This window comes from Pseudomonas sp. P179 (assembly GCF_000478485.2).
GTDB classification, from domain to species: Bacteria; Pseudomonadota; Gammaproteobacteria; order Pseudomonadales; family Pseudomonadaceae; genus Pseudomonas; species Pseudomonas aeruginosa.
The window spans coordinates 1-55634 of record NZ_KI517354.1; the positions used below are offsets into that span (position 1 = coordinate 1).

Here is a 55634-nt window from a genome sequence, read left to right on the forward strand (position 1 = left end):
AGGTGCAAGCCAGCGCTTGCCGGATAGAAAGCCTTTCAGAGCAATGGCTTACATTCCAAATGAATGAATTTTCCCCTTATCTCGGCATGACCCCAACTGGGCCCGCTGCTGCCGCGCCTGCGCAAGACCCTGCGGGAGACCTCGTTCATGGGCATGCCGATCATGGCCGGCGCCGACCTCGCCGCCTTCCTCGACCTGACCCGCTCGCTGCCGGCCTTCCTGCATGTCGCCCGGCGCTTTTCCAGCCACCTCTGGCACCTGCTGCGCTACGGTCGCGCCATGCACCTGGTCAATGGCGTGGCCCTGGTAGCGCGCCTGGCCAAGTCCGCCGAAGCCCTGGGTGTGCGCCTGATCGAATCGGCGCCAGCCCGCGAATTGCTGCTGCGTGACGGCAAGGTGGTCGGCGCGCTGGTCGAGAGCGCCGAGGGACTCCTGCGCATCGAGGCAGGCGCCGTGGTCCTGGCCTGCGGCGGCTTTCCCCATGATCCGCAGCGCCGCGCCGAGCTGGCCCCCACCCTGGACACCCTGCTGCCGCTGCCGCCGCCGGGCTGCAACGGCGACGGCTTGCGCCTGGGGGAAAGCGCCGGCGGCCGGGTGGCCGACGACCTGCGCTCGCCGATCGCCTGGGCGCCGGTCTCGCGAGTTCCCCACCGCGATGGCGAGACCGGGCACTTCCCGCACATCATCGAGCGCGGCAAGCCCGGGGTGATCGGCGTGCTGGCCAACGGCAGGCGCTTCGTCAATGAGGCGCACGGTTACCACGACTATGTCGCCGCCCTGCTCGAGGCCACCCCGCCCGGGCAGCCGGCACGCTCCTGGCTGGTCTGCGACCGGCGCTTCCTGCGTCGCTACGGCCTCGGCTACGTGCGTCCGGCGCCGCTGCCGATCGCCGCGCACCTGCGCAGCGGCTATCTCAAGCGCGGGACCAGCCTGGATCAGTTGGCAAGGAGCTGCGGCATCGACCCGTCCGGCCTGGCCGCCACCGTCGCCGAATACAACCGCCACGCCCGCGAGGGCCGCGACCCAGAGTTCGGCCGCGGCGGCACGGCATTCAACCGCAAGCAGGGCGACCCGGCGTATCCGGGGCCGAATCCCTGCGTCGCCCCCATCGAACGCGGACCGTACTACGCGGTGCAGGTCGAGCCCGGCTGCTTCGGCACCTTCGCCGGGCTGAAGACCGACGCCCAGGCCCGCGTGCTGGACGGCGGCGGGCAGCCGATCCCCGGCCTGTACGCGGCGGGCGCGGACATGGCGAGCCTGTTCGCCGGCCACTATCCCTCCGGCGGCATCAACCTGGGGCCGGCGCTGACCTTCGGCTACATCGCCGGCCGCCATATCGCCGGCGCCCTCGGCTACGAGCAGGAGCAAGCGCAGCGCGGTTGAACGTTCCAGCGGGCGCAACGGCCTAAACAGGCAAGCTTTCCTTCGGAACCCAAGCATGAGCGCAGCGCCACCGGATATCCCCGCCCTGCCCGCCGGCCTCTGCTACGTCGACGACCGCCAGCCGGGCATCCGTCGACGCCGGCAGGGCAAGCGCTTCGTCTATTTCGATGCCGACGGCCAGCGCATCGGCGACGCCGAGGAGATCCGCCGGCTGGACAAGCTGGCCATTCCGCCGGCCTATCGCGAGGTCTGGATCTGTCCCGACCCCAACGGCCATCTCCAGGCCACCGGCCGCGACGCCCGTGGGCGCAAGCAGTACCGCTACCACCCGCGCTGGCGCGAGGTACGCGATGCCGACAAGTACGAGCGCCTGCTGCGCTTCGGCCAGGCGCTGCCGCGGCTGCGCCGGCACATCGACGCCCAGTTGCGCCTGCCCGGCCTCGGTCGCGACAAGGTGGTGGCCCTGGCGGTTGCGCTGCTCGACGCCACCCTGATCCGCGTCGGCAACCACCGCTACGTCCGCGACAACCGCTCCTACGGCCTGACCACCCTGCGTACCCGGCACGTGGACGTGAACGGCAGTCGCATCCGGTTCCGCTTCAAGGGCAAGAGCGGCATCGAGCACGACGTCAGCCTGGAGCATCCGCGCCTGGCGCGGGTGCTGCGGCGCTGCCTGGAATTGCCCGGCCAGGACCTGTTGCAGTACCTGGACGAGGACGGCCAGCCGCACCGCATCGGCTCCCACGACATCAATGAGTACCTGCGCCGGCATACCGGCGAGGATTTCAGCGCCAAGGACTACCGTACCTGGGCCGGCAGCGCGCTGGCGCTGGAGCGCCTGCGGCGTGCCGAAGCCGACGGGCTTGGCGCGGTGGTGGCGGAGGTCGCCGCCGAATTGGGCAACAGCGTGGCGATCTGCCGGCAATGCTACATCCACCCGGCGATCATCGAGGCCTACCAGGCCGGGCAACTGGGCCAGCTCAGGCGCGCCCGCAAGCGCCGCTGGCTGAGTGCCGAGGAAGCGACCCTGCTGGCCTTCCTCGACACGCCCGGCTGATCAGTTGCCCGGGTGCGGATCGATGCCGTGCCGGCGCAGCAGGCCGAGCAGGCGGCCAATCTCGGTCTGGCAGGCTTCCAGTTCCTTGCGCAGGGTGTGTTCGCGGCGCTGCTGCTCCAGCTTCACGCGTTCGAGTTCGGCGCGCGCCTCACGGCGGATCTGCCGCTCGCGCTCCTTGTCGGAATGCTCGGCGCCGAGGGCCTCTTCGGCCTTGCGCGCGCGGTATTCGCGCATCCGCTGGGCGGCCGACTTGGCCTTGCCGCTCGGCTTGGGCCCGGGTTTGCTGGCTTTCATGAACGCCTCCATCTGCGTAACGTTACGCAATCAGAATAGCGTAACGTTACGCAGATAGACAGGGTCTATGCTTAGAGCGGCGGGGCCGAGCGCAGCATCACCGACTTCAGCGCGAAGGCCGACTTGATGCCAGCCACGCCGGGAATGCAGGTCAGGGTATTGGTGAGGAACGCCTGGTAGGCGGCGAGATCCTTGACTACAACCCGCAGCATGTAGTCCGCATCGCCGGTCATCTGGAAACAGCTCATGACCTGCGGCGCATCGACGATGCGTTCCTCGAAGCGAGCGAGGTAGTCGCCGGTCTGCTTTTCCAGGGACACCGAGACGAACACGCTCATCGCCCCGGACAGGCGCTCCTCGTCGAGCCGGGCGAAGTAGCCCTGGATGTAGTGTTCCTCTTCCAGGCGGCGTACCCGGCGCAGCGTCGGCGTCAGCGACAGGCCGACCTTCTGGGCGAGATCGCGCCAGCTCAGGCGGCCGTCGTCGGCCAGGGCACGGAGGATTTTCAGGTCGATGCGGTCGAGTTCAGCCATGGTGCGTTGTTTCTCTTGTTAGCGATTCTTGTAGTTCAAACAACCCAATACTGCCGGAATACCTTAGTCAATTTGGAGCAAAAAACTAGCACCCGAAGCCTATACTGAAATTACAAAAACAAAACCCGAGGGCCTCACCATGAGTGACGTCACCCAGTACGACCGCGCCTGCCGTACCCCGGCATGCCTGCAACCCGCCCCCACCCACAGGACGGGAACCCGCCATCCGCCCAGTCCGCCGCTTCGAGCGCCGTTCGCCCGTTTCTGATCTCTCCAACCGTTTGGCCCGGACCGGGCCGGAGGCCTGTCATGAGTGATTACGAGCCGTTGCGTCTGCATGTCCCGGAGCCCACCGGGCGTCCTGGCTGCAAGACCGACTTTTCCTATCTGCACCTGTCCCCCGCCGGCGAGGTACGCAAGCCGCCGGTGGATGTCGAGCCCGCCGAGACCAGCGACCTGGCCTACAGCCTGGTACGTGTGCTCGACGACGACGGCCACGCCGTCGGTCCCTGGAATCCGCAGCTCAGCAACGAACAACTGCTGCGCGGCATGCGGGCGATGCTCAAGACCCGCCTGTTCGACGCGCGCATGCTCACCGCGCAACGGCAGAAAAAGCTTTCCTTCTATATGCAATGCCTCGGCGAGGAAGCCATCGCCACCGCCCACACCCTGGCCCTGCGCGACGGCGACATGTGCTTCCCGACCTATCGCCAGCAAGGCATCCTGATCACCCGCGAATACCCGCTGGTGGACATGATCTGCCAGCTTCTCTCCAACGAGGCCGACCCGCTCAAGGGCCGCCAGCTACCGATCATGTACTCGAGCAAGGAGGCCGGTTTCTTCTCCATCTCCGGCAACCTCGCCACCCAGTTCATCCAGGCGGTCGGCTGGGGCATGGCCTCGGCGATCAAGGGCGACACGCGCATCGCCTCGGCCTGGATCGGCGACGGCGCTACCGCCGAGTCGGACTTCCACACCGCCCTCACCTTCGCCCATGTCTACCGCGCGCCGGTAATCCTCAACGTGGTCAACAACCAGTGGGCGATCTCCACCTTCCAGGCCATCGCCGGCGGCGAAGGCACCACCTTCGCCAACCGTGGCGTGGGCTGCGGGATCGCCTCGCTGCGGGTCGACGGCAATGACTTCCTGGCGGTCTACGCCGCCTCCGAGTGGGCCGCCGAGCGCGCCCGGCGCAACCTCGGGCCGAGCCTGATCGAATGGGTCACCTACCGCGCCGGCCCGCACTCGACTTCGGACGACCCGTCCAAGTACCGCCCCGCCGACGACTGGACCAACTTCCCGCTGGGCGACCCGATCGCCCGCCTGAAGCGGCACATGATCGGCCTCGGCATCTGGTCGGAGGAACAGCACGAAGCCACCCACAAGGCCCTCGAAGCCGAAGTACTGGCCGCGCAGAAACAGGCGGAGAGCCATGGCACCCTGATCGACGGCCGGGTGCCGAGCGCCGCCAGCATGTTCGAGGACGTCTATGCAGAACTGCCGGAGCACCTGCGCCGGCAACGCCAGGAGCTCGGGGTATGAATGCCATGAACCCGCAACACGAGAACGCCCAGACGGTCACCAGCATGACCATGATCCAGGCGCTGCGCTCGGCGATGGACATCATGCTCGAGCGCGACGACGACGTGGTGGTATTCGGCCAGGACGTCGGCTACTTCGGCGGCGTGTTCCGCTGCACCGAAGGCCTGCAGAAGAAATACGGCACCTCGCGGGTGTTCGATGCGCCGATCTCCGAGAGCGGCATCATCGGCGCCGCGGTCGGCATGGGTGCCTACGGCCTGCGCCCGGTGGTGGAGATCCAGTTCGCCGACTACGTCTACCCGGCCTCCGACCAGTTGATCTCCGAGGCGGCGCGCCTGCGCTATCGCTCGGCCGGCGACTTCATCGTGCCGATGACCGTACGCATGCCCTGTGGCGGCGGCATCTACGGCGGGCAAACGCACAGCCAGAGCCCGGAGGCGATGTTCACCCAGGTCTGCGGCCTGCGCACGGTGATGCCGTCCAACCCCTACGACGCCAAGGGCCTGCTGATCGCCTGCATCGAGAACGACGACCCGGTGATCTTCCTCGAGCCCAAGCGCCTCTACAACGGCCCGTTCGATGGCCACCACGACCGCCCGGTGACGCCCTGGTCCAAGCATCCGGCCAGCCAGGTGCCGGACGGCTACTACAAGGTGCCGCTGGACAAGGCGGCGATCGTCCGCCCCGGCGCGGCGCTGACCGTGCTGACCTACGGCACCATGGTCTACGTGGCCCAGGCCGCGGCCGACGAGACCGGCCTGGACGCCGAGATCATCGACCTGCGCAGCCTCTGGCCGCTGGACCTGGAAACCATCGTCGCCTCGGTGAAGAAGACCGGCCGCTGCGTCATCGCCCACGAGGCGACCCGCACCTGCGGGTTCGGTGCCGAGCTGATGTCGCTGGTGCAGGAGCACTGCTTCCACCACCTGGAGGCGCCGATCGAGCGCGTCACCGGTTGGGACACCCCCTACCCGCATGCCCAGGAGTGGGCGTATTTCCCCGGCCCCGCGCGCGTCGGCGCGGCATTCAAGCGTGTGATGGAGGTCTGAATGGGTACCCATGTGATCAAGATGCCGGACATCGGGGAAGGCATCGCCGAGGTCGAACTGGTGGAGTGGCATGTCCAGGTCGGCGACTCGGTCAATGAAGACCAGGTCCTCGCCGAGGTGATGACCGACAAGGCCACGGTGGAGATTCCCTCGCCGGTGGCCGGACGCATCCTCGCCCTCGGCGGCCAGCCGGGCCAGGTGATGGCGGTGGGCGGCGAACTGATCCGCCTGGAGGTGGAAGGCGCCGGCAACCTCGCCGAGAGTCCGGCCGCGGCGACGCCGGCCGCGCCCGTCGCCGCCACCCCGGAGAAACCGAAGGAAGCCCCGGTCGCGGCGCCGAAAGCCGCCGCCGAAGCGCCGCGCGCCTTGCGCGACAGCGAGGCGCCACGGCAGCGGCGCCAGCCCGGCGAACGCCCGCTGGCCTCCCCCGCGGTGCGCCAGCGCGCCCGCGACCTGGGCATCGAGTTGCAGTTCGTGCAGGGCAGCGGTCCCGCCGGACGCGTCCTCCACGAGGACCTCGATGCCTACCTGACCCAGGATGGCAGCGTCGCGCGCAGCGGCGGCGCCGCGCAGGGGTATGCCGAGCGACACGACGAACAGGCGGTGCCGGTGATCGGCCTGCGTCGCAAGATCGCCCAGAAGATGCAGGACGCCAAGCGACGCATCCCGCATTTCAGCTATGTCGAGGAAATCGACGTCACCGATCTGGAAGCCCTGCGCGCCCATCTCAACCAGAAATGGGGTGGCCAGCGCGGCAAGCTGACCCTGCTGCCGTTCCTGGTCCGCGCCATGGTCGTGGCGCTGCGCGACTTCCCGCAGTTGAACGCGCGCTACGACGACGAGGCCGAGGTGGTCACCCGCTACGGCGCGGTGCACGTCGGCATCGCCACCCAGAGCGACAACGGCCTGATGGTGCCGGTGCTGCGCCACGCCGAATCGCGCGACCTCTGGGGCAACGCCGGCGAAGTGGCGCGCCTGGCCGAAGCCGCACGCAGCGGCAAGGCGCAACGCCAAGAGCTGTCCGGCTCGACCATCACCCTGAGCAGCCTCGGCGCGCTCGGCGGGATCGTCAGCACACCGGTGATCAACCATCCGGAGGTGGCCATCGTCGGCGTCAACCGCATCGTCGAGCGACCGATGGTGGTCGGCGGCAACATCGTCGTGCGCAAGATGATGAACCTCTCCTCCTCCTTCGACCACCGGGTCGTCGACGGGATGGACGCGGCGGCCTTCATCCAGGCCGTGCGCGGCCTGCTCGAACATCCTGCCACCCTGTTCCTGGAGTAAGCGATGAGCCAGATCCTGAAGACTTCCCTGCTGATCGTCGGCGGCGGTCCCGGCGGCTACGTCGCGGCGATCCGTGCCGGGCAACTGGGCATTCCCACCGTACTGGTGGAGGGCGCCGCCCTCGGCGGCACCTGCCTGAACGTCGGCTGCATCCCGTCGAAGGCGCTGATCCACGCCGCCGAGGAATACCTCAAGGCCCGCCACTATGCCGGCCGGTCGGCGCTGGGCATCCAGGTACAGGCGCCGAGCATCGACATCGCCCGCACCGTGGAATGGAAGGACGCCATCGTCGACCGCCTCACCAGCGGCGTCGCCGCGCTGCTGAAGAAACACGGGGTCGATGTCGTCCAGGGCTGGGCGAGGATCCTCGACGGCAAAAGCGTGGCGGTCGAACTCGCCGGCGGCGGCAGCCAGCGCATCGAGTGCGAGCACCTGCTGCTGGCCGCCGGCTCGCAGAGCGTCGAGCTACCGATCCTGCCGCTGGGCGGCAAGGTGATCTCCTCCACCGAGGCGCTGGCGCCCGGCAGCCTGCCCAAGCGCCTGGTGGTGGTCGGCGGCGGCTACATCGGCCTGGAGCTGGGTACCGCCTACCGCAAGCTCGGCGTCGAGGTGGCGGTGGTGGAAGCGCAACCACGCATCCTGCCGGGCTACGACGAAGAACTGACCAAGCCGGTGGCCCAGGCCTTGCGCAAGCTGGGCGTCGAGCTGTACCTCGGGCACAGCCTGCTGGGCCCGAGCGAGAACGGCGTGCGGGTCCGCGACGGCGCCGGCGAGGAGCGCGAGATCGCCGCCGACCAGGTACTGGTGGCGGTCGGCCGCAAGCCGCGCAGCGAAGGCTGGAACCTGGAAAGCCTGGGCCTGGACATGAACGGCCGGGCGGTGAAGGTCGACGACCAGTGCCGCACCTCGATGCGCAATGTCTGGGCCATAGGCGATCTCGCCGGCGAGCCGATGCTCGCGCACCGGGCCATGGCCCAGGGCGAGATGGTCGCCGAGCTGATCGCCGGCAAGCGTCGCCAGTTCGCCCCGGTGGCGATCCCCGCGGTGTGCTTCACCGATCCGGAAGTGGTGGTCGCCGGGTTGTCCCCGGAGCAGGCGAAGGATGCCGGCCTGGACTGCCTGGTGGCGAGTTTCCCGTTCGCCGCCAACGGCCGCGCCATGACCCTGGAGGCCAACGAAGGCTTCGTCCGCGTGGTGGCGCGTCGCGACAACCACCTGGTCGTCGGCTGGCAGGCGGTGGGCAAGGCGGTCTCGGAACTGTCCACGGCCTTCGCCCAGTCGCTGGAGATGGGCGCCCGCCTGGAAGACATCGCCGGCACCATCCACGCCCATCCGACCCTCGGCGAAGCGGTCCAGGAAGCCGCCCTGCGCGCGCTGGGACACGCCCTGCACATCTGATTCCCGCGAACCTCGGTAGCCGGCCAACCACCGGCGCACATTACCCCCTTGCCCGTCGGGCAAGGGGGCTTTTTTCGTGGCCGCGAACCGGGTCGTCAGCAGGTCTCACCGCCCTGCGCGATCCCCCGCCCCTCACTCCGTCTCCAGCAACCCATGCCGCAAGCTCCCCGCCGCCAGGCGCTGGCGAATATCCTCGTCGATCCGCGGATCGTCCGGGCGGTACAGGCGCACCTGGCGGTAGGCGTTGATCCGGTTGATTTCCGCACCGAGGTACTCCCAGACCACCCGGCTGCATGCCGGGGTCCGCCGGTCACCGCTGGAAACGCCCATCTTCAGGCCGTTCAGGCGGGTGATACGGCTCTTGAAACTGGGAATGAGGATGGTCTGGCTCATCTCGTTGAGAGTCAGCGACTCGTAGTCGATCAGGAACACCCGGTCCTGCAACTGGAAGGCCGCGCCGAGATAGCGGCAACGCGCCCACTCCTCCGCCTGCACGTCGGTACTGCTGGTGCGCTCCTGGCGTTCCTGGCGCTCGAAGAGGAACACGCCGTCCTCCTCGTAGAGATGCACCAGGGAGAGCAGGATGCTGCCTGGCACCGACATGCAGTTGGCATATTCGAAGTAGTAGCCGCAGTAGCGGCCCAGGTCGCCGGCCTCGGCGCGCAGCGGTTGCAGCAGCCGCAACAGCGGGTCGTTGCTGGGCTGGCGCGGCTGGGCGCTGGTGCGGGCGCCGATCAGGCGGGCGAACTGCTCGGGCGGCAAGCCCAGCTCGTAGTCCTCGACGCCGAAGAAGTCGCCGATCCGCTTGCGGTTGTACGGCGTCGGCTGGCTCTGGCCGCTGAGGTACTTGTTGAACTGTGCGCGATTGATCGCCAATTGCCGGCAAACCTCGGAAATCGAGCGGTAATGGCTGCAAAGCAGCTTGAGATTGGCGCCCAGGTGTTCGGACATCGATGGCTCCAAAACTGATGCTATGGACGCGATTCTAGCATCAGGTCGCATCAAGCAGGAGCAACCCGCGAAATTGTAACCAGGTGCGTCATGGCCAACCATGCGCCGCGCACCAAGGCGCTGCCGCAGCGCACGCCGGTACCAGAATAAGAACCGAGGTAGACCTCCATGCTTGAAATGCTCAACGATTTCCTTTCCGGAAAAGTCCTCATCGTCCTGATCGTCGGCCTGGGTGCCTACTTCACGATCCGTTCGCGTTTCGTCCAGTTCCGCCACTTCGGCCACATGTTCGGCGTATTCAGGGAATCGCTGCGCGGCCAGGCCGGCCAGCTCAGTTCCTTCCAGGCCCTGATGCTGAGCCTCGCCGGCCGGGTCGGCGCCGGCAACATCGCCGGGGTCGGCATCGCCGTGACCCTCGGCGGTCCGGGGGCGGTGTTCTGGATGTGGGTCACCGCGCTGGTTGGCATGTCCAGCAGCTTCTTCGAATGCACCCTGGCCCAGGTCTACAAGCGCAGCGACGGCGACGGCCTGTATCGCGGCGGCCCGTCCTACTACATCCAGCACGGCCTGAAGCTGCGCTCGATGGCGGTGCTCTTCGCGGTACTCCTGCTGGTGACCTACGGCTTCGCCTTCAACGGCCTGCAGTCCTACACCGTCACCCATTCGCTGCAGAACGCCTTCGGCTTCGCCCCGCAGCACACCGGGATCGCCCTGGCGGTGCTGCTCGGCGTGGTCTTCATCGGCGGCATCAAGCGCATCGCCGCGGTCTCCGACCTGCTGGTGCCGATCAAGACCCTGGCCTACATCGGCGTCACCCTGTACGTCATCGCCAGCCAGATCGAGCACGTCCCGGCAATGCTGGAAACCATCGTCAAGAGCGCCTTCGGCCTAGACCCGGCGTTCGGCGGCCTGCTCGGCAGCGCCATCGTGATGGGCGTCAAGCGTGGCGTCTTCGCCAACGAGGCCGGCCTGGGCAGCGCGCCGAACGTCGCCGCGGTCGCCGCCGTGCGCCATCCGGCGGCACAGGGCGTGGTCCAGGCCTTCAGCGTGTTCCTCGACACCTTCGTGATCTGCACCTGCACCGCCCTGCTGATCCTGCTCTCGGGCTTCTACACCCCGGGCTTCGAAGGCGACGGCATCGTCCTCACCCAGAACTCCCTGGCCGCGGTGGTCGGCGACTGGGGCCGGGTGTTCGTCAGCGTGGCCCTGTCGCTGTTCGTCTTCACCTGCATCCTCTACAACTTCTACCTGGGCGAGAACAGCCTGCAGTTCCTCAGCCGCAACCGCCTGGTGCTGATCGGCTACCGCGCGCTGGTGCTGGCCCTGGTGGTCTGGGGCTCGGTGCAGGACCTGTCCACCGTGTTCGCCTTCGCCGACATCACCATGACCTGCCTGGCCTTCGTCAACCTGATGGCCCTGGCCCTGCTGTTCAAGGTCGGCCTGCGGGTGATGCGCGACTATGACGTGCAGCGTCGCGCCGGTATCAAGCAGCCGGTGTTCGACTCGGCGCAGTTCGCCGACCTCGACCTGGACCGCGAAGCCTGGCCCGCCGGCCAGCGCGCCGAGCCCCCGGCGCAGGCGGACGCCGAGCCGCTGCCGAGCGGCAATCGCTGAGTCTCGCGCAGGCGCCCTCCCCCCGGAGCGGCGCCTGCGCCACAATGGTGTCCCCTCTTCGCACGTCCGGCGCGAAAAGGCCCGACACAAGGATTACGGATGCTCCCAGTCAAGAACCTCTTCGTGCTCTACACCGGCGGCACCATCGGCATGCTGCAGACCCCGCAGGGTCTGGCTCCGGCCGGTGGCTTCGAAGCGCGCATGCGCGACCACCTGCAAAGCCTCGGCGACGCCCCGGACCTGCGCTGGCGCTTCGCCGAACTGCAACCGCCGCTGGACAGCGCCAACATGACCCAGGGCAACTGGCTGGCGATGCGCGACGCCATCGTCGCCGCGCTCGACGCCGGCCACGACGGCGTGCTGCTCCTGCACGGCACCGACACCCTGGCCTACAGCGCCGCGGCGCTGTCCTTCCTGCTCCTCGACCTGCCGATCCCGGTGCTGCTGACCGGCTCCATGCTGCCGGCCGGCGCGCCGGGCAGCGATGCCTGGGACAACCTGGTCGGCGCCCTGCGCGTCCTCCAGGAGGGCCACGCGCGCGGCGTACAGGTCTATTTCAACGATGCCCTGCTGCACGGCGCGCGAGTCAGCAAGCTGCGCAGCGACGCGTTCGACGCCTTCGCCGAACTGCCGCGACCGCGCCACGCCGAGCATGCGCCGGTGCCTGCGGCGCTCGGCTACCGCCAGCCGCGCCGGGAAGTGAACCTCGCCGTGCTGCCGCTCTATCCAGGGCTGCGCGCCGCGCACCTGCGCGGGCTGCTCGACAGCGGCGTGGAAGCGCTGCTGCTGGAATGCTATGGCAGCGGCACCGGCCCGTCCGACGACGAGGAGCTGCTGGCGCTGCTGCGCGAAGCCTACGCCCGCGGCGTGCTGCTCGCCGCGGTCAGCCAGTGCGCCTACGGCCAGGTCGAGTTCGGCGTCTACGCCGCCGGCAGCCGCCTGCGCGACGCCGGCCTGCTCTCGGCTGGCGGAATGACCCGCGAGGCGGCCCTGGGCAAGCTCTTCGGCCTGCTCGGCGCCGGCCTCGGACGCGACGAAGCGCAACGCTGGTTCGCCCTCGACCTGTGCGGCGAGAACGCCGACTGACCGCCCTGCGGCCGCCCGCCGGCGGCCGCTTCCTTCAGCCCTCCCCGCGATACGCGACAACGCCGGCGGCCCGCCCGTGCCCGGCGCCCATCGTCAAGCTTCAGCGAACAGTGTTTCCGGCCTTCCCCGGTTTATCCCCCGGCGGCGAGTCCACAGGATGTCGCCTTCCGCTGCCGGCCCCGCCGGCATCCGCCCACAAGGAGGAAACACCTGCATGTACGCCATCGCCGAAGACACCCTTCCCGCACGCGTATTGAAAGAACTGTTGCTCTATCGCCGCCGTTACCCCGAGCATCGCCAGAGCGCCAGCGAAGCGGACGAGATCCGCCGCATCGAACAGGTCCAGTTGCCGCGCATCGCCGCCTTCATCGAAGCCGGCGAGCCCATCGAATTCGTCCTGCCGGCGTTTCCGGCCAAGTCGCCGAACCCCGGCAAGGTCCTCGACAGCCGTCCGGACATGGCCGAGCGCCTGTCGCTGTCGTTCCTCAACCACCTGTGCCAGCGCATCCAGCTGTTCTATGCACCGGGCGCGAAGATCACCGTCTGCTCCGATGGCCGGGTGTTCGGCGACCTGGTGAGGATCGGCGATGCGCACATCAGCGCCTACCAGGATGCCTTGCGCCTGATGATCGAGGAGATCGGCGCCACCCATATCGGCGTGTTCAACCTGGAGGACGTACGCGCCTTCGAGGCCCAGCGCGACAACCACGAGCAGCTCCGCCAGTTGCTGATCGACGGCTACGCCGAGCCGCTGGAAAGCATCCGCGAGACCCTGCTGGCCAGCGAAGAAGGCCTGCTGCTGTACCGCGCCATCACCCGTTTCCTCTACGAGGACGGCCTGACCCCCGACTACCAGGGCTCGAAGACTGCCCTGCAACGCGACGCCAAGGAGCGCGCCTACGGGGTGATCCAGCGCAGCTGGGCCTGGGGCGCGCTGCTGGCCGACCAGTTCCCCCGCGCGATCCGCCTGTCCATCCATCCGCAGCCGGCGGACAGTCTGAAGTTCGGCATCCACATGATGCCGACCCGCGACGACTGGCTGACGCCCTGGCACGGCGTGGCGGTGAACACCGAGGACCGCTTCGTGCTGATGAAGCGCAGCGAGGTGCTGGAACTCGGCGGCGAGCTGGTGCAGATCAACGGCCAGCCCAGTCACTACCGCCTGCCGGCCAGGGCCGCCCGGCGCGCCGCCGTGGCCTGAGCCCGAGGAGCCAGACGATGAACGCCTATCTCAGCGATCAACCGGTACGTTTCTCGCCGCTGCGCGACGAACAGGGCAACCAGCCGCGCTTCGGCCTGCTGCTGGAGTCCGGCCGCCCCGGCATGCACGTCGGCGAGCTGCCGGCGCAGTGGCTCAAGGGCCTGGCTCGCAGCCACCACCTGCTGCTCCTGCGCGGCTTCGCCGCCTTCGCCGACGCCGAGAGCCTGACCCGCTACTGCCACGACTTCGGCGAAGTCATGCTGTGGCCGTTCGGCGCGGTGCTCGAGCTGGTGGAACAGGAAGGCGCCGAGGACCACATCTTCGCCAACAACTACGTGCCGCTGCACTGGGACGGCATGTACCTGGAGACGGTCCCGGAATTCCAGGTGTTCCACTGTGTCGACGCGCCCGGCGACAGCGACGGCGGCCGCACCACCTTCAGCTCGACCCCGGCGGCGCTGCAACTGGCCGACAGTAGCGAGCTGGAACTCTGGCGCCGCGCCAGCGGCCGGTACCAGCGCAGCGCGGCGCACTACAGCAGCCGCTCGGCGGCGCCGATAGTCGAGCGCCACCCGCGCCGCGAATTCCCCATCCTGCGTTTCTGCGAACCGCCGGTCGAGGGCGACGCCAGCTTCATCAACCCCTCCGAGTTCCACTACGACGGCATCGCCCCGGAACAGCGCGGCGAACTGCTCGCCAGCCTGCGCCGCTGCCTGTACCACCCACAGGCGCACTACGCCCACCGCTGGCGCAGCGACGACCTGGTGATCGCCGACAACCTGACCCTGTTGCACGGTCGCGAGGCCTTCGCCCACCGCGCGCCGCGCCACCTGCGGCGGGTGCATATCCACGCCGAGCCGGCGCTGCGCAACCCGCACCTGCAGCGCGACTGACCGCCCCGCCGGCCGTGCGCGCCACGGCCGGCGTCCCGACAAGGAACCAGCATGAGCCATTCCGTCCCCAACGCGCTGATGACCGGCGCCGACTATCTCGACAGCCTGCGCGACGGTCGCCAGGTCTACCTCAACGGCGAACGGGTCGCCGACGTCACCCGGCACAGGGCGTTCCGCAACGCCTGCCGCAGCATCGCCGGGCTCTACGACGGCCTCCACGGCGAGCAGCGCGACGTCCTCACCCGGGTCGATGCCCAGGGCCGCCGCAGCCACCGCTTCTTCACCCCCGCGCAGAACGCCGAGGACCTGCTCGGCGCGCGCGAGGCGATCGGCTGCTGGTCGCGCATGACCTACGGCTTCATGGGGCGTACCCCGGACTACAAGGCGGCGTTCATGTCCGGGCTGGAGGCCGGCGCCGGCTTCTACGGCGACTACCGGCATAACGCCTGCGCCTGGCACCGCGCCTTCGCCGACCGCGGGCTGTTCCTCAACCACGCGATCATCAATCCGCCGCTGGACCGCAGCAAGGCGATCCACGAGATGCGCGACGTGTTCGTCCACGTCGAACGCGAGACCGACCAGGGTATCGTCGTCAGCGGGGCGAAGATGCTCGCCACCGGCAGCGCCATCACCAACGCCACCTTCGTCGCCCCGGTCGCCTCGGCGCAGATGGAGGCCGGCAAGGCCGAGGACTTCGCTGTTGTGTTCTTCGCCCGCATGGACAACCCCGGCCTGCGCCTGATGTGCCGGCCATCCTACGAGGAGCGCGCGAGCAGTCCCTTCGACTATCCGCTGTCCAGCCGCTTCGACGAGAACGACAGCGTGCTGCTGTTCGACAAGGCGCTGATTCCCTGGGAGGACGTCCTGGTCTACCGCGACCTGCGCCGCGCCACCGGCTTCTATTCCGAGTCGGGCTTCGCCAACCTGTACAACTTCCAGTCCGGCATCCGCCTCGGGGTGAAGCTGGAGCTGATGATCGGCCTGCTTTCCCTCGGCGTGCGCGCCAATGGCACCCAGGGCTTCCGCGGGATACAGGCTGCCCTCGGCGAGCTGATCGCCCTGCAGCACCTGCTGCAGGCGCTGACCACCGCCATGGCCCGCGACCCGGAGCGCAACGCCGCCGGGTCGGCGGTGCCGCGCCTGGAGTACGCCAATGCCCTGCGCATCCAGGTGCCGCAGATCTGGAAGCGGGTCCGCGAGCTGCTGGAAAGCGCCCTCGGCGGCGCCCCGCTGGTCACCGTCTCGGGCGCCGCCGACCTGCGCGACGGCGAGGCGCGGCGGCTGGTGGACAGCTACTACCGCGGTGCCGAGCTGGAGCCGGAGCAGCGCCTGAAGCTGTTCAAGCTGATCTGGGACGCCACCGGCAGCGAGTTCGGCGCGCGCCACGCGGTCTATGAGAGCCATTATTCCGGCAATGCCGAGCAGATCCGCCTCGACTCGCTGGCCTGGGCCAGCCGTCGCGGGCACCTGGCCTACTGCGAGGCGATGGTCCAGCGCTGCATGGCCGACTACGACATCCACGGCTGGCTGCGGGGGCCCTGGCAGCATGACTGAGCGCAAACGCTGGCTGGCCGGCTGCCTCTCGGCCCTGCTTTCCCTGCCGCTGGCCGCCGCCGTGCCGGGCCCGGACGCGCCCGCCGACCTGGCGCGCGGCAAGGCGATGGCGCAGAAAATGTGCTCGCGCTGCCACGACGACGACGGCAACGGCGGGCCGCGGCCGAACCGCAGCTACCCGAAGCTCGCCGGGCTCGACCGGGAATACCTGTACAAGCAGATCTACGACCTCAAGACCCAGCGCCGGCGCAACCCGGCCACCAACGGCCGCGGCGAGGAGCTGAGCGCGGCGGACGTGGTCAACGTCTCCGCCTGGTTCGCCGCCCAGCGCATGAGTGCCGGCGAGCAGACCCTGGCCGACCCGAGGCAACGCGAACGCGGCCGCCAGCTCTTCGAGAACGGCCTGGCGCAGCGCGGCGTACCGCCCTGCGTCACCTGCCACGGGCCCGCCGCCCAGGGCCTGGCGGCGCTGAAGGCGCCGCGCCTGGCCGGGCAATGGGCGGAATACCTGGCAACCCAGTTGCACGGCTTCCGCGACGGCAAGCGCGGCAACAGCGCGACCATGCGCGCGGTCGCCGGCGGCCTGGAGGATAGCGACATCCAGGCGCTCGCCGGCTACCTGGGCAGCCTGGGGCCGTAGGGCGAATAACCGCTCGCGGTTATCCGCCGCCTATCCGCGACGTCGGCGGCGGATAACGCCTGTGGCGTTATTCGCCCTACGCCAGTTGGAATGGCTTGCGACCGAGATGCTGCCGAAGCCCGATCCGTAGGGCGAATAACCGCTCGCGGTTATCCGCCGCCTATCCGCGACGTCGGCGGCGGATAACGCCTGTGGCGTTATTCGCCCTACGCCAGTTGGAATGGCTTGCGACCGAGATGCTGCCGAAGCCCGATCCGTAGGGCGAATAACCGCTCGCGGTTATCCGCCGCCTATCCGTGACGTCGGCGGCGGATAACGCCGGTGGCGTTATTCGCCCTATCCCCAGGCACGGATGCCCGGCCTCATTCGCTCTGCGCCAGGCGGAACGGCTCGCGACCGAGATGCTCGCGCAGCGACTCGATGAACGCCCTGACCCGCACCGGCATGTAGCGCGCCGAGGGGTACAGGGCATAGATGCCGCCCTGCGGCAGGCGCCAACCGGGCAGCAGCCGGACCAGCCGTCCGCGGGCGATCTCGCGGGCTACCAGGAAGCTCGGCAGCACGCTGACGCCGGCACCGTCGAGCACCAGGCGGTACACCGCCAGGGTGTTGTTCGCCAGCAGGCGCCCTCGGGTCTGTACCGTGGCACGCTCGCGCTGGCGTTCGAAGGTCCAGGTCCAGGGCGTGCTCAGGCGGGTATGGCCGATCCATTCGCAACGCGCCAGGTCGTGCGGCTGGAGCACCGGCGGCAGACCGGCGAGGTATCCCGGCGTCGCCACGGCAACCTGCTGGAAGTCGCACAGCTTGCTGGCATGCAGGCCGGAGTCGCGCGGCCAGCCGATACGTACCGCGAGATCGATGCGCTGGCCGACCAGATCGCTGAACTGGTCATCGGCCAGCATTTCCACCTGGACCTTGGGAAACTGCCGGATGAACGCCGCGGAAACGCTGCTGATGTGCCACTTGACGAAGTCCTGCGGCGCGGTGATGCGCAACCGGCCACTGGGCTCGCCCTGCAGGTCGCGCACATCGGAGAGCGCGCCGTCCAGCTCGCCGAGCATGCGCTGGGCCACGCCGAACAGCAGTTCGCCGCGATCGGTAAGGGTCATGCGACGGGTGGTACGGGTCAGCAACTGGATCCCGAGGTCGGCCTCCAGGCGTCGCAACTGCTCGCTGAGTAGCGATTTCGACAAGCCCAGGGCCTCCGCCGCGGCGGTGAAGCTGTTGTGTTCGGCGACGGCGACGAAGGCATACAAGTGATTCAGGTTCAGATGATTCAATCGCTCCAGGGCGGCGCTCATCCTGTCATTCCTTAGCCGGGAAGTGGGTCCGGACGGGTCTTGTCGAAAAATCCTGCTGCGACGGAACGGCGGCATTCGACAGGACCCGCAACGATCGGTGAGCGTGATGACGCGACCGGGCGGTCAGGTCGTCGATAAAGACCGCCAGGCGCGCATAAGTTTCAGCGCGCCACCTTCGTTTTCCGATAAATGAGAACTGCTTCAGACGGTCGGCCGGGTGCTTTTCATGTCAGCGAAGCTCGCCTGATTGATCGCTTTCTACCGACAAAACCTTCTTAAAGTAGTTTCTCAAGTATTGGACAAACTTCCTTTTTATTTATGGAGATATGGCACATTCATTCCATTCGACATTAATAATTGCAAACCATCATTCGAAACGATTATTCGGTTTTCATGAACAACGTCCTGGCCTCATGCCTGGCTCGGCCCCGGTAGGCGTTTTTTTCCCGTTGACGGGCATCGGCCTTCTGGTATTTTCTGAAACCGGTTTCAACTCCTGGCATCCGCTGGCGAAGACCAGCCGGACACACCAATAAGAACAGCACCAAGAGGTACCAGGTCCGTGAATGGTTCAGTACTGCCCAGCCGTGGCCGCGTCACCATCAACCAGGTGGCCGAGGCCGCCGGCGTCTCCAAGGCCAGCGTGTCGCGCTATATCGGCGGCGACCGCCAGTTGCTCGCCGATGCCACCGCCCGGCGCATCGAGCGCGCCATCGACCAGCTCGACTACCGCCCCAACCAGATGGCCCGAGGCCTCAAGCGCGGGCGCACACGGCTGATCGGAATGCTGGTGGCGGACATCCTCAACCCCTACTCCGTGGCCGTCATGCATGGCGTGGAAACCGCCTGCCGCGAACACGGCTACAGCCTGGTGGTGTGCAATACCGACCGCGACGACGAGCAGGAGCGTCATCACCTGGCCGCCCTGCAGTCCTACAACGTCGAAGGACTGATCGTGAACACCCTCGGCCACCATCCCGGCGAATTGCGCGCCCTGCACCGCGAACTGCCGATGGTGCTGGTGGACCGCCAGTTGGCCGAGCTGGATACCGACCTGGTCGGCCTGGACAACGCCGACGCCGTCGAACAGGCCCTCGACCACCTGCAGCACCGCGGCTTCCGCGACATCCTGCTGGTCACCGAACCGCTCGACGGCACCAGCTCGCGGATCGAGCGGGTCCAGGCCTTCAATGCCTCCATCGGCCGGCGACCGGCGCTCAAGGGCCAGGTCCTGCAAACCGACGACTTCTTCCGCGACGGCCTGCGCGCCTTCCTTTCGGCCAGCGGCCCCGGGCCGAAGGCGCTGTTCACCTGCAACGGCGTCGCTACCCTCTGCGCCACCCGCCAACTGCGCGACCTCGGCTGCCGGCTGTTCGATGAGGTCGGCCTGCTGGCCCTGGACGAACTCGACTGGTACCCACTGGTGGGCAGCGGCATCACCGCCCTCGCCCAACCCACCGACGAAATCGGCCGCACCGCCTTCGAGCGCCTCCTGGCGCGACTCGAAGGCGACCGCGAGCCGGCGCGCCGGGTGACCTTCCCGGCGCAACTGATCGTTCGCGGCTCGACCCATCCACGCGGCTAGCGGCCCGCCGCCGGCGCGTTGCCGGCGGCTTTCGCACGGCTTGAAATGAAACCGGTTTCAGAGGATCGCCAATGTCCCTTCACCCCGTCTCCATCAGTCTTTCCAGCTATGGCGCGGACCTCGTTCGCAGTCGCGGCCAGGCCAGCTTCCTGCCCTTGCTGGCGATGGCCGGCGCGCAGCGCGTGGAACTGCGCGAGGAACTCTTCGCCGGCCCGCCGGATACCGAGGCGCTGACCGCCGCCATCCAGTTGCAGGGGCTGGAGTGCGTGTTCTCCTCACCCCTCGAGCTGTGGCGCGAAGACGGCCAGTTGAACCCCGAGCTGGAGCCGACCCTGCGCCGCGCCGAAGCTTGCGGAGCCGGATGGCTCAAGGTCTCGCTCGGCCTTCTGCCGGAACAGCCCGATCTCGCCGCCCTCGGCCGGCGCCTGGCGCGCCACGGCTTGCAACTGCTGGTGGAGAACGACCAGACGCCCCAGGGCGGCCGGATCGAGGTGCTGGAACGCTTCTTCCGCCTCGCCGAACGCCAGCAGCTGGACCTGGCGATGACCTTCGACATCGGCAACTGGCGCTGGCAGGAGCAGGCGGCCGACGAAGCCGCCCTGCGCCTTGGCCGCTATGTCGGCTACGTGCACTGCAAGGCGGTGATCCGCAACCGCGACGGCAAGCTGGTCGCGGTGCCGCCGTCGGCCGCCGACCTGCAGTACTGGCAGCGCCTGCTGCAGCATTTCCCGGAAGGCGTGGCGCGGGCCATCGAATACCCGCTGCAGGGCGACGACCTGCTCAGTCTCAGCCGCCGGCACATCGCCGCCCTCGCCCGCCTCGGCCAGCCCCAGGAGGAACGCCAGCATGGCTGACTTCGAGATCCTCTGCTTCGGCGAGACCATGGCCATGTTCGTCGCCGAACAGCCCGGCGAACTGGACCGGGTCGAGCAGTTCGGCAAGCGCATCGCCGGCGCCGACAGCAACGTCGCCATCGGCCTCGCCCGCCTCGGCTTCGCGGTGGCCTGGCTGAGCCGGGTCGGCGACGACTCGCTCGGCCGCTTCGTACTCGACAGCCTGACCCGCGAGGGCCTCGACTGCCGCTTCGTCGAGGTCGACGCGCAAGCGCCCACCGGGTTCCAGATGAAGTCCCGCGAGGTCGATGGTGCCGACCCGCGGGTCGAGTACTTCCGCCGCGGCTCGGCGGCCAGCCGGCTGGGCCTCGCCCATATCCGCGAAGAAATGCTCGGCGCCCGCCACCTGCACGCCACCGGCATTCCGCCGGCACTCTCGGCGAGTGCCTGCGAACTGTCCCACGAACTGATGCGGCGCATGCGCGGCAAGGGCGCCAGCCTGTCCTTCGACCCCAACCTGCGGCCCTCGCTGTGGCCCAGCGAGCGCCGCATGATCGCCGAGATCAACGCCCTCGCCGCGCATGCCCACTGGGTCCTGCCGGGCCTGGAGGAAGGCCGCCTGCTCAGCGGCTGGCAGGAACCCGCGGATATCGCCGCGTTCTACCTGGACATGGGCGTCGACGCGGTGGCGATCAAGCTCGGCCCGAGCGGCGCCTACTATCGCGATGCCCACGGCGAAGGGCTGGTCCCCGGCGTGCCGGTGGCGACCGTGGTGGACACCGTGGGCGCCGGCGACGGCTTCGCGGTCGGGGTGGTCAGCGCGCTGCTGGAAGGCCTGCCGCTGCCCGACGCGGTGGCGCGCGGCAACTGGATCGGCAGCCGCGCGGTACAGGTCCGCGGCGACATGGAGGGGCTGCCGAAACGCAGCCAACTGCTCGACCGCGAGCGCCGCAGGAGCGCCTGAACCCGCCGCCCACGCGGCACCTGTTGCGACAAGAACAAGACAAGCTCAGGAGATACCCGACCATGACCATGCCTCGCCTCGCCAGCAGCCGCTGGTGGTACATCATGCCGATCGTTTTCGTCACCTACAGCCTGGCCTACCTGGACCGCGCCAACTACGGCTTCGCCGCCGCCTCCGGGATGGCCGACGACCTGCGGATCACTCCCGGGCTGTCCTCGCTGCTGGGCGCGCTGTTCTTCCTCGGTTACTTCTTCTTCCAGGTGCCGGGGGCGATCTACGCGGAAAAGCGCAGCGTCAAGAAGCTGATCTTCGTCAGCCTGATCCTCTGGGGCGGACTGGCCACCCTGACCGGGATGGTCGCCAACGTCTACCTGCTGATCGGCATCCGCTTCCTCCTCGGCGTGGTCGAGGCGGCGGTGATGCCAGCGATGCTGGTCTACCTCTGCCACTGGTTCACCCGCGCCGAGCGCTCGCGGGCGAACACCTTCCTGATCCTCGGCAACCCGGTGACCATCCTCTGGATGTCGGTGGTCTCCGGCTACCTGGTGGAGCATTTCAGCTGGCGCTGGATGTTCATCATCGAAGGCCTGCCGGCGGTGATCTGGGCCTTCATCTGGTGGCGCCTGGTGGATGACCGCCCGCGCCAGGCCGCCTGGCTGAGCGGCTCGGAAAAACGCGACCTAGAAGACGCCCTGGCCGCCGAGCAGCAGGGCATCAAGCCAGTGAAGAACTACCGCGAGGCGTTCCGTTCGCCAAAGGTCATCGTCCTCTCGCTGCAGTACTTCTGTTGGAGCATCGGCGTCTATGGCTTCGTCCTCTGGCTGCCGTCGATCCTCAAGCACGGCGCCAACATCGACATCATAGAAGCCGGCTGGCTGTCGGCGCTGCCCTACCTGGCGGCGGTGATCGCCATGCTCGGGGTGTCCTGGGCCTCGGACCGGTTGCAGAAACGCAAGCGTTTCGTCTGGCCGCCGCTGCTCATCGCGTCCATCGCCTTCTACGGTTCCTACGCCCTCGGCAGCGAGCACTTCTGGCTGTCCTACGCCCTGCTGGTGCTGGCCGGGGCCTGCATGTACGCGCCCTACGGACCGTTCTTCGCCATCGTCCCGGAAGTCCTCCCGGCCAACGTCGCCGGCGGCGCCATGGCGCTGATCAACAGCATGGGCGCGCTGGGCTCGTTCTCCGGCTCCTGGCTGGTCGGCTACCTGAACGGCATCACCGGCGGGCCCGGGGCTTCCTATCTGTTCATGAGCGGAGCGCTGCTGCTGTCGGTGCTGCTCACCGTGTTCCTCAACCCGCACGCCGACAAGCGCGAGCCCGATGCCGCCCGCGCGCACGCCTCGCGGCGGGCGGCGCCGGCCCACCCCTGACCGACTCCGGAGCATCCGATGAAGAAAGTGGTTCTCTACAAACGTCTCTCCGCGCCCCTGATGGAACGCCTGCGCGAACGGGTCGAGGTGCTCCTGGTCGAGGAGCCCGGCCGCGACGGCCTGGCCCGCCTGCGCGACGCCCTGCCCGAGGCCCACGGCCTGCTCGGCGCCAGCCTGCGCCTGGACGCCGGACTGCTCGACCTGGCACCGCGACTGGAAGCCATCGCCAGCGTCTCGGTGGGCGTCGACAACTATGACATCGACTACCTCGACCGCCGCGGCATCCTCCTCAGCAATACCCCCGACGTGCTCACCGAGACCACCGCCGACACCGGCTTCGCGGTGATCCTGGCGACAGCCCGGCGGGTAGTGGAACTGGCCGGCTGGGTGCGCGCCGGGGAATGGAAGAGGAGCGTCGGCGCCGCCCAGTTCGGTACCGACGTGCATGGCAAGACCCTCGGTATCGTCGGCATGGGCCGCATCGGCGAGGCCCTGGCCCGGCGCGGGCACCACGGCTTCGGCATGCGCGTGCTGTACCACAGCCATAGCTCGAAGCCCCACGTCGAAGAACGCTACGCAGCGAGCTACCGCCCCCTCGACGCGCTGCTCGAGGAATCCGACTTCGTCTGCCTGACCCTGCCGCTGACCGCCGCCACCGAAGGCCTGATCGGTGCCGCGCAGTTCGCCCGGATGCGCCCGCAGGCGATCTTCATCAACATCTCCCGTGGCCGGGTGGTCGACGAGGCGGCCCTGATCGAGGCCCTGGCCCAGCGGCGGATCCGCGCCGCCGGCCTCGACGTGTTCGAGCGCGAGCCGCTGTCTCCCGACTCGCCGCTGCTGCGCCTGCCGAACGTGGTGGCCACTCCGCACATCGGCTCGGCCACCGAGGAAACCCGCGAAGCCATGGCCCGCTGCGCGGTAGACAACCTGCTGGCCGCCCTCGCCGGCGAGCGGCCGCTGAACCTGGTCAATCCTTCGGCCTGGGCGCGACGGCGAGGCGCCTGAAGGCCGCGCCGGGCCGACGCCCGGCGCGCCGTTCTGCTTCACTTGCCGGTATTGGCCTGCCTGAATCCTTGCTGAAACGTTTTTTCAACGTGACACATGAACTTATAATTAGCCTGCTAATCATTATCAGAAAGACGAAACCGTGATGATCCAGAGAGGACCCCACCATGCCCGATGACAAGGCCGTCAACGGCCGCCGCGACTTCCTGCGCAAGACCCTGACCGTGATCCCGGCGGTGACCCTGGCCGGCTATGGCGTCGGCCATGCCATGCAGACGCCTGCCGCCGAGCAGGACAAACCCCGCGAACGCTACCAGCCTCGCTTCTTCACCAACACCGAATGGGCTTTCGTCAACGCCGCGGTGGCGCGACTGATCCCCAGCGACGACAACGGCCCCGGCGCCATCGAGGCCGGGGTGCCGGAGTTCATCGACCGACAGATGGAAACCCCCTACGGGCACGGCGCACTCTGGTACATGCAGGGGCCGTTCGTCACCGACGCCGCGCCGGAGTTCGGCCATCAGTTGAAGCTGGTGCCACGCGACATCTACCGGGTCGGCATCGCCGCCCTGGAACGCTGGAGCAAGGCCAACCAGGGCAAGCCGTTCGCCGAGCTGGAGCCGTCGGCGCAGGACGACATCCTGCAACGCCTGGAAGCCGGCCAGATCGACCTGCAGGACCTGCCGGCCAAGCTGCTCTTCGGCCAGTTGCTGCAAAACACCCACGAAGGCTTCTTCTCCGATCCGCAGCACGGCGGCAATCGCGGCCTGGTGGGCTGGAAGCTGGTCGGTTTCCCCGGCGCCCGCGCCGACTTCATGGACTGGGCCGACCGCGGCGAGAAGTATCCCTTCCCGCCGGTGGCGATTTCCGGCGAGAGGGGTTGAACATGGCGACGACACTCAAACCGGTGGACGCGGTGGTGGTCGGCTTCGGCTGGACCGGAGCGATCCTGGCCAAGGAGCTGACCGAGGCCGGGCTCAACGTGGTGGCGCTGGAGCGCGGCGAGAACCGCGATACCTATCCCGACGGCGCCTACCCGAACACCCTCGACGAGCTGACCTACAACACACGCGGCAAGCTGTTCCAGAATCTCTCCAAGAGCACCGTGAGCATCCGCCACGGGATCAACGACACCGCGCTGCCCTACCGTCAGCTCTCCGCCTTCCTTCCCGGCGACGGCGTCGGTGGCGCCGGCCTGCACTGGTCCGGCGTGCATTTCCGGATCATGCCCGAGGAACTGCGCCTGCGCAGCCATTACGAGGAACGCTACGGCAAGAAATTCATCCCCGAAGGCATGACCATCCAGGACTACGGGGTCAGCTACGAAGAGCTGGAGCCGCACTTCGATTTCGCCGAGAAGGTCTTCGGCACCTCCGGCACCGCGCATACGGTCAAGGGCCAGGTGGTCGGCAAGGGCAATCCGTTCGCCGCCGACCGCTCGGACGACTTCCCGCTGCCGGCGCTGCGCCAGGTGTACTCCGCGCAACTGTTCCGCAAGGCCGCCGAGGAACTCGGCCTGCACCCCTACGACCTGCCGGCGGCCAACGCTTCGGGGCCCTGGACCAACCCCTACGGGGTGCAGATGGGGCCGTGCAACTTCTGCGGCTTCTGCAGCGGCTACGCCTGCTACATGTATTCCAAGGCCTCGCCGAACCTGAACATCCTGCCGGCGCTGCGCCAGACCCCGCTGTTCGAACTGCGCGCCAACTGCAACGTGCTCAAGGTCAACCTCGACAGCGACGGCAGGCAGGCCACCGGCGTGACCTACGTCGACGCCCAGGGGCGCGAGATCGTGCAGCCGGCGAAGCTGGTGATCATCAGCGCCTTCCAGTTCCACAACGTGCGCCTGCTGCTGCTCTCCGGCATCGGCAAGCCCTACGACCCGCGCACCGGCGAGGGCGTGGTGGGAAAGAACTTCGCCTACCAGAACATGGCCACCATCAAGGCGTTCTTCGACAAGGACGTGCATACCAACCCCTTCGTCGGCACCGGCGGTGGCGGCGTGGCGGTGGACGACTTCAACGCCGACAACTTCGACCACGGACCGCTGGGCTTCGTCGGCGGCTCGCCGATGTGGGTCAACCAGGCCGGCTCCAAGCCGATCGGCGGCCTCGCCGTGCCGCCCGGCACGCCGAGCTGGGGCAGCGGCTGGAAACAGGCGGTCAAGGACGCCTACACGCACACCGTGTCGATGGACGCCCACGGCAGCAACATGACCTACCGCGACAACTACCTCGACCTCGACCCGACCTACAAGGACGCCTACGGCCAGCCACTGCTGCGCATGACCTTCGACTGGAAGGACAACGAGATCCGCATGAGCCGCTACGTCACCGAGCACATGCGCAAGATCGCCGAAGCGATGAACCCGAAGGCCATCTCGGTGAGCGTCAAGAACTTCGGCGACCACTTCAATACACGGGTCTACCAGACCACCCACCTGCTCGGCGGGGCGATCATGGGCAGCGATCCGAAGACCAGCGTGCTCAACCGCTACCTGCAGAGCTGGGACGTGCACAACGTCTTCGTCATGGGCGCCTCGGCCTTCCCCCAGGGCACCGGCTACAACCCCACTGGGCTGGTGGCGGCGCTGGCCTACTGGTCGGCCAAGGCGATCCGCGAGCAATACCTGAAGAACCCCGGTCCGCTGGTGCAGGCATGAGGAGCGCAACGATGAAACCGACAGCCTTCCTCGCCCTCTCCGCCCTCGCCTGCGGCATCGCCCAGGCCGCCGCAGCGCCGGACCCGGCCCTGGTCAGGCAGGGTGAATACCTGGCCCGCGCCGGCGATTGCGTGGCCTGCCACACCGCCAGGGACGGCAAGCCGTTCGCCGGGGGCCTGCCGATGGAAACGCCGATCGGCGCGGTGTACTCGACCAACATCACCCCGGACCGCAAGACCGGCATCGGCGACTACAGCTTCGAGGACTTCGACCGTGCCGTGCGCCACGGCGTGGCCAGGTCCGGCGACACGCTCTACCCGGCGATGCCCTACCCGTCCTACGCGCGAGTCAGCGAAGCGGACATGCGCGCCCTCTACGCCTACTTCATGCATGGCGTGGAGCCGGTGGAGCAGCCCAACAAGGCCAGCGACATCCCCTGGCCGCTGTCGATGCGCTGGCCGCTGGCATTCTGGCGCTGGACCTTCGCTCCCGAGGTGAAGGACTTCCAGGCCGCCGCCGGGCAGGACCCGGTGCTGGCGCGCGGCGCCTACCTGGTCGAAGGCCTTGGCCACTGTGGCGCCTGCCATACCCCGCGTGGGCTGGGCATGCAGGAGAAGGCCCTGGCGGCGAGCGATGGCGCGGCCTACCTGTCCGGCAGCGCGCCGCTGGAGAACTGGATCGCCAAGAGCCTGCGCGGCGACCACCGGACCGGACTGGGCAGCTGGAGCGAAGCCGACCTGGTCAGCTTCCTGCGTACCGGCCGCAGCGAGCGCAGCGCGGTGTTCGGCGGCATGTCCGACGTGGTGGTGCACAGCATGCAGTACATGACCGACGCCGACCTCACCGCCATCGCCCGCTACCTCAAGTCGCTGCCGCCGGCGGACCCCGCCGACCAGCCGCACGTCTACGACGAGAGCGTGGCCCAGGCACTGTTCCACGGCGACGACAGCAAGACCGGCGCGGCGCTTTACGTCGACAACTGCGGGGCCTGCCACCGCACCGACGGCAAGGGCTATGCGCGGGTCTTCCCGGCCCTGGCCGGCAACCCGGTAGTGACCGGCAGCGACCCGACCTCCCTGGTGCACATCGTGCTCAAGGGCGGCACCCTGCCGGCCACCCACCAGGCACCGTCGAGCTTCACCATGCCGCCGTTCGGCTGGCGGATGAACGACCAGGAGATCGCCGACGTGGTCAACTTCATCCGCACCAGCTGGGGCAACCAGGCGCCAAGCGTCAGCGTCGACGAGGTCAGGCGCCTGCGCAAGGACACCGGCGCGGCGGCGGTGGGCGACATTCCGCCGCCGGGATCGGCCGCGGCGGATCGCGGCTGAGCGCCAGGCCTGCCATTCCAGCCCCTCTCCCGCTCGCGGGAGAGGGTTGCCATACCAGGCACGGCCACCCCTTCACTCATCTCCCAATCGCACATGCCGCCCCAGCTCGTCGAACAACGCGACCACCGAGCGCAACGCCCGGCAGTCCGGACGGGTCAGCAGCCACAGGGCGCTGGCGCAGCCCTCGAGGTCGGCGTCCAGTACCCGCAGGCCGTCGCCGTCGCGTAGCAGGTAGGCAGGGATCGCCGCCAGGCCGAGGCCGGCGCGGGCCATCTCGGCGACCGCCAGCACGCCGTTGCAGCGGTAGGCCGGCAGCACCCCGGGATAGTGTCGACGACGCCAGACCACGCTCGGGTGGTCGGGAAGAAAATCGTCCGGGGCGATCCAGTGCAGCATGGCGGGCTCCGTCGCGTCGCGGCCCTCCAGGTAGCGTTCGCTGGCGCAGAGCACGTAGCGCACCTCGCCGAGGTTGCGCCCGACCAGGTGTTCCGGCGGCGTGCGGGTCATGCGCAGGGCGATGTCGGCGTCGCGCCGGCTGAGGTTGGCAAAGTCGTTGGAGGTCGCCAGCTCCAGTTGCAGGGCCGGATAGCCAGGCATGAAGCGCGCCAGCGCCGGCAGCAGCAGGCCATGCAGGACGGCGTCGGAGCAGGTCATGCGCACGGTACCGCTGAGCACCTCGCGCTCCAGTTCGAGGCCGATGCGCGCCGCCTCCAGCGCCTGCTCCGCCAGTTCCGCCTGCTGCGCCAGACGGCGGGCGGTCTGGTTCGCCAGGTAGCCGCTGCGGCTCTTGTCGAACAATGCCTTGCCGAGGTTCTTCTCCAGCCGGCGGATGGCCCGGAAGACCGTCGACACATCGACCCTGAGCAACTCTGCGGCACGCGCCAGGCTGCCGCCGCGAACCAGGGCGAGGACCAGGGCAAGATCGGCATGGTCCAGGCGATATTGCAGCGGTGCATTCATCTTTTGCATTGGCGCCGATATCGAGTGCGGAAACGCAACTATAGAGTGAGCGCCAGGGCCCGCCAACCGGCGTGGCGAAACTGGAGCGAAAACGGATGTCCACCCCTCCCGCGGCGCCGCTGCGCATTGCCCTGGTCGGCGACCACGACCCGCACATCACCGCCCACCGGGCGATTCCCCTGGCCCTGCGCCTGGCCGGCGAGGCACTCGGCCTGGAGATCGCATTCGACTGGCTGGCCAGCGACCGCCTGCCCGCCGAGCCGGCGCTGGAGCGCTATGACGGGTTCTGGTGCGTGCCGGGCAGCCCCTATCGCGACGCCGACGCGGTGCTGCGCCTGATCGCCCATGCCCGGGGCCGGCGCCGGCCGTTCCTCGGTACCTGCGCCGGCTTCCAGCACACGATCCTCGAGTTCGCCCGCAACGCCCTCGGCTGGCAGGCGGCGCCCCATGGCGAGGAGCATCCGCACAGCGACCAGGCGGTGATCGCCGCCCTGCCCTGCGCTCTGCTCGAAGCCCGCGAGGAAGTCCGCCTGCTGCGCGGCTCGCGCCTGGCCCTGGCGTATGCCGCCGACTGGATCGAGGCGGACTACCATTGCCGCTACGCAATCGCCCCGCGCTTCGCCGCGGAACTTACCGGCGGCGCACTGCGGGCCAGCGCCTGGAGCGCCGACGGAGCGATCCGCGCGGTGGAGCTGGAACAGCATCCGTTCTTCGTCGCCACCCTGTTCCAACCCGAGCGGGCAGCCCTGGCCGGCGGCCTGCCGCCACTGCCGAAGGCATTCGTCGAGGCGTGCCGGACGCAGCGCCGCGACCACCCCCGGCGCGGCCCGACACCTTATTACGCAGTGATCTTCAGCTCCCATCGCAGCGCCGTCGACGACGGCTACGCCGAAGCGGCCGAGCGCATGCTGGAACTGGCCAGCCGCCAGCCGGGCTATCTCGGCGTGGAGTCGGTCCGCGGCGCCGACGGTTTCGGCATCACCGTCTCCTACTGGGACAGCGAGGCGGCGATCCGTGCCTGGAGCCGCCACGCGGAGCACCGCGACGCCCAGGCGCGCGGCCGGCGCGACTGGTACGCCGGTTTCAGCGCGCGGATCGCCCGGGTCGAACGCGAATACGCCTTCCCGGCTCAGCCGGACACCGCGCAGTCTCCGGCCTCGTCCTGAGCCAGCACCCGGAAGCAGGCCAGGGCCAGCAGCCAGGCCAGCCAGCCGGCGCCGACCGCGACGAGGAAACCGCTGGCGGCGCCGTAGCCCTCCACCACCCAACCGGCCAGCGCCGAGCCCAAGGCCATGCCGATGCCCAGCCCGGTGATGGCCCAGGTCAGGCCTTCGGTGAGGCGCGCCGGGTCCACCGCGCGCTCGACCAGGCCCATGGCCAGGATCATCGTCGGCGCCACGCTGAAGCCGGCCACCAGCACGGTCAGGGCAAGCGCAAGGATGCTCTCCACCCCTAGCAGCGGCATCAGGCTCAGGGCCATCAGCGTAACCATGCAGAGCAGTTGCCGGGAAAGCGCCAGGCGCCAGCGCAGCAGCCCGAACAGCAATCCCGCGAGACATGAGCCGACGGCATAGACCGACAACACCAGGCTTGCCGCAGCCTTGTTGCCGTGCGCCTCGGCGAAGGCCACGCTGACCACTTCCACCGCGCCGAAGATCACCCCGATGGCGGCCAGCACCAGCGCCAGCACGCGTACCGCCGGATAGGCCAGCGCGCTGCCGGCGCGGCGCCGCGGATGGGCATGCAGCGGCGGTTCGGTGCCGCGTTGCAGGCTGAACAGGCTCACCCCGGCGACCAGGAACAGCGTCGCCAGCAGCGGCCCCGCCTCGGCGAACCAGCCGACGCTGAGGCTCACCGCCAGCACCGGCCCGATGATGTAGCACACCTCGTCCATCACCGATTCGAAGGAAAACGCCGTGTGCAGCTTCGGCGAGCCCCGGTACAGCTCGGTCCAGCGCGCCCGTACCATGGCCGGCATGCTCGGCATCGCCCCGGCGAGCAAGGCGAACAGGTAGAGCCAGGCATTCGGCGCTCGATAGTGCGTACACAGCAACAGCGCGCTCATCGACAGGGCGCTGGCCAGCGCGGCCGGGAGCAGCACCCGGCCCTGGCCGAAGCGGTCCACCAGGCGCGATACCTGCGGCGCGAGCAAGGCATTGCAGAACACGAAGGTGGCCGCCACGGTACCGGCCAGCCAGTAGTCGGCATGCACCTGGGAAAGCATGGTGACGATGCCCAGGCCGGTCATCGACAGGGGCATCCGCGCCAGCAGGCCGGCGGCTGAAAAGCCCTTGGCGCCGGGCGCGGCGAACAGTTCGAGATAGGGGTTGCTCATGGAAAGCCTCGGCTGGCCGGCTCCAGCGGAACCGGCGACGACGGGAGAAGACGAAATTAACATACGCTGCGTATGTCAAAAATCATGGAGACATACGCAGCGTATGTCAATTATCCTGAAGCCCCTTCGCCACCCGGAGACCTCGCATGGCCCGCAAGCCTCGCGCCGAGATGATCGAGGAAACCCGCGCCAAGCTGATCGACGCCGCGCGCCGAGCGTTCGCCGACAACGGCTACGCCGGCGCCTCGATGGACGAACTGACCGCCAGCGCCGGCCTCACCCGCGGCGCGCTGTATCACCACTTCGGCGACAAGAAAGGCCTGCTGGCCGCGGTGGTGCAGCAGATCGACGACGAGATGAATCTTCGCCTCGGCGCCATCCTGGCTGCCGGCGAGGACCTCTGGAGCGGCTTCCGTGCCTACAACCGGGCCTACCTGGAAATGGCCCTGGAAGCGGAAATCCAGCGCATCGTCCTGCGCGATGCCCCGGCCATCCTCGGCAGCTCCAGCAGCGAGGCCAGCCAACTGCGCTGCCTAAGCTCGATGACCGGGCAACTGCGCGAACTGATGGACAGCGGGCGGGTCCGCCGCACCGACGCCGAGGCCCTGGCCTGGCTGCTCAACGGCGCGCTGGTGGACGCCGCCCTGCGTATCGCCAACGCCGAACACCCGCCGGAGAGCCTGGCCAGGGCCTGCCAGGCCCTGGACGTGCTGCTCGACGGCCTGCTCATGGAGTGAAAAGCCAATGGACTACCGCATCAGAACCAGCCGCGACGAGGACGCCGCGCTGCTCCCGGCCATCGAGCGCTCAGCCGGGGAAAGCTTCCGCCTGCTGCCCGAGCTGGCCTGGATCGCCGACGCCGGGGTCGCCGGGGTGGACTTCCATCGCCGCCTGATCGAGCGCGGCAGCCACTGGCTGGCGGAAGACGCCGATGGCCAGCCGGTCGGTTTCCTCGCCGCCGAACGCTGCGCCGACGAGTTGCACATCGCCGAGTTGTCCATCGCCCAGGCCCACCAGCAACAGGGCCTGGGCCGCCGCCTGCTGGAGCGCGCGGTGACCTACGCCCACGCCAGCCACTGCCGGGCGCTGACCCTGACGACCTTCTGCGACGTGCCCTGGAACGCGCCGTTCTACGCACGCCTGGGCTTCCAGCGGCTGACCTGGCAGGAAGCCGGCGAGCGCTTGCGCGCGATCCTCGGCCACGAGCAGGAGATCGGCTTCGCCGCCGACAGCCGCTGCGCGATGCGCCTGGTGCTCTAGACGGCGGCAAAGGGCTTGACCGGCGGGTGGCGGGTGACGGTACAGTTGCCAACTGCAACAGGATGTTTCAGCACTGCCCCGGACGGGCTTCCGCTCTCCCTCTTCCCCAGTGTGCCCTTGCATGAGCAGTCAACGCCGAAACTACCGCTTCATCCTTGTCGTCACCCTGTTCGTCCTCGCCTCCCTGGCCGTCTCCGGACGGTTGGTCTATCTCCAGGTCCACGACCACGAATTCCTCGCCGACCAGGGCGACCTTCGCTCGATCCGCGACCTGCCGATCCCGGTCACCCGCGGCATGATCACCGACCGCAACGGCGAGCCGCTGGCGGTATCCACCGAAGTCGCGTCGATCTGGTGCAACCCCAGGGAAATGGCCGCCCACCTCGACGAGGTGCCGCGCCTGGCCGGCGCCCTGCACCGCCCTGCGGCGCCGCTGCTGGCCCAGCTCCAGGCCAACCCGAACAAGCGCTTCCTCTACCTCGAGCGCGGCCTGTCGCCGATCGAGGCCAGCGAGGTGATGGCCCTGGGCATAACGGGGGTACACCAGATCAAGGAATACAAGCGTTTCTACCCCAGTTCCGAGCTGACCGCGCAGTTGATCGGCCTGGTCAACATCGACGGCCGCGGCCAGGAAGGCACCGAACTGGGCTTCAACGACTGGCTGAGCGGCAAGGACGGGGTACGCGAGGTGGCGATCAACCCGCGCGGCTCGCTGGTCAACAGCATCAAGGTGCTGAAGACGCCCAAGGCCAGCCAGGACGTGGCCCTGAGCATCGACCTGCGACTACAGTTCATCGCCTACAAGGCGCTGGAAAAGGCCGTGCTCAAGTTCGGCGCGCACTCCGGCTCGGCGGTCCTGGTGAACCCGAAGAGCGGGCAGATCCTGGCGATGGCCAACTTCCCCTCCTACAACCCGAACAACCGCGCCAGCTTCGCCCCGGCCTTCATGCGCAACCGCACCCTCACCGATACCTTCGAGCCGGGCTCGGTGATCAAGCCGTTCAGCATGTCGGCGGCGCTGGCCTCCGGCAAGTTCGACGAGAACAGTCAAGTCAGCGTGGCACCGGGCTGGATGACCATCGACGGGCACACCATCCACGACGTCGCCCGGCGCGACGTACTGACCATGACCGGGGTACTGATCAACTCCTCGAACATCGGCATGAGCAAGGTCGCCCTGCAGATCGGGCCCAAGCCGATCCTCGAACAGCTCGGCCGGGTCGGTTTCGGCGCGCCGCTGTCGCTGGGCTTCCCCGGCGAGAACCCGGGCTACCTGCCGTTCCACGAGAAATGGTCGAACATCGCCACCGCCAGCATGTCGTTCGGCTACAGCCTGGCGGTGAACACCGCCGAGCTGGCCCAGGCCTACTCGGTGTTCGCCAACGACGGCAAGCTGGTGCCGCTCAGCCTGCTCCGCGACAACCCGCAGAACCAGGTGCGACAGGCGATGGACCCGCAGATCGCACGGCGCATCCGGGCGATGCTGCAAACCGTGGTGGAAGACCCGAAGGGCGTGGTCCGCGCCCGCGTGCCGGGCTACCACGTGGCGGGCAAGAGCGGCACCGCGCGCAAGGCCTCGGGCCGGGGCTACGCGGACAAGTCCTACCGTTCGCTGTTCGTCGGCATGGCGCCGGCGTCCGACCCGCAACTGGTGCTGGCGGTGATGATCGATTCGCCGACCAGGATCGGCTACTTCGGCGGCCTGGTCTCGGCGCCCACCTTCAGCGACATCATGGCCGGATCGCTACGCGCCCTGGCGATCCCGCCGGACAACCTGCAGGACAGCCCGGCCGTCGCCGACCGCCAGCACCACGGCTGACCGCTGCCTAGCCGTCGTGCTCGCGGCCCTCGGCGTCCAGCCAGTGCGCTCCCGGCCCCTCGGCGGAAAGCTGGTCGCCGGGGTTGCGCAACGGGCAGGCCTGGAGCGACAGGCAGCCGCAACCGATGCAGCCGTCCAGTTGGTCGCGCAACAGCAGCAGCTTGTCGATGCGCTCGGTGAGATCCTCCTTCCACTGCGCCGACAGGCGCGCCCAGTCCGCCGCGCTAGGGCTACGCCCCGCCGGCAGGGTCTGCAGGGCGCGAGCGATCTCCGCGAGGGGAATGCCGACCCGCTGGGCGACCTTGATCACCACCACCCGGCGTAGCGTCTCGCGACTGAAGCGCCGCTGGTTGCCGGCGTTGCGCTGGCTGCTGATCAGCCCCTTGGTTTCGTAGAAATGCAGGGCGGAGACCGCCACGCCGGCACGCCTGGCCAGTTCGCCGACGCTCAGTTCACGAGATGCGCAGGAATTCTTCATGATTGGCTTGACCTCAAGTTTGCTTGAGGTTTTACCCTGGGCCGGCCCTCGACACAAGTCACCCGGAGTAACCCGCCATGCTCATCCCCTCCTCCTACTGCTGCACCGACGATCAGTGCCCGGCCGCTAGCGAGCGGTCGCCGTGCTACGCGCAACTCATCGATATCGAGGTGGAACCCGCCAGCCAGTTGTCGCTGGCGCTGGAACAGAACGCGCACCTGCAACGCCTGGAACGCTGCTTCAGGAACTGCCCGGGCTACCTGTCCGCCAGCCTGCACCCCAGCGAGGACGGCCAGCACGTGCTGAACTACACCTGCTGGCGTTCACGCGAGGACTGCGAACGCGCCTGGCAGGCCCGGGAGGACGCGCAAGGCCCGCTGAGCGCGGGCGTCTGGCGGCTGGGGGCGAAAAGCGTGCGTTTCGAGACCTTCCTGGTCGACGCCGAGGGCTGCTGAGCCCGCCGGCGCCGACGGCCCGTCTCAGAAGGACTTCGGCAGGGAGGCCATGTCGATCACGAAGCGATACTTCACGTCGCTGGCCAGCATCCGCTCGTAGGCCTGGTTGATCTGCTGGATCTCGATCATCTCGATGTCGCAGGCGATCCCGTGGGCCGCGCAGAAATCCAGCATTTCCTGGGTCTCGGCGATGCCGCCGATGGCCGAGCCGGCGATCGAGCGGCGTCCCATCACCAGTTGCGCACCGTGCACCGCCGGCTCCAGCGGCTCGAGCAGGCCGACCAGTACGAGGGTGCCGTCGCGCTTGAGGGTCGCCAGATATGGATTGAGGTCGTGCTGGTGCGGCACGGTGTCCAGGATCAGGTCGAAGCGTCCGGCGACGGCGGCCATCCGCTGTGGGTCGGTGGAAAGGATCACCTGGTCGGCGCCGAGCCGCCGCGCTTCCTCTTCCTTGCCCGGCGAGCGGGTGAACAGGGCCACCTCGGCACCGAGCGCCCTGGCGAACTTCAGGCCCATGTGACCGAGGCCGCCCAGGCCGACCACCGCCACCCGGCTGCCGGGGCCGACCTTCCAGTGACGCAGTGGCGAGTAGGACGTGATCCCGGCGCACAGCAGCGGCGCCGCCGCCTTCGGATCGAGCCCCTGGGGAATGCGCAGGACGAACCTGGCCGAGACCACGATGCGCTCCGAGTAGCCGCCGAAGGTCGGCAGGCCGTCGTGGCGGTCGCGGCCGTTGTAGGTCAGGGTCGGGTATTCCGCGCAATACTGCTCCAGGCCCTCGGAGCAGGCGGCGCAGTGCCGGCAGGAGTCGACCATGCAGCCGACGCCGACCAGTTCGCCGACCGCGAAACCGCTCACCGCCTCGCCGACGCTGGCGACCCGGCCGATGATCTCGTGGCCCGGCACCAGCGGGTACAGGCTGTTGTGCCATTCGTTGCGCGCCTGATGGAGGTCCGAGTGGCAGACGCCGCAGTAGAGGATGTCGATCACCAGGTCGTCGGCGCGCGGCGCGCGGCGTTCGAAGCGATGGGCGGTCAGCGGGGTGCTGGCGGACTGGGCGGCGTAGCCGCGGATCTGTAGGGTCATCGGTGTGTCCTCTGCGCAGGATGGCGGGCCGCGACGGCTTGCTGGCGGCGGTCCGTTCGGGGGGCAATTGTTCGCCGGATGGGCGCCGCCGCAGAATGTCCATTCCTGTCGAAGCCTTGCCCATTCGTGCCGATGTTGCGTGCCGCCACTGCCCAGGCGCGCACGGGGTTGCTACGTTTGCCTCCCCTCCTGGAGAAACAGCCAAGGCATGAGCACTACTTCCACCGACATGGCGTCGCTGATCGCCACCCTGCAAGACGAACCGGGTTTCGACGCCACCCGCATCCCCGGGGTTCGCCTGATGCGCGCCGAACAGGCCTATCCGCGCAGCCCGGTGTTCTATGAGCCGCGCATCTGCATCCTCGCCCAGGGCCAGAAGATCGGTTTCCTCGGCGGCGAAACCTACCGCTACGACGCCGAACGCTACCTGGTGATGTCGGTGCCCCTGCCGTTCGAATGCGAAACCCACGCCTCCGCCGCCGAACCCTTGCTGGGAGTGAGCGTCGACGTGGATATCGGCACCTTGAAGGAACTGCTGCTACAGATGGAAGAGGCTCCCGGCAGCGACGACGACAATGAGCTGGCACCCAGCGCGCCGATGGCTTCGGTACCGCTGGACGCGGGGATGGCCGATGCGGTGATGCGCCTGCTGGGCTGCCTGCCGAGCCCGCTGGACAGCCATATCCTCGGCCCGCAACTGGTCCGCGAGATCATCTTCCGCGCCCTGCGCAGCGAGCAGGGCAACGCCCTGCGTGCGGTGGCCGGCCGGCACAGCGGCTACGGGCGCATGGCCAGGGCCCTGCGGCGCATCCACACCGACTACGCCAGTGCGCTGGACATCGACACCCTGGCTCGCGAGGCGAACATGAGCGTGTCGACCTTCCACCACAACTTCAAGGCGATGACCTTCACCTCGCCCCTCCAGTACCTGAAGAGCGTGCGCCTGTACAAGGCCTGGAGCCTGATGGTGCAGGACGGGCTGAACGCCAGTACCGCCGCCAACCAGGTCGGCTACGAGAGTCCCTCGCAGTTCAGCCGCGAGTTCAAGCGCTACTTCGGGCGCACGCCGAGCGAGGAAGTCCAGGCCGCCCGCCGCTAGCCGGCGGGAGCGGGGGCGCTTGCAATACATACGGATATCCGTATATTCAGCTTTCCATATATCCAGGAAGGCCCAGCGATGCCCAGCCCCGCCGAAGTGTTCAAGTGCCTGGCCGACGAGACGCGCGTTCGCGCCACCCTGCTGATCGTCGACCAGGGCGAACTGTGCGTCTGCGAACTGATGTGCGCCCTCGCCGACAGCCAGCCGAAGATCAGCCGCCACCTGGCCCAGTTGCGCAGTGCCGGGCTGCTCCTCGACCGTCGCCAGGGCCAGTGGGTGTATTACCGCCTGAACCCTGCGCTGCCGGCCTGGATCCACGAAGTCCTGCAAGTGACCCTGCGGGCCAACGGCGACTGGCTGCAAGCCGACGCAGCGCGCCTGCGCGACATGGACGGCCGCCCGCAGCGCGCCTCCGCCTGCTGCCAATAGCGCGAGCCGCCCCATGCTGATCGCCTTCGCCATCTTCCTGTTCACCCTGGTCCTGGTCATCTGGCAGCCCAGGGGCCTCGGCATCGGCTGGAGCGCCAGCATCGGTGCCCTGCTCGCCCTGGCGCTGGGCAGCGTCGCGCCGGGCGACATCCCGACCGTCTGGAACATCGTCTGGAATGCCACCGCCACCTTCATCGCGGTGATCGTCATCAGCCTGCTGCTGGACGAGGCCGGCTTCTTCGAATGGGCCGCGCTGCACGTCGCGCGCTGGGCTGGCGGCGACGGCCGGCGCCTGTTCGCCTTCTGCGTGCTGCTCGGCGCGGCGGTCTCGGCGCTGTTCGCCAACGACGGCGCGGCGCTGATCCTCACGCCCATCGTGATGTCGATGCTGCTGGCCCTGCGCTTCAGCCCGGCGGCGACCCTGGCCTTCGTCATGGCGGCGGGCTTCATCGCCGACAGCGCCAGCCTGCCGCTGGTGGTCTCGAACCTGGTGAACATCGTCTCGGCCGACTACTTCGGGCTCGGCTTCGGCGAGTACGCCGCGGTCATGCTGCCGGTAAACCTGGTGAGCGTCGCGTCCTCCCTGCTGGTGCTGTTCCTCTATTTCCGCCGCGACCTGCCGCCGGTCTATGCGCTGGAGCAATTGAAGCCGCCGCGGGCGGCGATCCGCGACCGCGCGACCTTCGTCGTCGGTGGCTGGATGCTGCTGGTCCTGCTCGCCGGGCTGTTCGCCCTGGAGCCGCTGGGCGTCCCCGTCAGCGCGGTGGCCGCGGCCTGTGCGGCACTGCTGCTGGCGGTGGCCGGGCGCGGGCGGGTGATCTCGACCCGGCGGGTGCTGCGCGAAGCGCCCTGGCAGATCGTGGTCTTCTCGCTGGGCATGTACCTGGTGGTCTACGGCCTGAAGAACGCCGGTCTCACCGACCTCCTGGCGCAGCTCCTGAACCGCCTGGCCGAGCACGGCGTATGGGCGGCCGCGCTGGGTACCGGACTGCTTTCCGCCGCCCTCTCGTCGGTAATGAACAACATGCCCAGCGTGCTGCTCGGCGCCCTGTCGATCCAGGCCAGCGACACCGCCGGCGCGGTGCGCGAAGCGATGATCTACGCCAACGTCATCGGCTGCGACCTGGGTCCGAAGATCACCCCTATCGGCAGCCTGGCGACGCTGCTCTGGCTGCACGTGCTGGCGCGCAAAGGCATGCGCATCACCTGGGGCTACTACTTCAGGGTCGGCGCCCTGCTGACCCTGCCGGTCCTGCTGGCGACCCTTTCGGCCCTGGCCCTGCGCCTGGCCATCTGACGGCCGCCGGCGACGGCGGCAGGAGCATCCCATGCGAGTCCTGTTCATGTGCACGGCCAACAGTTGCCGCAGCATTCTTTCCGAAGCCATGTTCAACCACCTGGCCCCGCCGGGTTTCGAGGCATGCAGCGCCGGCAGCCAGCCCAGCGGGCGGGTGCATCCGCGCAGCCTGGCGACCCTCGAACAGGCCGGCATCGCCACCCACGGCCTGTACAGCAAGGGCAGCGAAGCCTTCGAAGGCGCACCGCCGGACATCGTCATCACCGTTTGCGACGCCGCCGCGGGGGAAGCCTGCCCGCTGTATCTCGGCGCAGCGCTGAAGGCCCATTGGGGCCTGGCCGATCCCTCCGCCCTGGATGGCGACGAAGCCCTGCGGGATGCGGCGTTCCACGCCACCCTGGCACGCATCGAACAGCGTTGCCGAGCCTTCCTCGGCCTGCCCTTCGCTACCCTGGATCGCGACCAGCTCAAGCGTGAGCTGGAGCGCATCGGCTCGCTCTGACCGGAGGAAGCATGTCCGAACAACTACCCAACCTCGATCCCGCGCTGCTCGGCGACCCGCCCCCCGTCTCCGGGCACAGGCCGCGCATCCTCCTGCTCTACGGCTCGACCCGCGAGCGCTCCTTCAGCCGCCTGCTGGTGCTGGAGGCCGCACGCCTGCTCGAACGCTTCGGTGCCGAAACGCGGATTTTCGACCCATCCGGGCTGCCATTGCCCGACGATGCACCGGTGGAGCATCCCAAGGTCCGCGAGTTGCGCGACCTGGTGCAGTGGTCGGAAGGCCAGGTCTGGTGCTCGCCCGAGCGCCACGGTGCGCTGTCCGCGGTATTCAAGGCGCAGATCGACTGGATTCCCCTGGCACTCGGGGCGGTGCGCCCGACCCAGGGCAAGACCCTGGCGGTGATGCAGGTCTGCGGCGGCTCGCAGTCGTTCAACGTGGTCAACCAGTTGCGCGTGCTGGGTCGCTGGATGCGCATGTTCACCATTCCCAACCAGTCCTCGGTTCCCAAGGCCTACCTGGAGTTCGACGAAGCGGGCCGGATGAAGCCATCGCCCTACTACGACCGGGTGGTCGACGTGATGGAGGAGTTGTTCAAGTTCACCCTGCTCCTGCGCGAGCGCACGGACTTCCTGGTGGACCGCTATTCGGAGCGCAAGGAAAGCGCCGAGCAGCTTTCCGCGCGGGTCGACCAGCGTTCGCTCTGAACCGCGTCCGCCTCACTCGCGCCCCGGCGGATGGCCGAAGCGCGCGCGGTAGGCATGGGTGAAGTTTTCCGGACTGGAGTAACCCAGGCGATAGGCTATCTGCGCGATCTGCCAGCGACCCTCGCGGACCATCTGCCGGCCGATCTCGAGACGCCGGTCGCGGACGTACTGCAACATCGAGCGACCGAACTCGTTCTTGAAAATCCGCCGCAGGGTGGTTTCGCCGACCCCCAGTTGGCGCGCCAGTTCGAGGCTGGCCGGCGGCTCACCGAGGTTCGCCTCCAGCAGGCGGCGCGCTTCATGGGCCAGGTCGCGCTGGGCGCGTGGGGTGCGCGCGCGACGAAGGTCCGCGCCGCCCAGGTAGGCGGCCAGCTCCACCAGCAAGCCCAGGGTCAGGCTCTCTTCGTGCAGGCGTCCGAGGGCGCCGCGGTATGGATTCTGGTAGAGGCGCTCGAACAGGGCGGTGATGGCGCCGCAACGGGACAACTGGGTAAAGCTCGCGCCGTCGCCCTTCAGCCGCGCCAGCGGCCGCAGGGCGCCATCGCCGGTTTCCAGTTCCTCTTCCAGATAGCTGGCGGCGATCCGCAGCCCGCCCAGGCGCACGCGGCTGCCCGCCGGCAGGATATCGAAGGCCTCCATCGGCTCGCCGGTGCCGAGCACCGAAGGACCGCCCAGGTTGTAGAGATAAGGCTCGCCGCCGTCGACGCTGTGCCGCCACTGGCCGTCGAACATCTGCACGATGCACAGGCCTTCCGGCAGCACCTTGTGGGTTCGCAGCGGCTCGGTGAAGCTCAGGTCGCAATCGAAATACTGCATCGACGGGCGCACCGTCCGCGCCTGGTAGTGACCGGTGGCGCTGCCGAGCATTTCGCGCGCGTCGAGGATCTGCGACTGGCTCAGGGGTGAAGGAGCGTCGAAATAGAGCTCCGTGTCGTGGTAGGGATTCCAGCTTTCCATGGCGTAGGTATCGGTGGGACGCAACCATCTGAACCGGTTCAGGCAGCGGCTTTCCAGGATGGTTCCGTGCGCTGATCGAACCGAACCTGTGGGCGACGACGCTTTTCCTGTGAGCGGCGGCCGCCTCGGTTGTTCGTGGCTCGCGCCTGTATTAATAGATGCGCCCCTTTTACATCGCGTTGCCAAAGGGGGCGAGAATGATAGCAAAGTGGACTGCGGCACTGCTGATGGGCGCACTGGCGTGGGGATCCTGCACGGCGCAGGCCGAAGAGGCGCGGCCGCCAGTCGCCGACAAGGTGGTGGCCTACCAGGGCCAGCAGGGGCTCAAGGTCTGGACCCTGCGTATCGGCGAAGCGGCGGCCGGCGAAGCGCTGTTGCAGGTCGAAGGTCTGGACCACGACTGGGACCGCCTGATCCACAAGGTAAAAGTGGAAAAGAGCGCCAGGGACAGTCGCTACTCCACCGAACTGAACGGCAGCAAGTATGTGATCCTGATCGTGCGCGACGGCTGGGGCGAGCTCTACCTGCCCGGCGAACAGCAGACGCGGCAGGTCGCCTATAGCGAGTCGCTGTCGTCCGCAGGCGAGCCCCAGGCATTCCTGACCGACTACCTCGAGCAGAAATAAACGCGGATGAGCCACGATACGCTACGGGTAAGGCTGCTCGCATTCCTCTTCCTGATTCCCCTGGCGCTCTACGCCTGGTCCGCCGTGCAGGCCTTCCGGGTCGACTCGACCCTGCGCGACGAACAGTTCATGCGCGACTGGAGCGCCTCGGTGCGCAACGACCCGGACGCCGCCGGCGCCATTCCCCGTCACCTGTTCCGTCCGGCCTATGGCGTCGAAGGTCATCTTCACCAGTTCGCCGAAGACGCCGAGGCCATCCGCCGCGACCATCCTTGGCTGGCTCTGCGCGGCTGGCTGGCCGCTATCGGCAAGCTCTGCGCGCTGGCGTCGGCGCTGGTCGCGGCCGCCTTGCTGGCGAGACTGGAATACGACGGGCGCCGCTCGATGCGCTCGCAAGCCTACCTGCTCGGCCACCTCGCGCCGGCCTGGCGGCGCCTCGGTCGACTGGTCCCGCTGCACGCTGGCCTGCTGGTCGCCGCCCTGGCCAGCCAGTTGCTCTACGAAGCGCTGTGGAGCTACAGCCACTGGCACAGCCACGGCTTCGTCGCCCTGCTCTTCTCGCTGCCGCTTTGGCTGCTGTTCCTCGGCGGCCTGCTCATGCTGCGGCGCCTGCGCGGCGAACTGCTGCCGCTGGAGGAACCGGTGCTCCACCTGCTCGGCCGCGAACTCGACCGGGTCGCCGCGCCCGGCCTCTGGCAATGGCTGGGACAGATCGCCGACCGCGCCGGAGCGCCGCTACCGGACCATGTCGTCACCGGCATCGAGCACTGCTACTTCGTCACCCAGGCCAAGGTCCTGCTGGCACCCCGCGGCATTCCGCTGGAGGGGCGTACCCTGTACATCCCGCTGACCTATGCCTCGGTCATGAGCGAGGCCGAAAGCGCCGCGATCATCGGCCACGAACTAGGCCACTTCGCCGCCGGCGACACCGCCCACGGTGCATCCCTGTCGCTCCTGCAGCGGCAGGTGCGCCTGCGCATCGAACGCATCGCCGCCCCCGAGGATGGGCATGTCGGCCTGCTCGGCAAGCCGGGCCTGTGGGCCGCGCTGTACTTCCTCGATCGCTTCGAGCGCGCCTACCTGCACTGGAATCGCCGCCAGGAACTGGCCGCCGACAAGGTCGGGGCGCGGGTAGCCGGCGCGCGGGTCTTCGCCATCGCGCTGCTACGCACCTGCGCCCTTGCAGGACTGATCGAACGCCTGCTGGCCAGCCCGCAGACGCGCAACCTGGTGCATGCGCTGACCGACCATCTGCGCGGGAACTCCCTGGAACTGGACGAACACGACAGCGCTCGCCGCCTGGAACACCCCTTCGACAGTCACCCGCCGACCTACCAGCGGATCGCGGACCTTTCCCTGGCGCTCGACGACGATCTGCTGCGACAGGCAAGGCGCATCGTCAGCGCCGACGACACGCAGTGGCTCAACCGCCTGCTCGATGCAGGCCACGGGGAAAGCCGGTGATCCCGCCGGGCGCGCAAACGCCCTGCCCCGCCGGGACAAGGGGCGACGAAGCCACGCAGTTGCGGCGCTTCGTCGCCAGCGTCCCCAACCGGATAAGCATCGGCGCCGCCCGTGGCGCGGCGCCGCTGTCCGCCCTGCTCGGCCTGCTGCTGCTCGGCGGCGCCTGGACCTTGCGCGACCACCCCGGTCCCGGCCATGAGGCGGCGGCGCTGTGCCTGCTGGCGGCGGCCGCCCTCCTCATGTGCCTGGCCTGCCTGCAGCGCAACGCCAGGAGCGCGCCGTTCCTCGTCCTCGGCCAGGGGCGCCTGCGCGCCCGCAGCCTGTCGGCGCCGCTGGACCTGCTGGAGGTCGCCGACCTGCGCCTGGAGGACGGGGTCTGGTTCTCCGCGATAGTCCTCGAACTGCACGGCAAGGCGCTACCGGCACCATCCACGCGCCCGCTCGATCCGTTCGCCGCGCGTGCCGTCAGCGAATGCCGGGACGGCCCACGGGTTCGCCTGCTGTCCCCCGGCTGGCGCCTCAACGGTCGCAACCTGTCGCTACTGGAAGCCGCGGAGGTCATCGACCTCTACCTGGACATCGCCCGCGCCCAGGCCCGGCTCCGCCAACTGGGCGAGATCCCGCCCAGTGCTTCCTCTTCACTCCCAACTCCAAGGATATTTCCATGAGCAACCAGGAACCCCGGGACCTCGTCTCCAACCTCGCCGAAACCCTCGGTGCCGAACACGAAGAGCTGAACCAGGCGAAGACCGCCGAGGTCATCGCCCACCTGGAGCGGGTGATCGCCAACGTACCGCCGGCCACCGAGTTCACCAATACCCGCAAGTACGTGGTGCTGGGTCCGCTGCTGAGCATCGTGCCCTTCATCATGACCGGCATGTGGTTCTCCCAGGGCAAGCCGGGGGTCGGCGTCGTCGGCTTGCTGCTCGGCCTGTTCGGGCTGTTCCTCGGCTACCAGCATCGCAACTCAGGCAAGACCCCCTTCATGCGCCTGACCCGTACCCAGCTCTGGGCCGACAGCCTGTCGGCTCCGGTCGAGCTGGCCGACGTCATCGATTTCAGCGTCAAGGCCGACATGCTGCAAACCACCCAGACCCTCCACCTGCGGCCCGAAACGCCGCTGCCGACCCATCGCGCCGTACGCCAGGTGTTCGCCTCCCAGGCCATGGCCTTCAAAGGCAAGGACCCGCGCATCACCATCATGTCGGCCGGCCTGCAGAGCGATGGCAAGAAGCTGGACTGCGACGACATGGCGGCGATCCTCGACGCCTACATCCAGGCCGCCCACGCCCAGCGCTACCTGCAACAACTGCGCAGCCAGGGCTGAGTGAAGGGCACGGTCCATCCGCGAAGGCTGCTGCTTTGCCTGGTGCTGGTTCCAGCGCTGCTGGCGGGGCTCGGCGCCTGGCAGTCCTGGCGCGCCGAGCAGCAGGCCGAGCGACTGGGCGCCGCGCAGCAGCGGGTCGAGCGCGCGCTCGCCGAAGCGCGGGCGCTGCCGCCGAGGGCCAGCGTCCGGGTGGACGGCCGGGCCTATGTGCGCGACCTGGCCCTGGCGCGGCTCGACGAGCGACTCGCCGACACACGAAGCGCACAGCGCCTGAATCGCTTCGCCGCCGTCCTCGCCGATAGCGGAGCCTGCCTGGCGGCGCTGGTCGCCGTATTGGGAGCCGTCTCCCTGGCCGGCATCGCCGGCGCCGCACGCAGCGCACTGCGCTCGCGTCGCTGCCTGCTCCTGTGGTTCGAGCTGGGCCGACGCCTGCTGCCCTGCCTGCTCCTCGCCCAGATCGGCCTGCTCGCCCTGGCCCTGGCCTGTGCCGGAACGTTCGAGATCCTCGGGCTGTGGCGGGTCGGCCAGGTTCCGGTCAGCGAAGGACGCACCCAACTGAGCGTGGCGCTGATCCTTCTCGGCCTGCTGGCGTCGGCGTGGCAAATGCTGGCGAAGATCAGCCGCTTGCGCCTGCGCCCGGCGCCGGCCCTGGATGTCATCGGCCGCCGGCTGGGCGAAGAGGATGCACCGGAACTCTGGACGCTACTGCGCGAGCTGGCGGCGCGCCTCGACACGCCAGCCCCGCAGCACCTGTTGGTAGGTCTCTGCGACGGCTTCTACGTGACCGCCAACCGCGTCTGCCTGCAACCTTCCGGCGAGCATCTGCAAGGACGCAGCCTATACCTCTCGCTACCGTTGCTGGGCCTGCTGGACCGCGCCGAACTGAGTGCAGTGATCGCTCACGAACTGGCCCACTTCGCCGGCCGCGACGCCCATTACAGCCTGCGCTTCCTGCCGATCTACCAGGGCGCCGCGAGCCAACTGGCCGCCATCGAGGAGCAGGAAGCCAACGTCTTCGAACGTGCGGCACTGGAACCGGCGCGACTGTTGGCCGGGTACTTCCTCGAACGTTTCGGCCTCGCCGTGAACCACTGGAGCCGCCTGCGCGAATTCGCCGCCGACCGCCGCGCCGCACAACTGGCCGGTGCGCCGGCGATGGCCTCGGCCCTGCTGCGCAGCGCGGCGGCCGGCGCGCCGATACGGGCGTTCCTCGAACACTGCCTGCTCGCTCCGGCGCGCGCGCCGGACAACCTGGTGGACGCCATCCACGTCTACCTGGGCCAGTCCGGCCTGGAAGCACCGGCCCCCGGGGCGGAGGGACTCCAGGTCCATCCGCAGGATACCCACCCTCCGCTGGGCCTGCGCTGCACGGCGCTGGGAGAGAGCTTCGAACGCACCTGGGCCGGGACCGCCGGCCGGGCCGTTCCGACACGACCGCCGAGCCAGGCGCTGGGCGTCTGGTTCGGCGCCCCCCTGGCGTTGAGCCGAGCGCTCAGCGCCGACCTGCTCGGCAAGACCTGTGAGAATCCCCATGCAAGAAACTGACGAAACCCTCGACGAACTGCCGCCGCTGGAAGCCCGCTGCGAGATCCGCGAGGTCTCGCGGGGCACCGCCTGCGTTGCCCTGCTCGCTGGCCTGGTGGCTGGCGCCACCGGTCTCTGGCTCGCTTCGCTGCCCCACGCCTGGCGCCTGGCCAGTGGCCAATGGCTGTTCTGGCTGCCAGCCGCGCTGCTGCTGGGCGGCGGCCTGTACGCCTGCCTGGCGGGCGTGTTCCTCTACCGGCGCCACGGCCAGGTCGCGCTCACCCTGACCCCGGAGAGCATCGCCTTCGCCAACGCGCCGCAGGTGCCGATGTACACCTTCCAGTCGCTGGAGATCGAGCGCGGGCGCTGGCTGGAACTCACCTTCGCGACCACCTTCGATTGCACGGCACCGCGTTTCGACAGCCATGCCCGTTTCGACCCGCGGGCTTTCGCCCGCCCCGAAGCCCGTGCGGTGGCCGGAGGCAAGCGGGTCAAGCTGGCACTCTGCGGCGCCGCGCTGAACGGCCAGAAAATGGAACTGGAGCCACTCGCACGACTGATCTACCGGTACATCCTCGCCGGCCATCGCCAGCGCGCCCTGCAACATCATCGCGCGCCCGGGAGCGACGGCAGCGGGGCCTGAAGCGAGCAACGCTCAGGCTGCGCGCTGGCGTTGCCAGTCCACCGCGGCTTTCAGGCGCGCCACCACCTTGCGCACGAAGAGCGGGTCGTCCGCCACGCAGAGCTCCGCGCTGACCCACTCCGGCCAGCCGGCCCCCTGGCGTTCGCGGGCACCCAGCAGGCGCTCGACTTCGTCGCGCACGGCGCACTCCAGGCGTTCGCTGGCACGATTGCGGGACAGGTGGAGGCGCAGGCAGGCCTGTTTCTCGCGCTCCAGGGCGCGGCGTCGGGACAGCGGCAGTTCGGCAAGGTTGTGGCTCATGATCGGTGCTCCTTGTCGCGCAGGCAGGCGATTTCCGATTACTGTACATCCATACAGTAATCGGAATTGACGACGCTGACAAGGGCTGGCCGGGTAGCGCGAACAAGCGCATCCGGCACTTCAGAACTGGTATTCGACCCCGGCTCCCGCGTACCAGGACAGCCCGGGGGCCGCTTCGTAGTAACGCCGGTTGCCGTCGCCGACGATGACCGAGCCGACGTACTGGCGGTCGAACAGGTTGTCCAGGCGCACCAGCTGGTGGAAGGCCCAGGCTCCCAGGCGCTGCTCGAAGCGGGTGCGCCAGTTGAATACCGCATAGCTCGGCGCGGCCTTTTCGCTGTTGCTGTCCTCGACGTAGACCTGGCTGCGGTACATGCCTTCCCAGCCCATGCTGATGCCCTCCGCGGGCTTCCACACCAGTTCGCCGAACAGGCTGCTTTCCGGCACGCCCGGCAGGTGCTTGCCCTTGCCGATGGTCTTGCCGCCGGCCTTGAAATCCGAATCGTAGGTGGCGGATAGCCGGGTATAGGCCAGGTTGGCGTTCCAGTGCTCGCTCAGTTCGCTCTCCAGGCCCAGTTCGAAGCCGCGACGCAGGGTCTTGCCGGCGTTCTGGTAGCTGGTGCGACCGCCGAGGGAGCTGGCGACGACGATCTCGTCCTCGGTGCGGATCTGGAAGATCGCCGCGTTGACCCGCGTATTGCCCCACAGGCGCGCCTTCAGCCCGGCTTCGTACTGGCTGCTGGTGGCTGGCTTGAGGCCGAAGTTGAAGACGTCCGGCGCGTTCGCCGCCACCGGCGCATAGGCCATCTCCGCCTGGGTCGGAGTCTCGAAGCCCTTGCCGGCGCTGAGGTAGCCGTGCAGGTCGGGGGTGAAGGCGTACATCACCGAGAACGACGGGGTGTTCTTCCGGTAGCGCCGCGAGCCGCTGGCATCGCCGTTGCTCAGGTAGCGGTCGTCGACCTCCATCTTCATGGTGCTGTGGCGCACCCCGGCCTGCAGGGTCCAGGCGTCGATGGCCCAGCTCGCCTGCAGGTAGGGATCGAGGCTGGTGGCGGTGTCCACCTCGTCGCGGCGCAACTCGCCCTTCACGCCGAGCTGGTCGCCGTTGAAGTTCTGGTAGCCGCGACGGTCGTCGCGGCTCTGGTCGTAGTCGAGGCCGACGGTCAGGTTCAGCTCGCCCGGCGCCTGGCTTACCGGTTGCAGCCAGCGCACGGTGCCACCGTGGAAGTCGCGGTCGAAGTCGATCACCGCGCCGTTTCTCTGGCAACGCGGATTACTCTCGCATCCTATCTGCTTGGGTATCGCCTGATACTGCACGACACTGCGCTTGCCCACGTAGGCGTTGACCTGCAAGGTCGCCTCGCCGAAGTAGCGCTCGTAGTTCATCCCGGCCTGCTGGTGGTCGATGCTCTTGCGCGTGTCGTACAGCTCGGCGTTGGCGGTGACGGAGCGCGGGTCGTGCTTGTAGGCGTCCCAGGTCTGCCCCAGCGGATCTTCAGTGTCGTTCTGTTCCAGGCTGCTGTAGATCAGCGCCAGGCGGCTGTCGGCGTCGGGCCTGAAGTTGAGCTTGGCGAAGGTCTGGTCGCGGCGCGCGGCGCTGTGGTCGCGGTAGCCGTCGGTGTCCATCCGCGAGGCATCCACCAGGAAACCGACCCCGTCGCCCTCGCCTTCCGTGTACAGGTGGTTGCGGCTCAGGCCATCGCTGCCGACGGTGGCTTCCGCGCCGACCCGCGGGGCGCCCTGGCCGTCGCGGGAGAACATCTGGATCACCCCGCCGGCGTTGCTGCCGTAGATCGTCGAGGCCGGCCCGCGCAGTACCTCGATGCGCTCGGCGACGTCGAGGTTGAGGGTCGCGGCCTGGCCCTGGCCATCCGGCGTACTGGCCGGGATGCCGTCGGCGAGCAGCTTCAGCCCGCGGATACCGAAGGCCGAGCGGGCGCCGTAGCCGCGCGAGGAGATTTGCAGGTCCTGGGCGTAGTTCTGGCGGTTCTGCACCACCAGGCCAGGTACCCGCGGCAGGACTTCGGAGAGGTTGATGCCGAGCTGGCCGTCGGCGATCTGCCGACGCTCGATGCTATCCACCGAGAACGGCAGGTCGAAGGTGTCGCTGGGGTTGTAGCTGCCGGTCACCACCATGGGTTCGAGGCTGCGTCGCTCCTCGCCCTGGACGGCGCAGGCGATGGCCAGGCCGCAGAGCGCCAGGGAGCCGGGCAACAGGTGGGAGACGAAGCTGGGTCGGGGTCGGGACGGCATGCAGGGTTCCGCGGGTCGCAAGGTATCGAAGGGGCTTTGCCAAGGGCGGGAACGCGCCTCCCCTTGGCAAAGCCCCTTCCGGGCCGAGGCCCGGAAGGCCGGGAGCCGGCTGTGGGCTCCCGGTGGGCGGGTCATTGCCTGGGCAGGGCGTAGGCGATGATGTAGTCGCCCATGCGGGTACCGAAGGAGCCGTGTCCGCCAGCGACGATCAGCACGTACTGGCGACCGTCCTTGCCGGTGTAGCTCATCGGCGTGGCCTGGCCGCCGGCCGGCAGGCGCGCCTGCCAGAGCTGCTTGCCGTCCTTCACGTCGTAGGCGCGCAGGTACTGGTCGAGCGTGCCGCTGAGGAAGGCCACGCCGCCGGCGGTGGTGATCGAGCCGCCCATGCTCGGTACGCCGACGGTGAGGCCGATCGGCACCGGGGTGTTGTCGCGGCTGGTGCCGTTCTTGTGCTGCCAGACGACCTTGGCGGTGGTCAGGTCGATACCCGCCACGTCACCCCAGGACGGCGCCTGGCACGGCAGGCCGATGGGCGACATGAACGGATGCATGATCACCGCGTAGGGCGCGCCGGTGTTCGGCTGCACGCCGCTGGTCTCGCCCTCGCGCTTGCTTCCGCTGGGCACCTTGTCGCGCGGCACCATCTGCGAGACGAAGGCCATGTAGTTGGGGCTGGTGAAGAGGATCTGGCGCACCGGGTCGACCGACACCCCGCCCCAGTTGAACACTCCGACGTTGCCCGGATAGATCAGGCTGCCCTGCTCCGACGGCGGGGTGTACTGGCCCTCGTAGCGCAGCGAGCGGAACTGGATGCGGCAGAGCATCTGGTCGAACGGGCTGCTGCCCCACATGTCACGCTCGGTCAGCGGCGGGCGCAGCAGGTTGAGGTCGGAACGCGCCTGGGTCGGCGCGGTATGGTCGCCCTCCACCGCGCCCTGCGGCGCCGGCACTTCGCGGATCGGCACGATCGGCGTGCCGTCGCGGCGGTCCAGCACGTACAGGCTGCCCTGCTTGGTCGGCGCGATCAGCGCCGGCTTGACGCCATCGGCGGTCTTCAGGTCGAGCAGGGTCGGCTGGCTGCCGACGTCCATGTCCCACAGGTCGTGGTGGGTGAACTGGTAGTTCCAGCGCAGCTTGCCGGTGTTCAGGTCGAGGGCCACCAGGCCGGCGCTGAACTTCTCGGCACCGGGGGTGCGGTTGCCGCCCCACTGGTCGGGCATCTGGTTGCCCAGCGGCAGGTAGACCTGGCCGAGCTTCTCGTCGACGCTGGCCAGCGACCACATGTTCGGCGAGTTGCGGGTATAGAACTTGCCGGGAGCCAGGGGCTCGGTCTCGTCCGGGTTGCCGCTGTCCCAGTTCCACACCAGCTTGCCGTCGTGCACGTCGAAGGCGCGGATCACCCCGGACGGCTCGTTGGTCGACTCGTTGTCGGTGACGTGGCCGCCGATGATCACCAGATTGCGGGTGACCGCCGCCGGCGAGGTGGAGTAGTAGCCGCCCGGGGTGAACGGACCGATGCCGGCCGTCAGGTCGACCGCGCCCTTGACCCCGAAGTCCTCGCAGACCTTGCCGTTGTCGGCGTTGATCGCGATCAGGCGGGCGTCGGCGGTGGGCAGGAACAGGCGCCGCGGACAACTGGCGGCGACCGCCTTGCCGGCCTCGGAGAGCGCGGCCGGCGGCGCGCCGACGTCGCTCCTGGCGTACTGCTCTTCGTCGTAGTAGGAGACGCCACGGCAAGTCATGTGGGCGAAGCCCTTGAAGCCTACCGGGCTCTGGATCTGCGGATCGAAGCGCCAGATTTCCGCGCCGGTGTCCGGGTCGAGGGCCAGCACCTTGCTGTGCGCGGTGCAGGCGTAGAGCATGCCGTTGACCTTCAGCGGGGTGTTCTCGTTGGTCAGTTCGAGCGGATCGTCGGCGGTCGGCAGGTCGCCGGTACGGATGCGCCAGGCTTCCTCGAGCTGGCCGACGTTGGCCGGGGTGATCTGCTTCAACGGCGAGTAGCGGTCGCCGAACTCGGTGCGCCCGTAGGCCTGCCAGTCGCCGTCCGGCATCGCCGGGGCGGTGCTGGTCATGCCGCTGTCGCGGTCGATGCGACCGACGATCTGCCCCGGATTGGTGAACTGGCTGCCCACCGCGGCGGCGCCGGCCAGGACCACCGCCACGCCCAGCGCCGCGGTGCCCAGCGGCGCCGGACCGTCGGCCAGCAGCGGGCGGCGGAACCAGGGTAGCCAGAGCAGCAGGCCGAAGACGAACCACAGAGCCAGGCGCGGCACCAGTTGCCACCAGTCCAGGCCGACTTCCCACAGCGCCCAGACGGTGCTGGCGAACAGCACCAGAGCGTACAGGCCTAGCGCCGCACGCTTGCCCAGCAGCAGCAACAGTCCGCTCAGGGCCAGGCCGATGCCGGCCAGCAGGTAGTACAGCGAGCCGCCCAGGCTCGCCAGCTTGATGCCGCCGGCCAGCAGCGCCAGGCCGGACAGCAGGATCAACAGGCCGAGCAGGCTCGGCAGCAGGCGCGATCGACTGCGGTTACCTTCGCTCATCGTCCGGTACTCCCTTCGGGGTTGATGACAGGCATTGCTTACTCTCCTATTACGTTCTGCACGCCGGGCTGTTCAGCCCGCCGCGCCGCGTTGGGCGGCGCTGAAGAAATGGCCGCTGGCCATGACCGAATCGCGGTTGTCCGAAGCAACAGCCTAGAACACCGTCTGGATCTTGATCCCCGCCACCAGCGCGTTGTCGACCTCGTCGACCCCGCCCGGCTGCTTGATGTACTGCAGGTTCGGCCGCACCGTCAGCCAGTCGGTCACATGCACCCCGTAGTACAGCTCGGCGTTGTACTCGGTGTCCTGCAGCGGCTGGTACAGCGGGTTGTCGTAATCGTCGATGCCGTTCACCTGGTTCACCAGGCGCTGGCGCTTCTTCACATCGTCGTTGACATGGATGCGCGCGATGCCCAGGCCGATGTCGTCCTTCGGCCGCGCGTCGAACGGCCCCTTGTAGACCACCCCGAGCTGCTGGTAGTTGTCCACCACGTTGGTCGCCTTGTCGTGGACCGTCAGGTTGGCGAACAGGCTCAACCCGCGCGAGGCATCGCCGTTGTGCGAAGTGACCTGCTGCTGCGCCACCACCCACCAGCCATGCTTGCTGCCGCGCGACTTGAAGTCGTTGCCGGTCAGCCCCTGCGGCTGGCCGTCGACGTCGTCGTAGACGTCATCGGCCTTCGCCGTGCTGTAGTAGTAGCCCAGCCGGTACTCGCCCGGCAGTTGCTCGGCGCCGACCTTCGGCTGCCAGATCAGCTCCACCGGCAGCAGCGCGCCCTTGGTCCCGCTGCCGCTCATCTTGAAGCCGTTGCCGGTCTCCAGGTTCGACGGGTTCTGCTCGTAGGCGCCGACCTGCACGTACCAGTCCGGCGCGAAGTTGTACTTCACCCGCAACGCCCACTGGCTGACCGGCCAGTTGTACCAGATGCTCCCCGCCCAGTTGCCCACCTGCGAGCCGCAGAAGGCCAGGTTCTGGAAATCGCAGGGGAAGCTGTTGAAGTCCTCGCCCTCGCCGAAACGGCCGAATTTCACGTCCAGCGCGCCGTCGAAGTACTGCTGCTTGAGCCACAGCTGGGTCAGCCGCCAGGTCTGCCCGCGGCCCCAGACCTCCTGCACCGAGCTGATGTGCCCGGCACGCGGGTCGCCGATGCGGTCGTTGGAAAGGTTCTTGCCGTTGCGCTCGGTGACGGTGAACTGGAACTCGGTAGCCTTCCAGCCGAGGATCTTCTCCAGGTCCATGTGCACGCCCAGGGCGAACTGGTCGGTGTAGCGTCCTGTCTTGTCGTCGTCATAGCCGCCGTCGAGGTTGGCCGCCGCCTCGCCGACGTACTCCAGCTTGAAGTCGTAGCCCTTCTCCAGCAGCTCGGTGCGCTTGCCGCCCCAGTCGCCGAGCATCCATTTCGAGTTCGGCGAGAACGCCTCGGCGGCGTGCACCGCGTTGCACAGCAGGGAGGCGGACAATAGGCCGCCGGCCACGGGGCGCAGGGCCGGGCGGAGAAGATGGGATTTCACGCGAACGCTTCCTCGTTGCGAATGGTCGACTGGCCGCACGCAGCGACCGCTCTACTTCCTCGATAACCTTGCAAGGAGCAAGGGTTTATGAAGAGGACTCATGATCTGAGCCAAGCAGAACAATGGTTAATTTGCGAATGATAAGGTCTTTGCAAGTAAAGCTGAAACGTTTCAGGCTGGAAAACAGTGTTACGGAAACGACAACGAAGCCAGGCGGCGGGCCTTCGAGCGGGTCACCCGGGTGGTGGCCGTGGCGGGACGGGGACAACGCAGGGAGTGGCAACAATCTGAAACCCATGAACGCGCTTCACGTTGTTGCCGGGAGCGGAACAATACCCGCCTCAGAGTTCGTCGCGCAGATAGGACCAGGGGTAGATACCGCGCTCGTGGCCATCGTCGAACAGCAACTGCACGCCGTAGCCCTGCAGGCGGATATCGCGCAGGCGCACGCCCTGCTCCGCCGCGACGATCCGTCCGCGCAGGCGCTGCGCCCGGCATTGCGCACAGGGACAGGCGGCGCGCAGGCGAGCATGGTCGATCCGGCTGACCGCGCCGTCCGCCCATTCGAGCATCAGCCAGCCGTCCCTGGCGGAATTGCGCAGGCGCAGCGGCGGCTGGGTCATGCCGGCACCCGCAGTTGCGCCAGGGCGATACGCACCGCCTTGCGCACCTCGGGATCGCCGTCGCCTTCGGCGACCCGCAAGGCCTGGGCCGAGGCCGGGTCCGCCAGTTCGCCGAGGGCCAGGGCGGCCTCCTTGCGCAGGTTGCCGATGGGATGGCCGAGCAATGCTTCCAGCGCCTCCCGCGCCGGCCGGTGGCGCAAGCGCCCGAGCGCCCGCGCGGCGCGCAGGCGGACTTGCCAGTAGTCGTCCGCCAGGGCCTTCAGCAGCGGCTCGCCGGCCTCCTCCCGGCCCAGCTTGCCAAGGGTCGTCGCCGCCTCTTCGCGAACCTGCCATTGAGCGTCCGCCAGCGCCGCGCAGAGCGCCGGCAGCACCGTCGCCTCGCGGCTCAGGCCGAGGGCGCCGGTGGCCGCCCGGCGTACCTCCGGGTCGACATCGGCGCTGGCCAGCCTGGCCAGTTCGGCCAGGGCCGGCTGGTGGCGGAGCCAGCCGAGTACCGCCACCGCCTCGCGGCGCACCGCCGCCTGCGGATCGCCGAGGGCGGCCAGGGCCGGCACGGCGCTCTCCTCCAGGCGCAGTTCGCGCAACGCACGCAATACGCTGGCGCGGACGAAGGCATCGGCATGCCCGAGCCACGGCAGCAGGCGCCGCCCGACGGCCGGTTCCTTGAGTTCGCCAAGGCTCTGCGCGGCGGCATCGGCCACCGCCGGCACCGGATCGGCCAGGGCCGCACAGAGCGCATCGACCACCGCGTCTTCCTCCCAGGCCTCCAGCAGGCGCGCGGCCTCGCCGCGCACGCCGGGGTCGGGATCGCCACGCAGGGCCGCAATCAGCAACGGCAGCGCCTCCGGCAGCTCCAGGTCGGCCAGTTCGATCAGCGCCAGGCGGCGTACGCCGGGGTCGGCGTCCTCCAGGCGCGGCGACAGTTCGAGGATTTCGGGCAGGGTGGCGTTTTTACAGGTCATATGGCGATCCGCAGTCGGTCCGGGGTGATGCCCGGCGGCAAGCCGAGCGGGGTCAGGCGCGGCAACTGGCGGCCGTCGTCGTGGTCGAGCAGTTCCAGGCAGTGGCGTTTCAGGCGCACGAAGTCGGCGCTGGTCACCAGCCGGGTGTCGCGAGGGCGCGGGAAGTCCAGCGCCAGGTCGGCGATGATCCGTCCCGGACGGGGGCTCATCACCAGCACCCTGTCCGCCAGGTACAGGGCCTCGTCGATGTCGTGGGTGACGAACAGCACCGTGGTGCGGACCCGCGCCCATACGTCCAGCAGCAAGGTCTGCATCTTCAGCCGGGTCTGCGCGTCGAGGGCGCCGAAGGGCTCGTCCATCAGCAGCAGGCGCGGCCGGTTGACCAGCACCCGGGCGATCTCCACGCGCTGCTGCATACCCCCGGACAGTTGGCCGGGCCAGCGCCCGGCGAAGTCCGCCAGCCCCACCAGTCCGAGCATCTCCATGGCGCGCCGGTTGCGCTCGGCGCGGGCCAGGCCCTGCATCTTCAGGCCGAAGGCGACGTTGTCGCGGACCCGCCGCCAGGGGAACAGGGTGTGCTGCTGGAATACCATGCCACGCTGCGGCGAAGGTCCTTCCACGCTCCGGCCGTCGACCCTCACGCTGCCGGCGCTTGGCCGCAGGTGGCCGGCCAGGGCGCCGAGCAGGGTCGACTTGCCGCATCCCGAAGGCCCGAGCAGGCAGACGAACTCGCCCGGCCGCGCCTCCAGGCTCAGATCGCGGACCGCCTCGAAGGCTTCGCTCCCCTGCCCCAGGCGGATGCTCAGGTCGCGGATCTGGATGCGCCCCAGGCTGTTGCCGGCCGTCGTCATCGGACCTTGCCTCCCGCCGCGTACCAGGGCGTCAGCGACGCGCCGACGCGCTTCACCAACCCACTGCTGCCCATGCCGAAGAGGCCGATGAG

52 protein-coding genes and 1 pseudogene (1 of these 53 running past the window's edge) are annotated in these 55634 nt (G+C 68.6%); 36 read left to right on the forward strand and 17 right to left on the reverse strand.

Annotation, left to right across the window (positions count from 1 at the left end):
• Nucleotides 1-93: 93 nt before the first annotated feature.
• Nucleotides 94-1383, forward strand: a pseudogene (locus HMPREF1224_RS13030) (FAD-dependent oxidoreductase); the annotation flags it as partial.
• 55 nt (nucleotides 1384-1438) lie between these two features.
• Nucleotides 1439-2440 carry a DNA topoisomerase IB gene (locus HMPREF1224_RS13035; protein ID WP_010792982.1) on the forward strand — a complete coding sequence of 334 codons (1002 nt, stop codon included), beginning with the start codon at nucleotides 1439-1441 and terminating at the stop codon, nucleotides 2438-2440.
• Here HMPREF1224_RS13035 and HMPREF1224_RS13040 read toward each other — a convergent pair whose 3' ends face one another.
• Nucleotides 2441-2734, reverse strand: coding sequence for an inner centromere protein (locus HMPREF1224_RS13040; protein WP_003113727.1), 294 nt, complete (start codon nucleotides 2732-2734; stop codon nucleotides 2441-2443).
• A gap of 71 nt (nucleotides 2735-2805) precedes the next feature.
• Nucleotides 2806-3267 (reverse strand): Lrp/AsnC family transcriptional regulator, encoded by a 462-nt coding sequence (locus HMPREF1224_RS13045; protein ID WP_003089245.1) that lies wholly within the window; start codon nucleotides 3265-3267, stop codon nucleotides 2806-2808.
• A 309-nt stretch (nucleotides 3268-3576) separates the two neighbouring features.
• Between HMPREF1224_RS13045 and HMPREF1224_RS13050 the strand changes: the two genes are divergently transcribed.
• From HMPREF1224_RS13050 to lpdA, 4 genes are read left to right on the forward strand one after another with little or no spacing between them, the layout of a single operon-like run.
• A complete protein-coding gene (locus HMPREF1224_RS13050) occupies nucleotides 3577-4809 on the forward strand; it encodes a 3-methyl-2-oxobutanoate dehydrogenase (2-methylpropanoyl-transferring) subunit alpha (protein WP_003111886.1) in 1233 nt (410 codons plus the stop codon).
• Complete coding sequence (locus tag HMPREF1224_RS13055) at nucleotides 4806-5858, forward strand: alpha-ketoacid dehydrogenase subunit beta (RefSeq protein ID WP_003089248.1); 1053 nt, start codon at nucleotides 4806-4808, stop codon at nucleotides 5856-5858. The genes HMPREF1224_RS13050 and HMPREF1224_RS13055 overlap by 4 nt, the downstream gene beginning before the upstream one ends.
• On the forward strand, nucleotides 5859-7145 hold the full coding sequence (locus HMPREF1224_RS13060; protein ID WP_010792983.1) for a dihydrolipoamide acetyltransferase family protein: 1287 nt from the start codon (nucleotides 5859-5861) through the stop codon (nucleotides 7143-7145).
• Between the two features lie 3 nt (nucleotides 7146-7148).
• The gene (gene lpdA / locus HMPREF1224_RS13065) at nucleotides 7149-8543 is read left to right on the forward strand and encodes a dihydrolipoyl dehydrogenase (RefSeq protein ID WP_003120146.1); all 1395 of its coding nucleotides are present in this window, start codon (nucleotides 7149-7151) and stop codon (nucleotides 8541-8543) included.
• Between the two features lie 132 nt (nucleotides 8544-8675).
• Here the strand turns inward: lpdA and HMPREF1224_RS13070 are convergent, their stop codons facing one another.
• The gene (locus HMPREF1224_RS13070) at nucleotides 8676-9494 is read right to left on the reverse strand and encodes a transcriptional regulator (protein WP_003117809.1); all 819 of its coding nucleotides are present in this window, start codon (nucleotides 9492-9494) and stop codon (nucleotides 8676-8678) included.
• A 168-nt stretch (nucleotides 9495-9662) separates the two neighbouring features.
• Between HMPREF1224_RS13070 and HMPREF1224_RS13075 the strand changes: the two genes are divergently transcribed.
• The 6 genes from HMPREF1224_RS13075 to pvcD all read left to right on the forward strand — a co-directional run bounded on the left by HMPREF1224_RS13075 (nucleotide 9663) and on the right by pvcD (nucleotide 16482).
• Complete coding sequence (locus HMPREF1224_RS13075; protein ID WP_010792984.1) at nucleotides 9663-11108, forward strand: alanine/glycine:cation symporter family protein; 1446 nt, start codon at nucleotides 9663-9665, stop codon at nucleotides 11106-11108.
• A 99-nt stretch (nucleotides 11109-11207) separates the two neighbouring features.
• Nucleotides 11208-12194, forward strand: a complete 987-nt coding sequence (locus HMPREF1224_RS13080; protein ID WP_010792985.1) for an asparaginase — start codon at nucleotides 11208-11210, stop codon at nucleotides 12192-12194.
• Between the two features lie 214 nt (nucleotides 12195-12408).
• Nucleotides 12409-13395 (forward strand): paerucumarin biosynthesis protein PvcA, encoded by a 987-nt coding sequence (gene pvcA / locus HMPREF1224_RS13085; RefSeq protein WP_003089256.1) that lies wholly within the window; start codon nucleotides 12409-12411, stop codon nucleotides 13393-13395.
• 17 nt (nucleotides 13396-13412) lie between these two features.
• The gene (gene pvcB, locus HMPREF1224_RS13090) at nucleotides 13413-14288 is read left to right on the forward strand and encodes a paerucumarin biosynthesis oxygenase PvcB (RefSeq protein WP_010792986.1); all 876 of its coding nucleotides are present in this window, start codon (nucleotides 13413-13415) and stop codon (nucleotides 14286-14288) included.
• Nucleotides 14289-14339: 51 nt separating this feature from the next.
• Nucleotides 14340-15842, forward strand: coding sequence for a paerucumarin biosynthesis protein PvcC (gene pvcC / locus HMPREF1224_RS13095; RefSeq protein WP_010792987.1), 1503 nt, complete (start codon nucleotides 14340-14342; stop codon nucleotides 15840-15842).
• Entirely contained in the window at nucleotides 15835-16482 is a 648-nt protein-coding gene (pvcD, locus tag HMPREF1224_RS13100) for a paerucumarin biosynthesis heme-binding protein PvcD (protein WP_003122751.1), read from the forward strand. Before pvcC ends, pvcD begins: the two co-directional genes overlap by 8 nt.
• Before the next feature lie 362 nt (nucleotides 16483-16844).
• On the opposite strand, the gene ptxR is transcribed toward pvcD, so the two are convergent.
• Nucleotides 16845-17783 carry an HTH-type transcriptional regulator PtxR gene (gene ptxR, locus HMPREF1224_RS13105; RefSeq protein ID WP_003089264.1) on the reverse strand — a complete coding sequence of 313 codons (939 nt, stop codon included), beginning with the start codon at nucleotides 17781-17783 and terminating at the stop codon, nucleotides 16845-16847.
• A gap of 562 nt (nucleotides 17784-18345) precedes the next feature.
• Here ptxR and ptxS point away from each other — a divergent pair.
• From ptxS to HMPREF1224_RS13145, 8 genes are all read left to right on the forward strand, one after another.
• Nucleotides 18346-19368 (forward strand): transcriptional regulator PtxS, encoded by a 1023-nt coding sequence (ptxS, locus tag HMPREF1224_RS13110; protein ID WP_003113738.1) that lies wholly within the window; start codon nucleotides 18346-18348, stop codon nucleotides 19366-19368.
• 71 nt (nucleotides 19369-19439) lie between these two features.
• The gene (locus HMPREF1224_RS13115) at nucleotides 19440-20222 is read left to right on the forward strand and encodes a sugar phosphate isomerase/epimerase family protein (RefSeq protein WP_003113739.1); all 783 of its coding nucleotides are present in this window, start codon (nucleotides 19440-19442) and stop codon (nucleotides 20220-20222) included.
• On the forward strand, nucleotides 20215-21165 hold the full coding sequence (locus tag HMPREF1224_RS13120) for a sugar kinase (RefSeq protein WP_003089272.1): 951 nt from the start codon (nucleotides 20215-20217) through the stop codon (nucleotides 21163-21165). Before HMPREF1224_RS13115 ends, HMPREF1224_RS13120 begins: the two co-directional genes overlap by 8 nt.
• A 62-nt stretch (nucleotides 21166-21227) precedes the next feature.
• Entirely contained in the window at nucleotides 21228-22535 is a 1308-nt protein-coding gene (locus HMPREF1224_RS13125; protein WP_003113740.1) for an MFS transporter, read from the forward strand.
• Nucleotides 22536-22553: 18 nt separating this feature from the next.
• Entirely contained in the window at nucleotides 22554-23540 is a 987-nt protein-coding gene (locus HMPREF1224_RS13130) for a 2-hydroxyacid dehydrogenase (protein WP_010792988.1), read from the forward strand.
• A 167-nt stretch (nucleotides 23541-23707) separates the two neighbouring features.
• A complete protein-coding gene (locus HMPREF1224_RS13135) occupies nucleotides 23708-24424 on the forward strand; it encodes a gluconate 2-dehydrogenase subunit 3 family protein (RefSeq protein WP_003110746.1) in 717 nt (238 codons plus the stop codon).
• 2 nt (nucleotides 24425-24426) lie between these two features.
• Entirely contained in the window at nucleotides 24427-26202 is a 1776-nt protein-coding gene (locus HMPREF1224_RS13140; RefSeq protein WP_003110747.1) for a GMC family oxidoreductase, read from the forward strand.
• Nucleotides 26203-26213: 11 nt separating this feature from the next.
• Nucleotides 26214-27533, forward strand: a complete 1320-nt coding sequence (locus tag HMPREF1224_RS13145; protein ID WP_003113742.1) for a cytochrome c — start codon at nucleotides 26214-26216, stop codon at nucleotides 27531-27533.
• A 72-nt stretch (nucleotides 27534-27605) separates the two neighbouring features.
• On the opposite strand, the gene HMPREF1224_RS13150 is transcribed toward HMPREF1224_RS13145, so the two are convergent.
• Nucleotides 27606-28502 (reverse strand): LysR family transcriptional regulator, encoded by an 897-nt coding sequence (locus HMPREF1224_RS13150; RefSeq protein WP_003117815.1) that lies wholly within the window; start codon nucleotides 28500-28502, stop codon nucleotides 27606-27608.
• An 86-nt stretch (nucleotides 28503-28588) separates the two neighbouring features.
• Here HMPREF1224_RS13150 and HMPREF1224_RS13155 point away from each other — a divergent pair, with 86 nt between their 5' ends.
• Complete coding sequence (locus HMPREF1224_RS13155; protein WP_010792989.1) at nucleotides 28589-29659, forward strand: CTP synthase C-terminal region-related (seleno)protein; 1071 nt, start codon at nucleotides 28589-28591, stop codon at nucleotides 29657-29659.
• Here the strand turns inward: HMPREF1224_RS13155 and HMPREF1224_RS13160 are convergent.
• Entirely contained in the window at nucleotides 29623-30828 is a 1206-nt protein-coding gene (locus tag HMPREF1224_RS13160) for an MFS transporter (RefSeq protein ID WP_010792990.1), read from the reverse strand. The two genes, HMPREF1224_RS13155 and HMPREF1224_RS13160, sit on opposite strands and share 37 nt — an antisense overlap.
• Before the next feature lie 146 nt (nucleotides 30829-30974).
• On the opposite strand from HMPREF1224_RS13160, the gene HMPREF1224_RS13165 reads away from it, so the two are divergent.
• From HMPREF1224_RS13165 to HMPREF1224_RS13175, 3 genes are all read left to right on the forward strand, one after another.
• The gene (locus tag HMPREF1224_RS13165; RefSeq protein WP_010792991.1) at nucleotides 30975-31565 is read left to right on the forward strand and encodes a TetR/AcrR family transcriptional regulator; all 591 of its coding nucleotides are present in this window, start codon (nucleotides 30975-30977) and stop codon (nucleotides 31563-31565) included.
• 7 nt (nucleotides 31566-31572) lie between these two features.
• Nucleotides 31573-32088, forward strand: a complete 516-nt coding sequence (locus HMPREF1224_RS13170; RefSeq protein ID WP_003089295.1) for a GNAT family N-acetyltransferase — start codon at nucleotides 31573-31575, stop codon at nucleotides 32086-32088.
• A gap of 121 nt (nucleotides 32089-32209) precedes the next feature.
• On the forward strand, nucleotides 32210-33907 hold the full coding sequence (locus HMPREF1224_RS13175; RefSeq protein WP_003110751.1) for a peptidoglycan D,D-transpeptidase FtsI family protein: 1698 nt from the start codon (nucleotides 32210-32212) through the stop codon (nucleotides 33905-33907).
• A gap of 7 nt (nucleotides 33908-33914) precedes the next feature.
• Here the strand turns inward: HMPREF1224_RS13175 and soxR are convergent, their stop codons facing one another.
• Nucleotides 33915-34385, reverse strand: coding sequence for a redox-sensitive transcriptional activator SoxR (gene soxR, locus HMPREF1224_RS13180; protein WP_003089301.1), 471 nt, complete (start codon nucleotides 34383-34385; stop codon nucleotides 33915-33917).
• 77 nt (nucleotides 34386-34462) lie between these two features.
• Here soxR and pumA point away from each other — a divergent pair, with 77 nt between their 5' ends.
• The gene (pumA, locus tag HMPREF1224_RS13185) at nucleotides 34463-34840 is read left to right on the forward strand and encodes a monooxygenase PumA (protein WP_003089304.1); all 378 of its coding nucleotides are present in this window, start codon (nucleotides 34463-34465) and stop codon (nucleotides 34838-34840) included.
• A gap of 24 nt (nucleotides 34841-34864) precedes the next feature.
• Here pumA and HMPREF1224_RS13190 read toward each other — a convergent pair whose 3' ends face one another.
• Complete coding sequence (locus HMPREF1224_RS13190) at nucleotides 34865-35926, reverse strand: NAD(P)-dependent alcohol dehydrogenase (RefSeq protein WP_003160271.1); 1062 nt, start codon at nucleotides 35924-35926, stop codon at nucleotides 34865-34867.
• A 208-nt stretch (nucleotides 35927-36134) separates the two neighbouring features.
• On the opposite strand from HMPREF1224_RS13190, the gene HMPREF1224_RS13195 reads away from it, so the two are divergent.
• The 5 genes from HMPREF1224_RS13195 (at nucleotide 36135) to arsH (ending at nucleotide 39957) form a co-directional block, all read left to right on the forward strand.
• Nucleotides 36135-37025, forward strand: coding sequence for an AraC family transcriptional regulator (locus HMPREF1224_RS13195; RefSeq protein WP_010792992.1), 891 nt, complete (start codon nucleotides 36135-36137; stop codon nucleotides 37023-37025).
• A 78-nt stretch (nucleotides 37026-37103) separates the two neighbouring features.
• Nucleotides 37104-37454, forward strand: a complete 351-nt coding sequence (locus HMPREF1224_RS13200; protein ID WP_003089312.1) for a metalloregulator ArsR/SmtB family transcription factor — start codon at nucleotides 37104-37106, stop codon at nucleotides 37452-37454.
• Nucleotides 37455-37467: 13 nt separating this feature from the next.
• Nucleotides 37468-38751: an arsenic transporter gene (locus tag HMPREF1224_RS13205; protein WP_010792993.1), complete on the forward strand. Its 1284-nt coding sequence runs from the start codon at nucleotides 37468-37470 to the stop codon at nucleotides 38749-38751.
• A gap of 31 nt (nucleotides 38752-38782) precedes the next feature.
• On the forward strand, nucleotides 38783-39253 hold the full coding sequence (locus HMPREF1224_RS13210) for an arsenate reductase ArsC (RefSeq protein ID WP_003112098.1): 471 nt from the start codon (nucleotides 38783-38785) through the stop codon (nucleotides 39251-39253).
• 11 nt (nucleotides 39254-39264) lie between these two features.
• Nucleotides 39265-39957 (forward strand): arsenical resistance protein ArsH, encoded by a 693-nt coding sequence (gene arsH / locus HMPREF1224_RS13215; protein WP_003117819.1) that lies wholly within the window; start codon nucleotides 39265-39267, stop codon nucleotides 39955-39957.
• A gap of 12 nt (nucleotides 39958-39969) precedes the next feature.
• Here the strand turns inward: arsH and HMPREF1224_RS13220 are convergent, their stop codons facing one another.
• The gene (locus tag HMPREF1224_RS13220; RefSeq protein WP_003122741.1) at nucleotides 39970-40824 is read right to left on the reverse strand and encodes a helix-turn-helix transcriptional regulator; all 855 of its coding nucleotides are present in this window, start codon (nucleotides 40822-40824) and stop codon (nucleotides 39970-39972) included.
• A gap of 287 nt (nucleotides 40825-41111) precedes the next feature.
• Between HMPREF1224_RS13220 and HMPREF1224_RS13225 the strand changes: the two genes are divergently transcribed.
• Genes HMPREF1224_RS13225 through HMPREF1224_RS13250 form a run of 6 tightly spaced genes read left to right on the forward strand, consistent with a single transcriptional unit; the run spans nucleotide 41112 to nucleotide 46498 of the window.
• Nucleotides 41112-41540 carry a hypothetical protein gene (locus HMPREF1224_RS13225; RefSeq protein WP_003089323.1) on the forward strand — a complete coding sequence of 143 codons (429 nt, stop codon included), beginning with the start codon at nucleotides 41112-41114 and terminating at the stop codon, nucleotides 41538-41540.
• Nucleotides 41541-41546: 6 nt separating this feature from the next.
• Nucleotides 41547-43004, forward strand: coding sequence for a M48 family metalloprotease (locus tag HMPREF1224_RS13230; protein ID WP_010792994.1), 1458 nt, complete (start codon nucleotides 41547-41549; stop codon nucleotides 43002-43004).
• Complete coding sequence (locus HMPREF1224_RS13235; RefSeq protein WP_003122739.1) at nucleotides 43001-43672, forward strand: hypothetical protein; 672 nt, start codon at nucleotides 43001-43003, stop codon at nucleotides 43670-43672. The genes HMPREF1224_RS13230 and HMPREF1224_RS13235 overlap by 4 nt, the downstream gene beginning before the upstream one ends.
• Nucleotides 43669-44331, forward strand: a complete 663-nt coding sequence (locus tag HMPREF1224_RS13240) for a hypothetical protein (protein WP_003089328.1) — start codon at nucleotides 43669-43671, stop codon at nucleotides 44329-44331. The genes HMPREF1224_RS13235 and HMPREF1224_RS13240 overlap by 4 nt, the downstream gene beginning before the upstream one ends.
• Complete coding sequence (locus HMPREF1224_RS13245) at nucleotides 44332-45876, forward strand: M48 family metallopeptidase (RefSeq protein ID WP_003122737.1); 1545 nt, start codon at nucleotides 44332-44334, stop codon at nucleotides 45874-45876.
• Nucleotides 45863-46498, forward strand: coding sequence for a hypothetical protein (locus HMPREF1224_RS13250; protein ID WP_003089334.1), 636 nt, complete (start codon nucleotides 45863-45865; stop codon nucleotides 46496-46498). The genes HMPREF1224_RS13245 and HMPREF1224_RS13250 overlap by 14 nt, the downstream gene beginning before the upstream one ends.
• A 12-nt stretch (nucleotides 46499-46510) precedes the next feature.
• On the opposite strand, the gene HMPREF1224_RS13255 is transcribed toward HMPREF1224_RS13250, so the two are convergent.
• From HMPREF1224_RS13255 to HMPREF1224_RS13290, 8 genes are all read right to left on the reverse strand, one after another.
• Entirely contained in the window at nucleotides 46511-46798 is a 288-nt protein-coding gene (locus HMPREF1224_RS13255) for a hypothetical protein (RefSeq protein WP_003144096.1), read from the reverse strand.
• A 120-nt stretch (nucleotides 46799-46918) separates the two neighbouring features.
• Complete coding sequence (locus tag HMPREF1224_RS13260; RefSeq protein WP_010792995.1) at nucleotides 46919-49051, reverse strand: TonB-dependent receptor family protein; 2133 nt, start codon at nucleotides 49049-49051, stop codon at nucleotides 46919-46921.
• A gap of 131 nt (nucleotides 49052-49182) precedes the next feature.
• A complete protein-coding gene (locus tag HMPREF1224_RS13265; protein ID WP_003089344.1) occupies nucleotides 49183-51594 on the reverse strand; it encodes a glucose/quinate/shikimate family membrane-bound PQQ-dependent dehydrogenase in 2412 nt (803 codons plus the stop codon).
• A 153-nt stretch (nucleotides 51595-51747) separates the two neighbouring features.
• Nucleotides 51748-53106: a carbohydrate porin OprB gene (oprB, locus tag HMPREF1224_RS13270; RefSeq protein WP_010792996.1), complete on the reverse strand. Its 1359-nt coding sequence runs from the start codon at nucleotides 53104-53106 to the stop codon at nucleotides 51748-51750.
• A 341-nt stretch (nucleotides 53107-53447) separates the two neighbouring features.
• A complete protein-coding gene (locus HMPREF1224_RS13275; protein ID WP_003113105.1) occupies nucleotides 53448-53729 on the reverse strand; it encodes a DUF971 domain-containing protein in 282 nt (93 codons plus the stop codon).
• Entirely contained in the window at nucleotides 53726-54691 is a 966-nt protein-coding gene (locus HMPREF1224_RS13280; protein WP_010792997.1) for a HEAT repeat domain-containing protein, read from the reverse strand. Before HMPREF1224_RS13280 ends, HMPREF1224_RS13275 begins: the two co-directional genes overlap by 4 nt.
• On the reverse strand, nucleotides 54688-55542 hold the full coding sequence (locus HMPREF1224_RS13285; protein ID WP_003122732.1) for an ABC transporter ATP-binding protein: 855 nt from the start codon (nucleotides 55540-55542) through the stop codon (nucleotides 54688-54690). The genes HMPREF1224_RS13280 and HMPREF1224_RS13285 overlap by 4 nt, the downstream gene beginning before the upstream one ends.
• Nucleotides 55539-55634, reverse strand: partial view of an ABC transporter permease gene (locus HMPREF1224_RS13290; protein WP_003113102.1) — the final stretch only. The gene runs 702 nt beyond the window's last position; the window shows 96 of its 798 coding nt (coding positions 703-798); the start codon falls outside the window, past its right edge — the gene reads right to left on this strand; it ends in the stop codon at nucleotides 55539-55541. Before HMPREF1224_RS13290 ends, HMPREF1224_RS13285 begins: the two co-directional genes overlap by 4 nt.

Bases quoted from the DNA above. Each gene is read 5' to 3' on its own strand.
- HMPREF1224_RS13280 (WP_010792997.1), bottom strand. From the start codon at position 54,691: ATGACCTGTAAAAACGCCACCCTGCCCGAAATCCTCGAACTGTCGCCG.
- HMPREF1224_RS13125 (WP_003113740.1), top strand. From the start codon at position 21,228: ATGACCATGCCTCGCCTCGCCAGCAGCCGCTGGTGGTACATCATGCCG.
- HMPREF1224_RS13210 (WP_003112098.1), top strand. From the start codon at position 38,783: ATGCGAGTCCTGTTCATGTGCACGGCCAACAGTTGCCGCAGCATTCTT.
- arsH (WP_003117819.1), top strand. From the start codon at position 39,265: ATGTCCGAACAACTACCCAACCTCGATCCCGCGCTGCTCGGCGACCCG.
- pvcC (WP_010792987.1), top strand. From the start codon at position 14,340: ATGAGCCATTCCGTCCCCAACGCGCTGATGACCGGCGCCGACTATCTC.
- HMPREF1224_RS13230 (WP_010792994.1), top strand. From the start codon at position 41,547: ATGAGCCACGATACGCTACGGGTAAGGCTGCTCGCATTCCTCTTCCTG.
- HMPREF1224_RS13165 (WP_010792991.1), top strand. From the start codon at position 30,975: ATGGCCCGCAAGCCTCGCGCCGAGATGATCGAGGAAACCCGCGCCAAG.
- HMPREF1224_RS13040 (WP_003113727.1), bottom strand. From the start codon at position 2,734: ATGAAAGCCAGCAAACCCGGGCCCAAGCCGAGCGGCAAGGCCAAGTCG.
- HMPREF1224_RS13170 (WP_003089295.1), top strand. From the start codon at position 31,573: ATGGACTACCGCATCAGAACCAGCCGCGACGAGGACGCCGCGCTGCTC.
- pvcB (WP_010792986.1), top strand. From the start codon at position 13,413: ATGAACGCCTATCTCAGCGATCAACCGGTACGTTTCTCGCCGCTGCGC.
- HMPREF1224_RS13220 (WP_003122741.1), bottom strand. From the start codon at position 40,824: ATGCTCGGCAGCGCCACCGGTCACTACCAGGCGCGGACGGTGCGCCCG.
- HMPREF1224_RS13120 (WP_003089272.1), top strand. From the start codon at position 20,215: ATGGCTGACTTCGAGATCCTCTGCTTCGGCGAGACCATGGCCATGTTC.
- HMPREF1224_RS13225 (WP_003089323.1), top strand. From the start codon at position 41,112: ATGATAGCAAAGTGGACTGCGGCACTGCTGATGGGCGCACTGGCGTGG.
- pvcD (WP_003122751.1), top strand. From the start codon at position 15,835: ATGACTGAGCGCAAACGCTGGCTGGCCGGCTGCCTCTCGGCCCTGCTT.
- HMPREF1224_RS13050 (WP_003111886.1), top strand. From the start codon at position 3,577: ATGAGTGATTACGAGCCGTTGCGTCTGCATGTCCCGGAGCCCACCGGG.
- HMPREF1224_RS13240 (WP_003089328.1), top strand. From the start codon at position 43,669: ATGAGCAACCAGGAACCCCGGGACCTCGTCTCCAACCTCGCCGAAACC.
- HMPREF1224_RS13205 (WP_010792993.1), top strand. From the start codon at position 37,468: ATGCTGATCGCCTTCGCCATCTTCCTGTTCACCCTGGTCCTGGTCATC.
- HMPREF1224_RS13160 (WP_010792990.1), bottom strand. From the start codon at position 30,828: ATGAGCAACCCCTATCTCGAACTGTTCGCCGCGCCCGGCGCCAAGGGC.
- HMPREF1224_RS13195 (WP_010792992.1), top strand. From the start codon at position 36,135: ATGAGCACTACTTCCACCGACATGGCGTCGCTGATCGCCACCCTGCAA.
- HMPREF1224_RS13155 (WP_010792989.1), top strand. From the start codon at position 28,589: ATGTCCACCCCTCCCGCGGCGCCGCTGCGCATTGCCCTGGTCGGCGAC.
- HMPREF1224_RS13145 (WP_003113742.1), top strand. From the start codon at position 26,214: ATGAAACCGACAGCCTTCCTCGCCCTCTCCGCCCTCGCCTGCGGCATC.
- HMPREF1224_RS13200 (WP_003089312.1), top strand. From the start codon at position 37,104: ATGCCCAGCCCCGCCGAAGTGTTCAAGTGCCTGGCCGACGAGACGCGC.
- HMPREF1224_RS13035 (WP_010792982.1), top strand. From the start codon at position 1,439: ATGAGCGCAGCGCCACCGGATATCCCCGCCCTGCCCGCCGGCCTCTGC.
- HMPREF1224_RS13255 (WP_003144096.1), bottom strand. From the start codon at position 46,798: ATGAGCCACAACCTTGCCGAACTGCCGCTGTCCCGACGCCGCGCCCTG.
- HMPREF1224_RS13250 (WP_003089334.1), top strand. From the start codon at position 45,863: ATGCAAGAAACTGACGAAACCCTCGACGAACTGCCGCCGCTGGAAGCC.
- HMPREF1224_RS13045 (WP_003089245.1), bottom strand. From the start codon at position 3,267: ATGGCTGAACTCGACCGCATCGACCTGAAAATCCTCCGTGCCCTGGCC.
- HMPREF1224_RS13130 (WP_010792988.1), top strand. From the start codon at position 22,554: ATGAAGAAAGTGGTTCTCTACAAACGTCTCTCCGCGCCCCTGATGGAA.
- HMPREF1224_RS13070 (WP_003117809.1), bottom strand. From the start codon at position 9,494: ATGTCCGAACACCTGGGCGCCAATCTCAAGCTGCTTTGCAGCCATTAC.
- HMPREF1224_RS13260 (WP_010792995.1), bottom strand. From the start codon at position 49,051: ATGCCGTCCCGACCCCGACCCAGCTTCGTCTCCCACCTGTTGCCCGGC.
- HMPREF1224_RS13140 (WP_003110747.1), top strand. From the start codon at position 24,427: ATGGCGACGACACTCAAACCGGTGGACGCGGTGGTGGTCGGCTTCGGC.
- HMPREF1224_RS13285 (WP_003122732.1), bottom strand. From the start codon at position 55,542: ATGACGACGGCCGGCAACAGCCTGGGGCGCATCCAGATCCGCGACCTG.
- ptxR (WP_003089264.1), bottom strand. From the start codon at position 17,783: ATGAGCGCCGCCCTGGAGCGATTGAATCATCTGAACCTGAATCACTTG.
- HMPREF1224_RS13080 (WP_010792985.1), top strand. From the start codon at position 11,208: ATGCTCCCAGTCAAGAACCTCTTCGTGCTCTACACCGGCGGCACCATC.
- HMPREF1224_RS13175 (WP_003110751.1), top strand. From the start codon at position 32,210: ATGAGCAGTCAACGCCGAAACTACCGCTTCATCCTTGTCGTCACCCTG.
- HMPREF1224_RS13075 (WP_010792984.1), top strand. From the start codon at position 9,663: ATGCTTGAAATGCTCAACGATTTCCTTTCCGGAAAAGTCCTCATCGTC.
- HMPREF1224_RS13150 (WP_003117815.1), bottom strand. From the start codon at position 28,502: ATGCAAAAGATGAATGCACCGCTGCAATATCGCCTGGACCATGCCGAT.
- HMPREF1224_RS13135 (WP_003110746.1), top strand. From the start codon at position 23,708: ATGCCCGATGACAAGGCCGTCAACGGCCGCCGCGACTTCCTGCGCAAG.
- pvcA (WP_003089256.1), top strand. From the start codon at position 12,409: ATGTACGCCATCGCCGAAGACACCCTTCCCGCACGCGTATTGAAAGAA.
- HMPREF1224_RS13190 (WP_003160271.1), bottom strand. From the start codon at position 35,926: ATGACCCTACAGATCCGCGGCTACGCCGCCCAGTCCGCCAGCACCCCG.
- lpdA (WP_003120146.1), top strand. From the start codon at position 7,149: ATGAGCCAGATCCTGAAGACTTCCCTGCTGATCGTCGGCGGCGGTCCC.
- HMPREF1224_RS13055 (WP_003089248.1), top strand. From the start codon at position 4,806: ATGAATGCCATGAACCCGCAACACGAGAACGCCCAGACGGTCACCAGC.
- HMPREF1224_RS13275 (WP_003113105.1), bottom strand. From the start codon at position 53,729: ATGACCCAGCCGCCGCTGCGCCTGCGCAATTCCGCCAGGGACGGCTGG.
- HMPREF1224_RS13265 (WP_003089344.1), bottom strand. From the start codon at position 51,594: ATGAGCGAAGGTAACCGCAGTCGATCGCGCCTGCTGCCGAGCCTGCTC.
- HMPREF1224_RS13115 (WP_003113739.1), top strand. From the start codon at position 19,440: ATGTCCCTTCACCCCGTCTCCATCAGTCTTTCCAGCTATGGCGCGGAC.
- pumA (WP_003089304.1), top strand. From the start codon at position 34,463: ATGCTCATCCCCTCCTCCTACTGCTGCACCGACGATCAGTGCCCGGCC.
- soxR (WP_003089301.1), bottom strand. From the start codon at position 34,385: ATGAAGAATTCCTGCGCATCTCGTGAACTGAGCGTCGGCGAACTGGCC.
- HMPREF1224_RS13060 (WP_010792983.1), top strand. From the start codon at position 5,859: ATGGGTACCCATGTGATCAAGATGCCGGACATCGGGGAAGGCATCGCC.